Consider the following 50,390-nt stretch of genomic DNA (forward strand, 5'->3'; position numbering starts at 1 on the left):
CCATGTCCCCGGTCCATACACTGCGCCGCCTTGGGGCGGCCCGGCGGCGGCGCGGCTATTCTTCTGTGGGTCCCTAGGCTGCGCACGCGTTGCGTGCTTGCAGCCCCTCGGAGGCGCTTCGGGGGGAGCTTGATGTAGCATACGGACACTATGCCAATTAACGTACCCATTATCCTGACATGGCTGCGCATCGCCATGATTCCGCTGGTGGTCGGGCTGTTCTACTTGCCCGACAGCTGGATGTCCGTGCCTACGCGCGACACCCTGGCTGCCTGGGCCTTCATCATCGCGGCCCTGACCGACTGGTTCGACGGCTGGCTGGCCCGCCGCTGGAACCAGACGTCCGCGTTCGGCGCTTTTCTCGATCCCGTGGCCGACAAGCTGATGGTTTGCGCCGCGCTGATCGTCCTGCTGGATCTCAGCCGCGTCGACGCCTTCATCTCGCTGATCATCATCGGCCGGGAAATCACGATTTCCGCCCTGCGCGAATGGATGGCCAAGATCGGCGCCAGCGCCAGCGTGGCGGTGCATCGATTGGGTAAATTCAAGACGGCCGCGCAGATGGTCGCCATTCCCTGCCTGCTGTACAACCAGCCGGTCTACGGTGTCAGCACCAAGTTGCTGGGCGATGTGCTGATCGTCGTCGCGGCTGTGCTGACGGTGTGGTCCATGCTGTATTACCTGCAACGCGCCTGGCCCGCCATCCGCGAAAAAGCGCTGTAGCACCGGGGTTCGCCCCGAAATACCAGAATGCGGCCTCCGGACCCGGACGCCGCCGGAGACAACCCGCGCGGCGCCGCAGGCGCCCGCACCTTGCCGCCGCCCGCGGCCTTTTGCGATGAATACCGCTGCGAATACCCTGGCCATGGACGCCGCCGTCCGCCGGCGCGATTGGAAGATCATCCTGCTGATCGGGGTGGCGCATGCCTCCTCGCACTTTTTCCAGCTGGTGCTGCCGTCGCTATACGTCTCCCTGGGCAACGAGTTCGGCCTGGACTTCGCGCGGCTGGGGCTGCTGGTTTCCACCTTCTATGTGGTGTCGGGCATCGGGCAGGCGTCTTCGGGCTTCGTGGTCGATCGCATCGGCGCGCGGCCGGTGCTGTGGTTCGGGTTGGCGTGCTTCGTGCTGTCGGGCCTGCTGATCGGCTCGGCCACGGGCTACGCGATGCTGATCGCGGCGGCGGTGGTGGGCGGCGTCGGCAATTCGGTGTTCCATCCGGCCGACTATTCCATCATCAACCATCGCATCACCGCGCCGCGGCTGGGGCACGCTTTTTCCACGCACGGGCTGACGGGCAACCTGGGCTGGGCGCTCACCCCCGTTTTCATCACGACCATCACCTTGCTGGCCGACTGGCGGGCGGCGGCCTACAGCGCCGCCGGTCTGGTGGCGCTGGTGCTGCTCTTGACCGTGCTGGGACGGGACCTGCTCGGCGGCCCGCTGCCGCAGGACGGCCAGACGGATGCCGCGGCCGGCAAACCCGCCGCCAAGCCGGCCGCCAAGCCGCAGGAGGGCGTGCTGACCACCCTGGCGACGCTGCTGTCCAAGCCTGCGCTGTGGGGCGCTTTCCTGTTCTTCGCCTGCACCTCCATCGCCTTGTCGTCGGTGCAGAACTACACCATTCCGCTCCTGGGCCAGCTGTACGACCTGTCCAAGGTCGCCGCCAGCTCGGCGCTGTCGGGCTATATGGTGGCCTCCGCGGTCGGCATGGCCGCGGGCGGCTTCCTCGTGTCGGCCAATCCGCGCACCGAGCGCACCGTCATGGTGGCGCTGATCCTGGCGGGCCTGACCCTGGTCGTCCTGGCCCTGGGCCTGGTGCCTGCGGTGCTGGCCGCGCCCGTGGTCGCCCTGGCGGGCTTCTGCTCCGGCGTGGCGGCGCCCTCGCGCGACATGCTGATCCGCCGCGTGACGCCCAAGGGCTCTACCGGATCCGTCTATGGGCTGGTCTATTCCGGCATGGACGTGGGCTCGGCCCTTGGGCCGCTGGCCTTCGGCCTGCTGCTGGACGCCGGCCTGCGCCAGGGCCCCTGGGTGGGCGCGGGCGTGGCCTTTGCCGCCGCGGCCCTGCTGGCCCAATGGATCGCCGTGCAGGCGCGGCGGGCAGAGCCTGCCGCCGCGAGCGGAGCGGCGGCGCGTTCCTGAACCTTGCGGGCGGGCCGCGCCGCCGTTTGACGCGGCGCAAGGCCTGGACGGTTTCAGCCTGATGTAATAACCATATGAATGAAGAGGTTATTACCCAGGAGAAGCACATGAATAAGGCAAGCGCATTGCTGGCGGCGGGGATCGCCTTGGCCTGTTGGAACCCTTTGGCGTCGGCGGCCTCGCAGGAACCGATACAGCCGGTGGAACCGGCCGTCATCAAGGAACCGGCCAAGGTGGAACTTGGCAAGAAGCTGTTTTTCGACCCGCGCCTGTCGCGGTCCGGCGCGATTTCCTGCAATTCCTGCCATAACCTCGCCATGGGCGGATCGGACAACCTCAAGGCGTCCATCGGCCACAAATGGCAGCAGGGCTCGATCAATTCGCCCACGGTGCTCAACTCCAGCCTGAATATCGCCCAGTTCTGGGACGGCCGCGCCAAGGACCTGCGCGAGCAGGCGGGCGGCCCGATCGCCAATCCCATGGAAATGGCTTCCACGCACGAACTGGCCATCCAGGTCCTGAACTCCATTCCGGGCTACCGGGCGGAATTCAAGCAGGTTTTCGGCAAGGACCGGATCACGATCGACGAGGTGACGGGCGCGCTGGCCGCGTTCGAGGAAACGCTGGTGACGCCCAACTCACGGTTCGACCAATGGCTGCGCGGCGACAAGAAGGCGCTGACTGTGCGTGAGGCGGCCGGCTACGAGCTCTTCAAGAACAGCGGTTGCGTTGCATGCCACAACGGCGTGGCGGTGGGCGGCAATTCGTTCCAGAAAATGGGCCTGGTCGCGCCCTACCAGACGGCGAACAAGGCCGAAGGCCGCGCCGCCGTCACGGGCAAGGATGCCGACCGCTTCAACTTCAAGGTGCCTACGTTGCGCAACGTGGCGCTGACCTATCCGTACTTCCATGACGGCGAGGCGGCCACGCTGACGCAGGCGGTGGACGTGATGGGCCGGCTGCAGCTGGGCCGGACCTTCACGCCGGACGAGAACGCTCAGATCGTGGCCTTCCTGAAAACGCTGACGGGCGACCAGCCGGCGATCCAGTACCCGGTGCTGCCGCCGTCGGAGGACGATACGCCCAGGCCCGAACCCTTCCTGAAGTAGCGGGCGCGGGGACGGCTACTGGCGGACGGTGCGCAAGTCCGCCGGAGGCCCTGCCTCGAAGTTGCTGCGCCAGGGGTTGATGTCCAGGCCGCCCCGGCGGGTGTAGCGCGCGTAGACCGTCAACTGCTCGGGCCGGCAGGCCTGCATGATGTCGGTGTAGATGCGCTCGACGCAATGCTCGTGGAATTCCGCATGCTGGCGGAACGACACGATATAGCGCAGCAGCGATTCGCGGTCTATGGGCGCGCCGCGGTAGCGGATCTGCACGCTGGCCCAGTCGGGCTGGCCCGTCACGGGGCAGTTCGATTTCAGCAGGCGCGATGCCAGCGTTTCCTCGACCGGATCGCCGGGCCGCGTGCGCAGCACTTCCGGCGCCGGCTCGTAGGTATCGATCTCGATGTCGAGCTTATCGATATAGACGCCGTCCAGTTCGCCCATCTGCAATTCGGAGAAACGCTGGGGCAGGAAGAAGTCCAGCCCCACGGGGGCGCCGGCGGCGGCGCTCAGATCGCGCTCCAGCCGGCCGCGCAACGCGGCCGAATTGACCAGCCGTGTCTGGTTGAACGAATTCAGATAAAGCTTGAAGGACTTGGACTCGATGATGTTGGGGCTGTCCGCCGGCACCGAGAACGTGGCCATGGCGATGCGGGGCTTGCCCTTGGCGTCCAGCCACGACAGCTCGTAGGCGTTCCACAGGTCCACGCCCTTGAAGGGCAGCTTGCCCTCGGCGAGGTTCAGGGCGGCCCGGTTGTGCGAGCGCGCGATGGGGAAGAGCAGCGTCGGGTCGTACTGCGAAACGTAGGACACGCTCTGGCCGAGCGGACCGTGGGACAAGGTCATGGCGGAATCACGGAAAACAGGGGAATGGACGCATTGTAGGCCGTCGGCGGAGTACGAATTTTTGCATTGTGAAATGTAACCTTCGCCATATGAAAGTGCCTGCTGCGTAGCAGCGCCAGGCCATTTCACAGATGACAATTGCGTTTCGTGATACGAAATCAAGTTTATAAGTGGCTGATTTTAATGGATAATATTTTTCGTCTTGTATAAGACATAAGCTCACCTTGCTCTGCAGCAGAGACTTAGACTTTCTCCAACGATTCACGCAATGCAAGACGCGAATCCTTTGAAGTCTTTCCCATCACTGACCAGGAGCATCACCATGAGCACCCGCGAAACCGAAATCCGCAATCTGCAGAAGGACTGGGCCGAGAACTCCCGCTGGCAGGGCATCAAGCGCGACTACAGCGCCGAGGACGTCATCCGCCTGCGCGGCTCCATCGGCGTGGAACACACGCTGGCGCGCCGCGGCGCCACCCGGCTGTGGGAACTCCTGCACAGCGAACCGTTCGTGAATTCGCTGGGCGCCCTGACCGGCAACCAGGCCATGCAGCAGGTCAAGGCCGGCCTCAAGGCCATCTACCTGTCCGGCTGGCAGGTCGCCGGCGACGCCAACCTGGCTGGCGAAATGTATCCCGACCAGTCCCTGTACCCCGCCAATTCGGTGCCGCAGGTGGTCCGCCGCATCAACAACTCGCTGTCCCGCTGCGACCAGATCCAATGGATGGAAGGCAAGAACCCGGGCGACGAGGGCTACATCGATTTCTTCGCCCCCATCGTGGCGGATGCCGAAGCCGGTTTCGGCGGCGTGCTGAACGCCTTTGAACTGATGAAGGCGATGATCGAGGCGGGCGCCGCCGGCGTGCACTTCGAGGACCAGCTGGCTTCCGTGAAGAAATGCGGCCACATGGGCGGCAAGGTGCTGGTGCCCACCCGCGAGGCCGTGTCCAAGCTGGTGTCCGCCCGCCTCGCGGCCGACACGATGGGCACGCCCACCGTGTTGCTGGCCCGCACCGACGCGGACGCGGCGGACCTGGTGACCAGCGACGTGGATGAGAACGACCGTCCGTTCATCACGGGCGAGCGCACCGTGGAAGGTTTCTTCCGCACCAAGGCCGGCATCGACCAGGCGATCTCGCGCGGCCTGGCCTATGCGCCCTACGCCGACCTGATCTGGTGCGAAACGTCCACGCCCAACCTGGAATACGCTCGCAAGTTCGCCGAGGCCATCCATCGCCAATTCCCGGGCAAGCTGCTGGCGTACAACTGCTCGCCCTCGTTCAACTGGAAGAAGAACCTGGACGACGGCACGATCGCCAAGTTCCAGCGCGAGCTGGGCGCCATGGGCTACAAGTTCCAGTTCATCACGCTGGCCGGCTTCCATGCGCTGAACTACGGCATGTTCGAACTGGCCCACGGCTATGCCCGCCGCCAGATGAGCGCCTTCGTGGAATTGCAGCAGAAGGAATTCGCCGCCGCTGAAATGGGCTTCACCGCCGTGAAGCATCAGCGCGAAGTCGGCACCGGCTACTTCGACGCCGTCACGCAGACGATCGAAGGCGGCCAATCCTCGACCACCGCGCTGACGGGCTCCACCGAGGAAGCCCAGTTCGAGCACGGCAAGGCCCAGAAGGCCGCGTAATCGAGGATCGCAACAAGTTTGTGCGGTTGTAGTTGCTGTTGTAGGGTGGATTTGGGTGCCTCCGGGCACCCTTTTTTTTTGCCTGGATTTACTTAAAGCCCGAAGAACGCCGTGTACACCAGGCGTTCCTCCACGATGCGTCGCCGCCAGCCCGCCGAAAGCTACTCCGCGACCGCGGGAGCTCCGCCCAGCGCGGCCAGGCAGTCGTCCAACGGAGGGATGCCTTGCGCCAGCGCTTCGACCGTTGCGGCATCGACCCTGGCCAAGGGGGGAATCTCGGCCAGCACGCGCACGTTGCCGAACCGTTCGATGGCTTCCTTGTTGCCGGCCGAGAGCGGCCCGCTCATGATGACGCCCAGCACCGGGATGCCGCGGCGCCTGAGCGCCTCCAGGCTGAGCAGGGTATGGTTGATGGTGCCCAGCCCGCTGCGCGCCGCCAGGACCACGGGCATATCCAGCCGCGCGATCAGGTCGATCATCATGTGAGTGTCGTCGATGGGCACGTAGAGCCCGCCGGCCCCTTCCACGATCAGCGGCGCCTGGCTGGGGGGCGGCACGATGCTGGTGGCGTCGACGACGGCGTCTTCGAGCGTGGCCGCGGCCCAGGGAGACAAGGGCGCCTGCAGCACATACGCGGGCAGGTGCAGGCGTTCCGGAGGCAGCCCGGCCAATTGCGCCACGGTTTCCGTGTCGCCCGGCTCTTCCGACACGCCCGTCTGCACCGGTTTCCAATAGTCGGCGTTCCAGGCGCGCGCCAGGATGGCGGAGACGAGCGTCTTGCCGATGCCCGTATCGGTGCCGGTCACGAACACCCCCGCGGGGCGCGAATCAGATTTTTTCCACATGCCATAGGCCAGGTGATACGTCACCGTGGCTCCTTGTTCGTCAAACGCCGCCAGCACCCGGCGCAACCCGGCGGCGCTGAGCGGCTTGCTTCCCGGCGCCGGGGTGGTGGCGCCTATGCCCTTCAGGCCTTTCAAAAAATGCAGACCGTCAGGATGATTATGTAGCAGCCGTTCCGCGCGCACGCCACCCGCCAGATTGCCCATGTCCGGATGGATGGCGGCCGCGGGCGGATAGGCCGGCGTGGCCGCGTCCAGGCGGGCCGCGGCATGGGCCGCCCGCCACTCATGGAAGGTGTCCGCGGCCAGGGTCGCCACCGCCAGGCGGCCGCCGGGGGCCAGCAGCGAGGCCAGCCGGCCCAGGCCGGCGTTCAGGTCGGAAAACCATTGCACCGCCAGGCTGGAGCAGATCAGGTCATAGCCGCCGGGCAGGCCTTCGGGGTATTCGCCGTCCAGCAGCTGGTAGCGGACGATTCCGGGCAAGGGCGGCTGGCGCCGCGCCGCCTCCAGCATGCCGGGGGCGATGTCGGTCACCGTCCAGTCGGCGGGTCCGAGGCGGCGCGCCAGCGCTCGCGTCAGCAGACCCGTGCCGCAGCCGATTTCCAGGATGCGCGGGAACCGGGGCAGCGGCAGCAAGGCGATATCGCCAGCCAGCCGTTCCGCCGCGATGCGCTGCACGGGCGCGTGGTCATCGTAGTGCCGGGACGCCGCGCCGAAGCGCGCGCCAACCTGCGCGTTGCGCCGTGCCTGCGTCATGCTTGCGGCGCCACGCGGGAAACGAAGGCGCGGATGCGCGCGGCGCACCACGGCGCGTCGGAAACGGGCAGCAGGTGCCCGCCGCGTTCGCGCCAGCACAGCTCGCCGGAGGGGCGTCCCGCGAACAGCGCCCGCGTCATCGGAGCGGGGACGATGGGATCCTCTACGCCGGCCAGGGCCAGCAGCGGCACGGGTAGCGCGGCCAGAGCAGCGCGCCGGTCGTCGTCTCGCAGGGCATGCAGGTCGCGGCCGAGGGGTTCGACCCGGGGAGCCCCGAACGGCGACGCCGCGCCGCAGCGCTGGCGGAAATCGCGCAGCACCGCCGCCGGGTCCGCCGACAAACGCTTGATCATGCGGTCCAGCATGCGGGCGGGCACGCCCTCATCGAAGCCGGGCGCGGCGGCGAAGCGCGGGAAGCCGTTGATGGAAACCAGGCCCAGGCAGGCCTGCGGCAATTGGCGCAGCAGCCGCAGCGCGCCCAGCGAGTGGCCGATGGCGATCACTGGGCCCGAGACGTGCGCCTCTTGCTCCGGGCCGAAGTAGCCTGCGTCGAAGACGGCCTGCGGCCAGTCGTCCAGCTCGGCGCGCAGCGTCGTCCAGACCGAAGCGTCGAAGGCCCATCCGTGGACGAAGAGCAGGGTGGGGCGCGCCGGCGGCGCCGGGACGGGGCCGGGCATCACGCCAGCACCGCGGCAAAGCCGTCGATCAGCCGGGAGACGTCGGCGTCCCGGTGCGCGGCGCTGAGCGTGACGCGCAGGCGGCTGGTGCCGGCGGGCACGGTGGGCGGGCGGATCGCCACGGCCAGCAGGCCGCGCTGCTCCAGTCCGGCCGCCATCTCCAGCGCGCGCGCTTCGTCGCCGACGAGCGCCGGCACGATCTGGGTGGAGGAAGCGCCGGTGTCCAGCCCCATTTCCCGCAGGGCGGCGCGCAGGCGGTCCCCGGCGGCCGCCAGGCGGGCGCGCTCGTGATCCATCGCGGGGACCAGGTCCAGCGCCGCGTCCATGGCGCCCAGCACGGCGGGCGGCAGCGCCGTCGTGTAGATGAAGCCCGAGCAGGCATTGAGCAGGTAGTCGCACAGGGCGCGCGAGCCGGCGACATAGGCGCCGAACCCGCCCAGCGCCTTGCTGAACGTGCCCATCGCCAGGTCGATCCGCCCCGGCGCCAGGCCCGCCAGGCCCATCCCGCCCGGGCCGAGCACGCCGGTGGCGTGCGCTTCGTCCAGGTAGACGAACGCCTGGTAGCGGTCGGCCAGGCCGGCCAGGCGCGCCACGTCGGTCCGGTCTCCGTCCATGCTGAACACGCTTTCCGTGACGATGAAGCGGGAGACGGGCTTGCCCGGCTGCGCATCGGCCCGCGCCGCCATCAGGCTTTCCAGGTGGTCCAGGTCGTTGTGCCGGAACCGGATCTGCCTGACGCCGGCCGCCTGGCACCCGTGGTGCAGGCTGGCGTGGTTGAGTTTGTCGGCGTAGAGCTCGACGTCGCCCTGGCTGGCGGCCGCCCGCAGCAGCGCGGGCAGCACGGCGGCGTTGGCCTGCCAGCCCGAGGCCAGCAGCAACGCGGCTTCCGTGCCTTTCAGGCGGGCGAGCTTGGCTTCCACCTGCTCGTGCAGGTCCAGGTTGCCGCAGACCAGGCGCGAGGCCTGGGCGCCGGCCCCGTGGCGGGCCGCCCATTCGCGGGCGCGTTCGACCAGCAGCGGATGCCGGGCCAGGCCGAGATAGTCGTTACTGGAGAAGTTCAGGATAGGCGCGCCGCCCAGCACGATGTGTCCGGGAGCAGCGGCGGTGGCCGTGCGCAGGCGGCGGCGCACGCGGCGCGCTTCCGCACGCGCCAATTCGGAGGTAAACAGTGAATCCAGCTTTGACATCGGCCCATCCGGCGGCAGCCCGGCCAGGGCCTGCGCGAAGCGCCAATTGGTGCAAGCAGGTCCTCGGCCAGGCCGTAGAATGCGGGCCATTGTAGTGGAGGCGGACGCCGCCCTCTCCCGGCAGCGCCGGGGCGGGCGCCACGGGCCGCCGGTTTTCAGGAGGTAATCCATGCAAATGCCCGATTGGGCGGCCCGGGGGCAGCCCCATATCTGGCTTCCCTATGCCCAGATGAAGACGGCGACGCCGCCCTTGCCCGTGGTGCGAAGCCACGGCAGCCGGCTGGAACTGGCCGACGGCCGCAGCTTGATCGATGGGGTGGCCTCCTGGTGGACAGCATGCCACGGCTACAACCATCCGCACATCGCGCAGGCGGTCCGGGCCCAGCTGGAAGCCATGCCGCACGTGATGTTCGGCGGGCTGACGCACGAACCCGCGCTGACCCTGGCGCGCCGGCTGGCCGGCCTGCTCGGGCCGGGGCTGGACCGTGTCTTCTATACGGATTCGGGCTCGGTGGCGGTCGAGGTCGCCATGAAGATGGCCTTGCAGTTCTGGTTGAACCAGGGCGAGCGCGGCCGTGACCGTTTCCTGGCGTTCCGGGGCGGCTATCACGGAGATACATTCGGCACCATGGCGGTGTGCGATCCGGAGGACGGCATGCATAGCCTGTTCCGGGGCATGCTGGCCGAGCACGACATCCTCGACCTGCCGCGCGGCGACGCGGAGCTGGCCGCGCTGGAGGCCCACCTGGATAAGCATGGCGAGCGGCTGGCTGGGATCCTGGTCGAGCCGCTGGTGCAGGGCGCGGGCGGCATGCTGCTGCACAGCCCGGAAGTGCTGCGGCGGCTGCGCCGCCTGGCCGACCGGCACGGCCTGCTGCTGATCTTCGACGAGATCTTCACCGGCTTCGGGCGGACGGGCACGATGTTCGCGTTCGAACAGGCCGGCATCCGGCCGGACATCCTGACCCTGTCCAAGGCCCTGACCGGCGGCACCTTGCCGCTTGCCGCCACCGTGGCCAGCAGCCGGGTGTTCGATGCCTTCTGGTCCGACGATCCCTCGCACGCGCTGATGCACGGCCCCACCTTCATGGGCAATGCGCTGGCCTGCGCGGCGGCCAATGCCTCGCTGGACCTGTTCGAGACCGAGCCGCGCCTGGCGCAGGCCGCGGCCATCTCCGAGGCGCTGGCGGCAGGGCTGGAGCCGTGCCGCGAACTCGGCTGGGTGCGCGACGTGCGGGTGCTGGGCGCCATCGGGGTGGTGGAACTGGACGGCATCGCCGACCGCGAGGGCCTGAAACGGCGCCTGGTGGAAGCCGGCGTCTGGGTGCGGCCCTTCGGCAACGTCGTCTACCTGACTCCGGCGCTGACCATCGGCGAGGATGAACTGGCCAGCCTGATGCGGGCCGTGGCCGGCGTGCTGGGCCGCCAGCGCCCCTGATCCCCGGCGGCACGGGGATCAGGCAAGCCGGATCGGGCGCCTTGATTCAGATCAAGGCATGGGCGCGGCGCGCTGGTTACCATCGGCGCATGCGAGCAAAATCGATCTTCGCCGTCCCGGCGGCCCTGTCCCAGCCAGAACGCCAGCAGCGCCGCCATGCGCTGGTGCGCCTGTCGCTGGCGTGGCTGGCGATGATGCAGGTCATGATGTTCGCCTGGCCCGGCTACCTGCGGCACGAGAGCATGCCGGCGGACGCGCTGGAAACGCTGGACTGGGCCATCGTTCTGATGAATTGGGCCAGCCTGGCGCTGACCGTGCCCGTGGTGCTGTATTCGGCCTGGCCGATCTGGCGCCACGCGGGCGACAACCTGCGGCGAGGCCGCGCCGGCATGGACGTGCCGGTGGCGCTGGGCATCGTCGCCGCCTTCATCCCGAGCGTCCACGCCACCTATACCGGCCGGGGCGAGGTCTATTTCGATTCGGTCACGATGTTCGTGGCCTTCCTGCTGACCGCGCGCTACCTGGAACTGTGCGCCCGCCAGTCCTTCGGCGGCGCGGCCGGCGGGCTGCGCCATGAGCGCGTGGAGGCGCAGCGGCTGGAGCTCGGCGCCCGCGCCGACCGCCTGGCCTCGCGCTTCGTGATGGCGCAGGTTGCGCTGGCGCTTGCGGCCGCGGCTGCCTGGGCCTGGATCGACCCGGCCCACAGCATCCCCGTGATGGTGGCCCTGCTGGTGATGAGCTGCCCCTGCGCCATGTCGATGGCGGTGCCCACCGCCATGGCCTCCGCGCATTCGGCGCTGGCCGCCCATCCCAACATGCCCGACGCCGCGCTGGACGCACTGCTTGCCGAGGCGCGGCGCAAGGCCCGCCAGAATCTCAACGGATCGCTGGTCTGGCATCTGCTCATGACGCCGCTGGCGCTGGTCGGCTGGGTCACGCCGTGGCTGGCCGCGATCACCATGCTGGTGTCGTCGCTGGCCGTCGCCTACAACTCCTGGCGTCTGTGCCGCCGCGACTGGTCCGGCGCGCCGTCGGGAGCCGCGCTGGAAGCGGCTTCATGACCATCCTCTATCTGCTGCTGCCCTTGTCCCTGTTGTTCGTGCTCGCCATCGGCGTGACGCTCTGGTGGGCCGTCTTCAACGGCCAGTACGACGACACCGATGACGCCGGCACGGCCATCCTGCGCGACGACGACAGCGGCCCCGCCGGCCGCGGTTGAGGGCCGGCCGCATCCGCGGCCCCGCCATAGATCCGTTGCGCAATCCGCGCGTTCCCCTGTACTGCCTGTAGGGTTTGATCCAAATCAACGTCCGTTTATCCGCCAGCCCCCATCATTGCAACCTGGATCTATTTGTTTCTCTTTAGGGGTAGGGTGATGAACGATTGCACAGCAATCGCAAGCAAGGCCGATACCTTCAACTACAAGATCGTGAGGCAGTTCGCACTCATGACGGTAGTCTGGGGCATCGTCGGCATGGCTGTGGGCGTATTTATCGCCGCGCAGTTGATCTGGCCGCAGCTGAACTTCGATATCGCATGGTTGTCGTACGGCCGCCTGCGCCCGCTGCATACCAACGCGGTCATTTTCGCGTTCGGCGGCAGCGCGCTGTTCACGACGTCGTACTACGTGGTCCAGCGCACCTGTCAGGCGCGCCTGTTCTGCGGCCCGCTGGCCGCGTTCACGTTCTGGGGCTGGCAGATCGTCATCGTCGCCGCCGCCATCACCCTGCCCATGGGTTTCACCAGCAGCAAGGAGTACGCCGAGCTGGAATGGCCCATCGACATCCTGATCACGCTGGTCTGGGTGGCCTACGCCATCGTGTTCTTCGGCACGATCGTCAAGCGCCGGTCCAAGCACATCTACGTGGCCAATTGGTTCTTCGGCTCGTACATCCTCACGATCGCCATCCTGCATATCTTCAATAACATCGAGATGCCGGTTTCGCTGTGGAAGTCCTACTCGGCCTACGCCGGCGTGCAGGACGCCATGGTGCAGTGGTGGTACGGCCACAACGCCGTCGGCTTCTTCCTGACCACAAGCTTCCTGGGCATGATGTATTACTTCGTGCCGAAGCAGGCCGGTCGCCCCATCTATTCCTACCGCCTGTCCATCGTCCACTTCTGGGCGCTGGCGTTCACGTACATGTGGGCGGGCCCGCACCACCTGCTGTACACCTCGCTGCCCGACTGGACCCAGTCGCTGGGCATGACCTTCTCGCTGATCCTGCTGGCGCCGTCGTGGGGCGGCATGATCAACGGCATCATGACCCTGCAGGGCGCCTGGTACAAGCTGCGCACCGACCCGATCCTGAAGTTCATGGTGACGGCGCTGTCGTTCTACGGCATGTCGACCTTCGAAGGCTCGATGATGTCGATCCGCACGGTCAACGCGCTGTCGCACTACACGGACTGGACCATCGGCCACGTGCACTCGGGCGCGCTGGGCTGGGTCGCCATGATCTCCTTCGGTTCGCTCTACTACCTGATTCCGCGCCTCTACGGCCGCGAAAAGATGTACAGCGTGAAGGCCATCGAACTGCACTTCTGGATCGCGACCATCGGCGTGGTGCTCTACATCGCCGCCATGTGGATCGCCGGCGTGCAGCAAGGCCTGATGTGGCGCGATACCGCCGCCGACGGCACCCTGGTGTACAGCTTCGTCGAAGAACTGAAGACGCGGGTTCCGTATTACCTGATCCGCCTGCTGGGTGGCACGCTGTTCCTGTCGGGTGTGTTCGTCATGGCCTGGAACGTGTGGATGACGGTGCGCGGCGCGCGCCCGGTCAACCCCGCCATTCCGCAAGACGATCCCCATGCCGCGCGTCCGTCGGTCCCCGCGACCGCCGTGCCGGCCACTGCTTGACGAGGACATCATGGCCAAAAAGCAACACGGCTTCTTTTCTCACGAGACGCTCGAGAAGAACATCGGCTGGATGATCATCGCCAGCATCCTGGTGGTGTCCTTCGCGGGCCTGGTTCAGATCATTCCGCTGTTCTTCCAGCACAGCACGACCCAGGCCGTCGCGGGCGTCGAACCGTACAGCCCGCTGCGGCTGATGGGCCGCGACGTCTACATTCGCGAAGGCTGCGTCGGCTGCCACTCGCAGCAGGTGCGCGTGCTGGCCGCAGAGGTGCAGCGCTACGGTTCGTACTCGGTCGCGGCGGAATCGGTCTTCGACCATCCGTTCCTGTGGGGCTCCAAGCGCACCGGTCCCGACCTGGCGCGCGTGGGCGAACGCTATTCCGACGACTGGCACCGCATCCACCTGCGCGATCCACGCAAGGTGGTGCCGGAGTCCAACATGCCCGCCTATCCCTGGCTGGAAAAGACGGTGATCACCGGCCAGAACGTGGACGAGCGCATGCGGGCCCTGCGCAAGCTGGGCGTGCCCTACACCGACGAGGAAATCGCGGCGGCGCCCAAGGCCATCGAAGGCAAGACCGAGGAAGACGCGCTGGTCGCCTACCTGCAGGGTCTGGGCGTCGGCGTGCGCAAGGCCAAGCAGGCGGAGCAGGCCGGGAAGGCGGCCCAGTCCGCCGCGCAGCCGGCCGCCACGGGAGGCTGACCATGCTGGGCTACCTGAGCGCAATCGTCACCGCCATCTCGATGGCAACCTTTTTCGGCATTGTCTGGTGGGCCTGCTCGCGCGGCCGCCAGAGCGCCAATCGCGAATCGGCCATGCTGCCGTTCGCACTGCCCGATGAATTCGGGCCGGCACAACAAGATGGAGCGAATCGGTCATGAGCGATTTCGTTAGCGGCTTTTGGGGGTATTTCATCTCGATCATCGCCGTGGGCGGCGTGCTCTGGTGCGTCTGGCTGCTGTACACGCAGCGCCGCTGGCTCAGCACCAGGCCGGCCAATGGCCAGGTCGAGGACACGGGCCACGTCTGGGACGGCGACCTGACCGAGCTCAACAACCCGGTGCCCGGCTGGTGGACCTGGATGTACCTGCTGGCCTGCGGCTTCGCGCTGGGCTACCTGTTCTTCATGCCGGGCCTGGGCGAATACAAGGGCCAGCTGGGTTACAGCAGCACGCAGGAAGTCGCGCAGCAGCAGGCCAGGATGGCCGAGGCCGTGCGGCCGATCTACGCGCGCTTCGAGACCATGGACATTCCGCAGATCGCCCAGGATCCCGGCGCCCGTGAAATCGGCCAGCGCCTGTTCCTGAACACCTGCGCGCAATGCCACGGTTCGGACGCCAAGGGCGGCCCCAGCTTCCCCAACCTGGCGGACGGAGACTGGCTGCACGGCGGCACTCCCGAGGCCATCACCCAGACCATCACGCATGGCCGCGTCGGCGTGATGCCGCCCTGGAAGGCGGCGATCGATCCCAAGACGGCCGGCGACATCGCCCAGTACGTGCGTTCGCTGTCGGGCCTGACGGCCGATCCGGTCCGCGTGTTCCGCGGCAAGCGCGAATTCGCCAACTTCTGCGTCGCCTGTCACGGCGTGGACGGCAAGGGCAACCAGGCCATGGGCGCGCCCAACCTCACGGACGACGTGTGGCTGTATGGCAGCTCCGAGGCGACCATCGTAAAGACGATCCTGGATGGCCGCGACAACCGCATGCCCGCGCACCAGGACATCCTGACGCCCGAGCAGATCAAGATCCTGACGGCGTGGGTCTGGGGCTTGTCGAACAAGCCCGGCGCGGCGCCCCAGGCAACGGCCGAGGCGGCGAAGTAAAGGGCATAAACGGCGCTTAAGTGGGAGCGCAAGGGCGGCTCCCACATCACTGGACTTACAGCAGGGAGCAGCAAATGGAAGATGGGTCAACCGCAAGCGTCGGCAATTCGCCTGGCGGTGACCCGCCGCCCTGGCGGCCGCACACGAGGCCGCCGCGTCCCGGACAGGAAACCCTGGAACAGACGCTGGCGGGCGTGCGCAGCAAGATCTACCCGCGGTCCGTCAGCGGCATCTTCGCCCGTTGGCGCATCGCGTTCGTTTTCATCACGCAGCTGGTTTTCTACGGCCTGCCCTGGCTGCAGTGGAACGGGCGCCAGGCCGTGCTGTTCGACCTGGGCGCGCGCAAGTTCTATCTCTTCGGCCTGGTGCTGTGGCCGCAGGATGTGGTCTACCTGGCCGTGCTGCTCGTCATATCGGCCCTGGCGCTGTTCCTGTTCACCGCGGTGGCGGGGCGCCTCTTCTGCGGCTATGCCTGTCCGCAGACCGTCTATACCGAGATCTTCATGTGGATCGAGCGCAAGGTCGAAGGCGACCGCATCGCGCGCATCCGCCTGGACGAATCGCCCTGGACCTGGCGCAAGGCCCGCCTGAAGCTGACCAAGCATTTCCTCTGGATCGCGCTGGCCTGGTGGACCGGCTCCACCTTCATCGGGTATTTCGCGCCCATCCGCGAACTGGGCCACGAGCTCTTCGCCCTGCAGCTGGGGCCCTGGCAGTGGTTCTGGATGCTGTTCTACGGCTTCGCCACCTGGGGCAACGCCGGCTTCATGCGCGAATCGGTGTGCAAATACATGTGCCCCTACGCACGTTTCCAGAGCGTGATGGTGGACCCGGACACCTTCGTGGTCACCTACGACAAGCGCCGCGGCGATCCGCGCGGCGGACGCTCGCGCAAGGTCGACCACAAGGCGGCAGGAATGGGCGATTGCGTCGATTGCAGCCTGTGCGTGCAGGTCTGTCCGACGGGCATCGACATCCGCGACGGCCTGCAATACATGTGCATCGGCTGCGGCGCCTGTATCGACGCCTGCGATCAGGTCATGGACAAGATGCAGTACGAGCCCGGGCTGATCCGCTACACCTCGGAGCGCGCGATGCTCGACGGCCTGTCCGCCAAGAGCGCGCGGTCCCATCTGCTTCGCCCGCGCGTGCTGATATACGGCACGCTGATCCTGGGGTTGGCCGTTGCGTTCGTGGTTTCGCTGGCCATGCGCAACCCCTTGCGGGTAGACATCATCCGCGACCGCGGCGCCCTGGGCCGCGAAGTGGCCGGCGGCCTGATCGAAAACGTGTACCGGCTCCAGATCATCAACACGTCCGACCAGCCCATGCACCTGCGCCTGTCCGCCGAGGGCATGCCGGGCCTGGCCGTGATGGCGGGCCAGCAGGGCTCCGACACGGTGGACGTGGAGCCGGCGGCCAACAAGCTGGTGCCGATGGTGATCCGCGCCCCGGCCGGCTCGCAACCCGGCGCCCATCCCATCACGCTGCGCGCGCGCGGCCAGGACGGCGAGAACCGCCAGATCGAAACCGACGAAGCCGCGAGCTTCTACGTCCCCGACTAAGCACTGAAAAGGATATGCCCATGAACGCCGCTCCCGCCGCGCAGCCCGTCAAGCCCTGGTACCGTGAGCCCTGGCCGTGGATACTCATGGCCGGGCCCTTCGCGGCCATGATCGGCTGCTTCGTCACGATCTATTTCGCGTTCACGAATTTCACCAACCAGCCGATCCAGGATGGCGTCGTCAAGCGCGGCCTGGTCGTCGAGCAGGCCGCTCCGAGCGCCAATCCGTAAACCGGGAGTGCACAGATGGGCTTGAGATCGTTGATGTGGATACTGTGGCCGTCGTTCCTGGCGGCAGCGGCGGGGAGCGCGCTGATCTTCGCCCTGATCGACCCTCTGGACGTGGCGATCTTCGGCCACGTGCCGACGGGGCGCATGGGCTTCTACACGGTGTCTTTCTTTGTGCTTTGGGTCATGGCGGGCCTGTCCAGCACGCTGACGGCCTACCTGATGCCCAAGCCCGACGAAGACGAGGACCTGTAGCCGCGCCCGCCGGGTTGCGGCCCCCCGGGAGGGCTAGACCTTCTTGACGAATTCCGACTTGAGGCTCATGGAGCCGAAGCCGTCGATCTTGCAGTCGATGTCGTGGTCGCTGTCGACGAGCCGGATGCCCTTGACCTTGGTCCCCATCTTGATCACGCCGCCGGACCCCTTCAGCTTCAGGTCCTTGATGACGGTGACGGTATCGCCGTCCTGCAGGACGTTGCCGGCCGAATCTCGGTAGACCTTGGCTTCCTCGGCGGCTTCGGCGGCCTGCTGCGGCCATTCGTGCGCGCATTCCGGGCAGATGTACAGGGCGCCGTCCTCATAGGTGAATTCGGACTGGCATTTCGGACAGGCGGGCAAGGCGCTCACGGGTAAACCTCTGGTGCAAAAACGGCGCGGTTCGCGCAACCCGCAAGTATACGGCGCGGCAGCCCTGCGGCCAGGTATCCGACACGCCCGGCCGACGCCAGTGTCAGACACGCCCGCCCGATGCCAGTGTCTGACACCCGTACGCGATGACGGTACGAATTGCAGCCGTGTCGCCGGGTGTCTGACACCCCGAGGGAAGAGATTGCCGTCCCGATCGGTGCCAGACACCCTGATGCGCTGCGTCAAGCCTGGCGCTTCGTGCAGTACGGGTGTCAGACACGTCCCGTCCCCTCCATTTCCAAAACACACTGTTCCGCCACGCCAAACAAGCCGCCGCGGCGCGGCGGGTAAAATTCCCGGCTATCGATCAATTGGGGGCGCGTGTGCAGCCGGTCATTTCAGTCCAGGATCTATCCAAACGGTACGCATCGGGATTTCAGGCGCTCAAGAACGTGAACCTGGATATCCAGCGCGGAGAAATCTTCGCCCTGCTCGGACCGAACGGAGCGGGCAAGACGACGCTGATCAGCATTATCTGCGGCATCGTCAATCCGACCGGGGGCAGGGTGCTGGCCGACGGCCACGACATCGTGTCCGAATTCCGCGCGGCGCGCGCCAAGATCGGGCTGGTGCCGCAGGAGATCTCCACCGACGCATTCGAAAGCGTCTGGAACACCGTCAACTTCAGCCGCGGGCTGTTCGGCAAGCCGGCCGACCACGCCTACGTCGAGAAGGTGCTGCGCGACCTCTCCCTCTGGGACAAGAAGGACAGCCGCATCATGGCGCTGTCGGGCGGCATGAAGCGCCGGGTCATGATCGCCAAGGCGTTGTCGCACGAGCCCGCGATCCTGTTCCTGGACGAACCCACCGCCGGGGTGGACGTGGAGTTGCGGCGCGGTATGTGGGAAATGGTGCGGCGGTTGCGCGAAAGCGGCGTCACCATCATCCTGACCACGCACTACATCGAGGAAGCCCAGGAAATGGCCGACCGGATCGGCGTGATCCGCAAGGGCGAGATCATCCTGGTCGAGGAAAAGAACGCGCTCATGAAAAAACTCGGCAAGCGCCAGCTGGCCCTCACCCTGAAGGCGCCGTTGCCCGGCATTCCGACGGCGCTCGACGGTTTTCAGCTGGACCTGTCGGCCGACGGCTACAAGCTGGTCTATACCTACGACAACCAGGGCGGCGGCGAGATCTCGCGGCTGCTGCATGAACTGGGCAGGCTGGAGATCGAGTTCACGGACCTGAATTCTTCCGAAAGCTCGCTCGAGGATATCTTTGTCAGCCTGGTGCACGGTCAATCATGAATTTCTACGCCATCCGCGCTATCTACCTGTTTGAAATGGCCCGCGCGTGGCGCACGCTGATGCAGAGCGTGCTGTCGCCCGTGATCTCCACGTCGCTGTACTTCGTGGTGTTCGGCTCCGCCATCGGCTCGCACATGGTCGAGATCGACGGCGTGAGCTACGGCGCCTTCATCGTGCCCGGCATGATCATGCTTTCGCTGCTGACGCAGAGCGTCGCCAATGCTTCCTTCGGCATCTACATGCCGAGGTTTTCCGGCACCATCTACGAAATCCACTCGGCGCCCATTTCCTATGTGGAGATCGTCATGGGCTACGTCGGGGCGGCCGCCAGCAAGTCCATCATCCTGGGGTTGATCATGCTGGCCACGGCGCGGCTGTTCGTGGCCTTCGAGGTGGCGCATCCCATCTGGATGCTGGCCTTCCTGGTCCTCACTTCCGTGACGTTCAGCCTGTTCGGCTTCATCATCGGCATCTGGGCCGACGGTTTCGAGAAGCTGCAGATCATTCCGCTCATGATCATCACGCCGCTGACCTTCTTGGGCGGCACTTTCTATTCCATCAAGATGCTGCCGCCGTTCTGGCAGGCCGTCACGCTGTTCAATCCGGTCGTGTACCTGGTCAGCGGGTTCCGCTGGGCGTTCTACGGAGTGGCCGACGTCAGCGTGGGCATCAGCGTGGGCATGACGCTGGCCTTCCTGCTGGCCTGCGTGCTGGGCGTGCGCTGGATCTTCAAGACGGGCTACCGGCTCAAGACCTAGCGCCGGCCCAGTCCGGCGTTCGGATCAGGGCGCGCAGACCGGCGCGGCGCGCGCCATGCCGCCGAAGGCGTCCAGCAGGCGTTCGCGCCAGGCGTGGACGGGATCGTCCTCGGCCAACAGCTCCAGGGGGAAGGTGCAACGGGCCCACATGAACATGCCGAACACCGCGTAGTCCGCGTAGGCGGGCTGCTCGCCGGACAGATAGGGTTGCCTGCCCAGCGTTTGCCGCAGCGGCAGCAGCGACGCGCGCAGCGCGGCGAGCTGCTCGTCCCGTATCGCGGGCAGGTCCTCCAGCTTGCCGAAGCGTTTTTCGCGCGTTGCGCGGAAGTAGTCCTTGTCCTTGTCGTGGATCAGGCCATGGATGCCGGGAAGCAGCAGGCGGGCCAGCGTGGGCACCAGCGTGGCGTCCGCCCAGGAGTTCGCAAAGAGGCTCAGCGCGCGGCCGGCCGCGCCGCCGAAGAGGGAGGGGCGCTCGGGGAAGGCTTCTTCGAGATAGCACGCGATCTGCCAGGAATCGCTTACCACATGCGTGCCATGCACCAGCACCGGCACCAGCTTCTGGCCGGAAAAGTCGATGGCCTCCTTCTCGGTGAAGCGCCAGGGCACGGTCGTGGCGGACAGGCCTTTGTGGGCCAGCGCCATGTGCGTTTTCCAGCAATGCGGGCTGAACCGCAGCGACGGGTCGGCGCCCGCCAGGTCATAAAGGGTGAGATCCGGGGTCAAGATTCCGCGCTCCTTGGACAGGACTGGGGGAGAAACGGAAACAGCATAACTGCAGAAAGAAAAAACGCCACGCTCCCGAAGGCGCGTGGCGTTTGCCGCGGCGGGGGGCGGGGCGGCATTACTTGGTGGCGGGACCGCCCTTGCTCAGGTTCATCACGCGTTGCTTGAGCTGGGGGTCCTGCTGCACGGCCTGGCCGATGCCGTTGAATTCCTCGACGGTCAGTCCGTCCGCGCGGACCAGTTGCACCATCTTGGCGTCGGCTTCCTGGACGACCTGCTGCTTGGCTTCGTCCGTCTTGGCGGCGTCGACCTTGGGCCGGTATTCGTCCACGACGCCGGAGATCTTCTGCGACGCCGACGCGAAGCGCTGCAATTGCTGGTCGGTCGGCTTGATCGCGGGCGGGGGCGCCATTTGCTGCTGGGCCTGGGCTTGCGCCTGGCTGGCCTGTTGCGCAAGGGCGGGGGCACCGGACAGCGCCGTCGTCAGCAGGGCGGCGGATAGGAATGCGTAAGTGGAACGCTGCATGAAACCTCCATGTTCCGGTTGAATGTCTGCCCATGATGACAATCGGCCCCGTCCAGGAGCAAGTTTCGCGATGTGTTTTCCTGTGTCGGCAGGCCACCGGATGCGCGCGCTGCGCGGGAGGGCGCTCCCCGCGCAGCGCCGGAAACGTTTTGCGCGCTTTCGTAGTCGCTGCTGGCCGCGATGTTTCCTTAGGTGTTCGGCGGCCCTAGACGGCCAGCATGCTCAGCATCACCAGCGCCAGCAGCAGCACATAGACGCGGGCGTGCATGCGGTCGGGGATGCGGGGGATCAGGGGCGCCGCCAGCCGGATGCCCGCCAGCGAGCCCAGAGCCAGGGCGGCGAAGGCCAGCAGGTCCACGTAGCCCACGATCCATGGCGCCAGGGCCTGCGGCAGGCCGCGGGCGGCCGCCATGTAGGCCAGCGTGCCGACGATGGCGACGGGCAGCGTCAGCGGATTGGCCATGGCCGCGGCTTTGGACATGGGCAGGCCCCGGCGCCGAAGCAGGGGCACCGTCATGACGCTGCCGCCGACTCCCAGAAAGGCCGCGATCGCGCCGATGGCCGCGCCGCCGCCCACCATCACGCCCGCGCCCAGCGGCCTTGGCCGCGCCTCGCCTTGCGCCATGAAGCCCTGGCGCAGCAGGCAGTCCAGGATGGTCACGGCCAGATAGGCGATGAAGGCGTAGCGCACCAGTCCGCCGCTGGCGCGGGTGGCGGCCAGCGCGCCCAACAGCGAGCCCGCCGCGATGAAGGCCGCCAGCGGCCAGACATAGGCCCGCAGGATGTTGCCGGCGCGCTGGTGCTTGCGTGTGGCCGCCACCGAGTTGACGATCATGACGCAGGTGGAGGTGGCCACCGCGATGTGCATGGCCGACTGGCCGATCGCGTCCTGCGTGCCGTGGGTGGCGGTCAGCACGCCATACAGCACGGGCACCACGACGAAACCGCCGCCGAAGCCGAACAGCACGGTCGTCACGCCGCTCAGACAACCGAAAAACGCCAGAACCAGATACATCATGCCGCCCGTCCTCCCGGGGAAAACGGTCACGATACGGCGGCCAGGCCTGGCCCGCTTTCGAGGATGGGACAATAATGTTTGCATTTCGGCCAATAGATACGCCGCCGGCCCTGGCGGCCCAAGCGCCATGCGCAATGTCCATATAGACCGCTACGACCACCTGGACCGCCCCGTCGTCGCCATCGGCAACGACTACCCTCCCGGCCAGTTGCTGCCGGCTCACGCGCATCGTCGCGCCCAGCTGCTGTATGGCGCCACCGGCGTCATGCAGGTCGCTACCCGCGACGGCAACTGGGTGGTGCCGCCGCAGCGCGCCGTGTGGATTCCCGCTGGCGTGGTCCACGAGGTCCGCATGCTGGGCGTCAGCACGCGCAGCGCCTACGTCGAGCCGGGAGTGGCGCGCGCCGATGGGCAGGCATGCGAGGTGATCGAGGTCTCGCCGCTATTGCGGCAGTTGCTGATGGATGCGGTGGACATGCCCGCCGAGTACGACCGGGCCGGACGCGACGGGGCGCTGGCGGCCTTGCTGCTGCATGAGATAGCGCGCGCGCCGGTGCTGCCCCTGCATATCCCGCTGCCGCCCGACGAGCGCCTGGCGGCCCTGTGCAGGCAGTTCATCGCCGCGCCCGACGCGCGCGCCGCGCCCGAGGGCTGGGCCGGCCGCCTGCATATGAGCCCGCGCACCTTCAGCCGCCATTTCCGCGGGCAGACCGGCATGGCGTTCTCGGAGTGGCGCCAGCGCGCTTGCGTGGTGCTGGCGCTGTCGCGCCTGGCCTCGGGCGCGCCCGTCACCGCCATCGCGCTGGATTTCGGCTACCAGAGCCCCGCCGCGTTTTCCACGATGTTCCGGCGCGTGCTGGGGCGTCCGCCCACGGAATACCTGCGCCAGGACTAGGGCCTGTTCACACTAAATCGAGCCTTGCATGAGTACCCAAATGAACGCCTATCAAGGCGCGAAGCGCAGACGTGGCGGGACCACGGCGAGCATTCGCAACGCAGAGAGGCGTTCATTTGGGTACTCACCCTTCGGGCAGGCCAGCCATCGGGCGGCTGGCGTCGTTGCAGTCACCTTGCGTGGCACAGCCACGCGGCGGCGCCTACGCCTAGCCAGCCGCCCGATGGCTGGCCTGTGCAAGGCTCGATTTAGGGTGAACAGGCCCTAGGCCCTGTCGGTAGTTGGTACTATGCCGGCACTCATGAAGCACGCGACCCATTCCAGCCATCCCTCCCTCTCCATCGGCATCGCAGGCGCGGGCAGCGCAGGCCTGGCCACCGCGCTGGCGCTGGCGCGCGACGGCCACCAGGTGCGGGTGTTCGAAAAGCACCAGGGCTTCACCACGCTGGGGGCGGGCCTGTTGTTGCAGCCGCCGGGCGTGCGCGCGCTGAGAACGCTCGGGGTGGATGTGGAGGCCTTGAACGTCGGCGCGCCCATCGACCGCCTGCTGGGACTTTCGCACCGGGGCTGGCCGGTCGTGGATATCGACTACAAGGGCGACGGCGCGCGAGCCGTGACCCGGGCGGCCTTGGGCGAGGTGCTGTTCGACGCGGCGCGGCGGGCTGGCGTGGAGTTTTCGTTCGGCTGTCCGGTCAGCGAGCTCGACACGCGGGAGGGCAAGGCGCTCGTGACGCACGGCGCTGGCGAAGGCCAGGCCCAGTCCTGCTTCGACCTCTTCGTAGCGGCCGATGGCGCCGCTTCGGCGCTGCGTGAGCAGGCCGGGCTGGCCGCCCGCTCGCGCGCCTATCCCTGGGGAGCCCTGTGGGGCCAGTTCTGGGTTCCGGGCTGGCCGGGCGCGACGCAGTTGCTGCAACGGTTTCGCGGCACCCGCGAAATGATGGGACTATTGCCGACCGAGATCGGCCCGCAGGGCGTGCGCCTGTCCCTCTTCTGGAGCATCCGGCACGACGCCCTGCCGGCCTGGAGGGCCGCGCCCATCGGTGTATGGAAGGCGCGCCTGCTGTCCTTGTGGCCAGAGGCTGCGCCGGTGGTCGACCAGATTTCAGGGCACGAGGACCTGGCGGTGGCCACCTACCGCCACACCTGGCCGCGGGGATTGGCCAAGGGCCCTTATTGCGCGGTGGGAGACGCGGGCCATGCGATGAGCCCGCAGCTGGGCCTGGGCACGACGCTTGCGGCCTTGGACGCCATGGCGCTGGCGCGCGCGCTGGGCCGGCACGGCGCGGCCCGGGGGCCAGCGGAATACGCCCGCAGCCGGCTCATGCCGTCGCGGATGTACCAGACGCTGAGCCGCGCGCTGACGCCTTGTTTCCAGGCCTCGGGGCCCGGGCTGTGGCGCGACCTGGTGTTCGGCGGAGCCTTGCTGGTGCCCGGCATGCGCGCGCTGATGAAGCGCGGCCTTCTGGCCATGCCGCAGCCGGACCCGGCCCGCCGCCATTGAGAAGAGGCGGGCGCGCCGTCAGGCCGCGTACCAGAGCACCGCGAAGAAGTGGCAGACGGTGCCGGCAAGCACGAACAGATGCCAGACGAAGTGGCTGTAGCGCCAGCGGTTGTCGAGCACGAAGAACACCACGCCGCCCGTATAGGCCAGCCCGCCCGCGACCAGCCACCACAAGCCGCCGGTGGGCACGTTTTCGATCAGGGGATTCACGGCGATGAGCACCAGCCAGCCCATGGCCAGGTAGAGGCCGGTGGAAATCGCAGGGCGGTTGAGGCGCTTGCTGGCCTTCAGCCCCACGCCGAGCAGGGCCATGCCCCAGACCAGGCCGAAGAGGGTCCAGCCCCAGGGGCCGCGCAGCGCGCCCAGCGCGAACGGCGTGTAGGTGCCCGCGATCAGCAGGTAGATGGCCGAATGGTCCAGCACATTGAAGAACTGTTTGGCGCGGCTGCGGGGCAGGGCGTGATAGATGGTGGAGGCCAGGTACAGCAGACACATCGAGGCGGCGAAGACGGCGGCCCCCGCAATGAAGGCGGCGTCGCCCTGGCGCACGGCGGCGACGATCAGGATGGGAGCCGATGCCACGGCGCCGGCCGCGCCCACGCCGTGGCTGATGGTGTTGGCGATTTCCTCGCCGAATGTCTGGGGTCTGTCGTTGGGAAACATGAATGCGTCTTGGTTGGCCCGAAGGTTCCACCATAGGCGCTTTGATGCGCCGCCTCAAGGCCGGCGCCGCACTTTGCGCCGGCGATGAGGGGCCGGTTTGATCTTGTGCAAACCAGGGGCTGCCCTGGGGGCGGGACCACCGCCGGCCGGAAGTTACTGTGTGATACATTCCATGCCGGTGTCATGCTCAACGGGTTTACTGGCCGAGGCCTCGAATGGCGCGCAGTTTTACCAGTCTGTTTTTCAAAACCGCGAAGAAACTCGGCAGGCTGCAGCGAGCCGCCCTGCGCGCGGCGGCTCCGCAGACTGCCAAGCGGCGCAGCGCCACCCGGCGCAAGGCCACCGTCGCCGCCCGGCAGGCCGCCAAATCCGCCGCGTCCGCGGCTCCCTCCCTGGGTTGCGGCCGCTGGGAGGCCGCCAGGCAGTTCTCCGACAGCCGGGGCCAACGGCTCGGCTTCTCCCGCTATACCCCCGATTCCGCGCCGCGCTCCGGCATGCCGCTCGTGGTGATGCTGCATGGCTGCAGGCAGACTTCGCTGGCGTTCGCCCGCGGTTCCCGCATGAATCAATGGGCCGACGCCGGCGGTTTCATGGTGCTGTATCCGCAGCAGTCGCTGGCCCGGCAGGTGCAGCGCTGCTGGCGCTGGTTCCAGCCCGACGATGCGCATGGCGGCGCGGAGGCCGACCTGATCGCCGCCCTGATCCGGTCGGAGTCGGACCGGTTCGGACTGGATCCCGAACGTATCTATGTCGCCGGCCTGTCGGCCGGCGCCGGCATGGCCGCGCTGGTGGCGCTCCGGCATCCTCGCCTGATCGCCGCGGTGGCCATGCATTCGGGCCCGGTCGTGGGCGACGCCCACAGCGCGGCCGGCGGCATCGGCACCATGCGGCGCGGCACCCTCAAGCCGCTGCTGCCCCTTTTGCAGCGCGTGGCGGATCCGGCCGTGTTCCAGCTGGGCATGCCTGCCATGATCCTGCAAGGCCAGCTGGACCCGGCGGTGGCGCCGCGCAACGCGCGCCAACTGTTCGAACAGTTCCGCCTGCTCAATGGCCTGTCGCCCGAGCGCTCCCCGATCGAACACGTGCTGGGCCTGGGCACGGAAAAGGCCTATCGCCGTGTGGACATGCTGCGCGGCCAGAACACCGTGCTGCGCCTGTGCGAGATCACGCGGCTGGAACACGCCTGGAGCGGCGGCGACGCGGCCATCCGGTACCACGCCCGCAGCGGCCCCGATGCCTCGTCGCTGATCTGGCGTTTCTTCCAGGCGCAGCGCCGCGCGGGGAGTTGAACGGCGCCGAAAGCCGCAAGATCACATTGGCTTTCGGCGACTTCAAGCAGGAATTCCGGGGCGACGACTATCTGCTGACGTTCGCGCTGCCCAACTTCTATTTCCACGTCACGACGGCGTACGGCATCCTGCGGCAGGCGGGCGTGAAGATCGGCAAGCTCGATTTCCTGGGGCCGTACCCGCAGCCCTAGCCTGAGCGGGCCTCAGCCCGGCTGTTTTTTGGACGGATCGCCGCAGCCTTCCATGTCGCCCATCTTGGCCATGTTCTGCTGGATTTCCTCTGGCGTCAGATCGAACTTGTGCGTGGCGATGGACCAGCGGTGCCCGAACGGGTCCACCACCTGGCCGTAGCGGTCGCCCCAGAACATGTCCGCCACGGGCATCGTCATCTGGGCGCCGGCGGCCACGGCCTGCTTCATGGCGGCGTCCACGTCGTCCACGTACAGATGCAGGGTGACCGGCGTTCCCTTCAGCGCCTTGGCGCCCAGGCTGCCCCATTCGGGGAAATCGTCCATCAGCATCAGGACGGAATCGCCGATGCGCACGGCGGCGTGCATGATCTTGCCGTTGGGGCCAGGCAGCCGCGCGAGCTCCTGGGCGTTGAAGGCTTTCTTGTAGAAGGCGATGGCGTCCGACGCGCCTTCGCACACGATGTGCGCGGTCAGGGTGTGCATGCCTTCGGGAATGGTCCGGGTTGCAGGGGTGCTCATATCGAGTCTCCGGGATGTTCGCGATTGAAAATAGAAGAGGGGGGCGGAATGCCCCGGCCTCCTAGTTGCCCACCAGCGTGTTGAATCCCCCCCAGCACATCCGCTTGAAGTCGAATACGCCTTCGCAGCACATGTCCTTCAGGCGGGCGTCCGACATGACCTGGGCATTGATCCGGTCCCGCTCCGCCTTGTTGGCGTACAGAATCCACGCGAACACGACGGTCTCGTCCTCGCGCGCGCCGGCCGCGGCGCTGAACGAGGCGAAGCCTTCTCCGTCGATATCGTCCGCCACGCCCTCGCGGTAGTCCAGCGCGCCGTATTCAAGCCAGATCGCCTGGGCCTGCTGCGCCATCTTCTTGTAGGTTTCCACGTTGGCCTTGGGCACGCTCAACAGGTAACCGTCTATGTACTTTTCCATCGTTGACTCCTTTGATCCGCGTTGTTCTATTGCGTTTCGGCAAGCCCGCGAGCCGCGCGCCGCGCAAGCCGGATCTGGCTCCGGTGAGTGTCACTGTATCGGGATCGGCCGGGATTTCAGATAGGAGATTGCGACATTCTTGAGGGTGGATTGCGACAGCCGGCAGGCGTATGCTTTGCGGAATGAAAAACATCGCGTTCCTGCTGCCCCAGGGGGCCAATATCGCGTCGCTGGAGACCGCCAGGCACGGCTTTCTCGTCGCCAATGAATACTTGGCCGCGCACGGACGCGAGCCCCGGTTCAATGTATGCACCCTGGGCCTGACGCGAGAGGTCAGGCTGGACGACGGCCGCATTACCGTGCAGGCCGACCTGGTGCTGGCCGACGCCCGGGACATCGATATCTGCATCGCCCCGCCGCTGCTCGGCTCGGTGTCCGACGCCGTGCTGTCCAACCGCGAGCTCATCGAGTGGCTGTCGCGGCATCACCGCGAGGGCGGCGAGGTCGCCAGCCTGTGCATGGGCGCCGCGCTGCTTGCGGCGGGCGGCATCCTGGACGGCCAGCAGGCCGTGGTCCATTGGGTGGCGCAGAATCTGTACGCCAGCCTGTTCCCCAGCGTGCGCTGGGTCAGCGACCGCGTCGTCATGGCGGACAACGGCGTCTACACCAGCGGCGGCGCGTTTTCCGCCGCGCACCTGGTGCTGCACCTGATCGAGAAATACACGGACCGCGATACCGCCATCTGGTGCGCCAAGTATTTCCAGCTCGACTGGAGCCGCCAAAGCCAGCTGCCGTTTTCGGTGTTCATGGGCCAGAAGGCGCATGCCGACGAGGTCGTGCGCGCCGTGCAGGACTATATCGAAGGCCGCTACACGGAAAAGATCACGGTCGAGGAGCTGGCCGGCCGCCATGCCATGGGCCGGCGCACCCTGGAGCGCCGCTTTCGCCAGGCCACGGGAAACAGCATCGTGGAATACGTGCAGCGCGTGCGCGTGGAAGCCGCCAAGAAGCGCCTGGAAACCTCGCGCAAGAGCGTGGCGGAAGTCATGTACGAGGTCGGCTACAACGACACCAAGGCGTTCCGCGATATTTTCAGCAAGTATTGCGGCATGTCGCCGGTGGGATACCGCGAGCGCTACCACTTCCAGTAGCGCGGCGTCCGCTCAGCCCTGGTAGCGGTACACGCGGGTATCGCGCATGATGAAGCCGGCCGATTCATACAGATGGTGGGCCGAAAGCCGGCCGGGATTCGATGTCAGGTCCAGTGTCCTGGCCTTCAGTTCGCGGCTCTTGACGATGGCGGCGTGCGTCAGCGCCATGCCGACCTTCAGGCCGCGCGCCTGTTCGTCCACCACCACGTCCTCGATCCAGGCCCGCACGCCCGTGGGGATGCGGAAATGCACCAGGGTCAGCGTGCCGACGATGCGGCGGTCTTCGCCCATGGTGGCGATGAACACGTGGTTGGAAGGCGAACGGATGATTTCCTCCAGCGCCTCGCGCGACAGGGGCGCGGCGGTACGCGACAACTGGGGCAGCAGCCGCGCGAACGCCGCGACCAGAGCGTCGTCGGCCTGCATGGCCAGCGTGACTTCGACGTGGTTTCCCAAGGGTTTCACCGGGAGCTCCCGCGAGGGCTATCTTGATGTTGTAGCCCACACCCGGTCAGGATACCAAGCGGTGAATTTCATCGCCGCGGCAAGCGCGGCGATCGTCACCGCGATCGCGATGGCCTGAGGCAGCTGCGGACGGTAGACCAGCAGCGCGTCCGTCGCAACCATGGCCGCGAAGGCCAGCGCCCAGGCGATGGCGACCGCATACTTCATGCGCACGAACCGGCGGCTCTTCCATACATACTCGGGTTCCTTTTCGCGCGCGTACTCCAGCGTGAACGGCCTGCGCAGGACGATGGTCAGCAGCACGAGAAACAGCAGTCCGGCGTCCACCCTCAGCCGCGTTTCGGAGATCGTCCAGGATTCGCCGTCGACCATGGGGGCATATATCGTCAGCCCCGCGAAGAGCAGCAGCGTGCCGGTTTCCATGAGCTTCACGCGGCGCTCGGGGCTGATCCAGTCGCGCAGTACGAGTCCTGCGGACACGAAAGCCCCCGCCGCCAATCCTTCCAGCACCCCGACAGCCCTCTCGATGATGACAAACATGATGAAGGGCGCGAACGCCAGCAGGATGTTCATCTCGATTCCCCGACCTTGAGCGCGCCCCTGCGCGTTTGCCGCGTCGCCATGAGAATCGAGACGCGAACGTATCTATTTCTGCCTGTCCGCCAGGGTGAGGCATATCTCGCCGTTCGTCCATCGTCCGCCTGGACGGGCGCGGAAGTAGGGCCCGTACTTTCGGAGGCCGGGAAGCCGGGAGAGCCTCGGCCGGGCGGCCGAGGGGCGTCGGGAAAAAGGCGTCATGCCTGCGGCGGGCGCGATGCCGCAGGCCGGGTCCATTACCGCGCGGGCTGTCCCACGGCGAGGGGCCTGTCGCCGGATATGGTGGTCCGGTGCATTTCGCGGTCGAAGCCGTCGTAGTCGTTCATCGCCAGATGCTGGGTGCAGCGGTTGTCCCACAGCGCCAGCGACCCCGGCGTCCAGCGGAAGCGGCAGGTGAATTCCGGCCTCGCCGCGTGGCGGTACAGGAAGTGCAGCAGCGGCTCGCTTTCCTCTTCGGTCATGCCGTCGAAGCGCAGCGTGTAGGTGCTGTTCACGTACAGGGCCTTCCTGCCGGTGGCGGGATGCACCCGGATCACGGGATGCACCACTTCGTTGGTGGCGCGGCCGTCGGTGCGCACGTCCATCTTGTGGGCCGGGTCGCCGTTGTTCACCACGGCGCCGCCCGCGCCATACGAGCGGACCGGGCTGTGCACGGCGCCGAGGCCCTCGAGGATGCCCTTGAGGCGGTCGGACAGGGTGTCATAGGCGCGGTACATGTTCGCCCACATCGTATCGCCGCCGTAGGGCGGAATGACGCGGCCATACAGCGCCGAGCCCAGCGGCGGCTCTTCGGCGTAGCTCATGTCGGTGTGCCACAGGCCGCCGAACAGGCGGCGGGTGCTTTCCGTCTTGCCCTTCATCACGGGGAGAACGGCCGGATACCCTTCCAGCGCCCGCACGAAAGGCACTTCCAGCAGGTCTCCGAAGCGCTTGCTGAAGTCGATGTGCTGCTGCGGCGTCAACCGCTGGTCGCGGAAGAAAACCACCAGGTGCTCGTGCAGCGCGGCGCGCACTTCCTCGAACTGCTCGTCCGACAGCGGGCGCGACAGGTCCAGGCCCCGGATTTCGGCGCCCAGCGCGCCGGCGATCGGGTGGGTTTCCAGATGGCGATACGTGGTCATGCTTGTCTCCTTGCCTATTGAAGCTTGATCTGTGCGCTGCGCACCAGCGCGCCCCATTTTTCGGTTTCCGACGCGATGTAGCGCCCGAAACCGGCCGGGCCTTCGGCCGCGATGATGCCGCCCATGGTGCCGATCTGCTCGCGCACGTCGGGCATCGCCAGCACGGCGAGCAGTTCCTTGTTCAGGCGTTCGACGACGGGCCTGGGCGTGGCGGCCGGCGCCAGCACGCCGAACCATCCCGCGATCTCGTAGCCGGGCAGGCCCGCCTCGGCCATCGTCGGCACGTCGGGCAATTGCGGCGAGCGGGCGGCGCTGGTGATGGCGAGCGCCCGCAGTTTGCCGGCCTTCACCAGTTGCAGCGCCGACGGCATGTTGTCGAACATCATCGGCACATGGCCGGCCACGGTGTCGTTCAGGCCCGGCGCGCTGCCACGGTACGGCACATGCGTCAGCCGCAGGCCCGCCGACGAGGCGAACAGCTCGCCGGCCAGGTGCAGCGAGGTGCCTGCGCCCGGAGTGGCGTAGCCGATCGGTTCGGGCGCCTTCCTGGCGTACGCGATCAGCTCCTGCACGGAGCGCACCGGCAGCGCGGGATTCACCACCAGCAGATTGGGGACGCTCATCAGCATCGTCACCGGCGCCAGGTCGCGCTGGGGCTGGTAGGGCAGGTCCGGGTACAGGGCCGGGTTGATGGAGATGGGGCCGATATTGCCCATCACGATGGTGTAGCCGTCCGCGGGTTGCTTCACGGCGAAGTCGGTTCCCACGTTGCCCCCGGCGCCCGCCTTGTTCTCCACGATGACGGGCTGCCCCAGCCGTTCCCCCAGCTTGTGGCTGACCAGCCGGGCCAGCATGTCCGTGGATCCGCCGGGCGGATAGGGCACGATCCATTTGATCGGTTGCGATGGCCACGGAGCTTGTGCCGCGGCGGGGCCCGTACAGAGGGCGAGGCCCGCCGCCAAGGCGAGTGCGATGCGTTTCATGCGTTTGTCTCCTTCCCGGGCTCGCCGGTCTTGCCGGGAGCGTCATTTATGTGTATTGTTCACCTAGTGATCAATACGTTTATCAGGTGAACGCATGAAGAATAATAGATCGATTCAGCGGTGTCTATCCATCATGCGGGCCTTCCGTGGCGCCGGCCGGCCGACGCTCGCCGAGCTGGCGCGCGCCGTCGATCTGCCGCATGCAACCGTGCTGCGTTTCCTGCAGACGCTGGAGGAAGAGGGCTATGCCGCGCGTGAAGACAGCCGCTGGCGCCTGACGCCCCAGGTCTTCGAACTGGGGTTCGCGGCCATGGACAGCCTGGGGGTGACCGACGCCGTGCAGGAGATACTGCAGAAGCTCGCCGACGCCTATTCGGGCACCTCCAACCTGGGCGAGGCCAATCCGGAGGGCGTCATCATCATCGGGCGCGCGATGGCGCCCGCCGAGCGGCGGCGCCTGGTGGTCATGAATCTGCGCGTGGGCAGCGTGCTGCCGCCTTCCAGCGCGCTGGCGGGCGGCTTGCGCCTGGCGGCCGGGCAGTGGAGCCGCTACGACTATCCGGACAGCAACCAGGTTTCGGTGGCGGTTCCTCTTCCCCAGGCCGGCTCGCGCGTGCTGTCGGTGGGCATATCGGTGGACGTGTCGGAGGTCGTGGGGAACCGCCTGGAGGCGGAAATGGTGCCCGCCTTGCAGCGGGCGGCGGAAACCATCTCCGGGGTGATACGGGTCGGGGTGGTGTGACGGCCGGCTCAGCAGCCCGCAGCCTTGGGCAATGAGGCGCCGGCCGCCGCCCGGCAGGTCGAACACCATCTCCGGGCAGCGCACCTTCACCGCGTCGGGATCGATGATGTTGACGTCCGCCTTGTAGCCCGGGCGCAGCGGGCCGCGGTGCGACAGCGTCGCCCCCGCTCCTAGCTCCCGTTCACATCCGTTCACCGGGGAGCGCGCTTGCCTGCTTCACCCAGTCCATGAACAGGGCTTCGTCCAGCGTGTCGTCCTCGCGGATGTCGAGATAGCGGGTGCCCTGCATTTTGGATGCGCCCGGTGGGACGGGCTGCAGCGACGCGCCCTGGAAAAAGGCCACCTTCACATATTTCGTGAAGCAATGGATGCTGAGAAACCAGCCCTGGCCCTCCACGCCGTACAGCGGCGAATTCCATTTGACCGCCTTGCGCACGCCGGGAACCGCGCGCTCGATGAGCGCGTCCAGGCGGCGGCCCAGCCCGCTTTTCCAGCCCGGCATGGCGGCGATGTAGGCCTGCACCGGCGCGTCGCCTTCGCCCTTGGGGATCTGCGGGTTGCCGCCTGACAGCAGGGCGGGTCGCCCGTCCGATGGGCCGGCGGCCTTTGTCGCCTTAGCCGGCTTGGCCGGCGGCTTGTCGGTCATGGTTCGGCTCCTTGGGCCGCGGCCGGCGCTCAGTCCGGGATGTCGGGTTCGACCAGGCGCTTCAGCTGATCCAGCGAATCCTGCCAGCCCAGGTAGCACATTTCAGTGGGTATCACCTCGGGTATGCCTTCCTGGCGTATGGTGATTTCCGTGCCGCAGGAAACCTGCCGCAGCGTGATGGTCGTCTGCATCTGGCCCGGCAGGTTGGGATCGTCGAATTGGTCCGAGTAACGGATCTTCTCGTTCGGAACCAGTTCCAGATACTCGCCGCCGAAATCGTGGCTCTTGCCGCTTCCGAAGTTGCGGAACGACATCTTGTGCGTGCCGCCGACCTTGGCGTCCAGGTGGTGGACCAGGCAGGTATAGCCGTACGGAGGAAGCCAGCGCGCGACGGCGTCGGGCTCCAGGAAGGCCCGGTAGATGCGCTCGGGGGGCGCGCACATGACGCGATGGAGATTGACAGTGCCGGTAGTCATGGTGAGTCCGCCTTTCAGAAAGTTGTGCGCACTGACACGACGTACCAGTGGACCGGAAATCGACAGGGTCGACCCTGGGGAAAACCCTCGATATGCATATTCCGTTACGAAGTCGACGCGGGCTCCTCTTCTGACGACCGGTTCCGTCGCCGGCGCGCGGCAAGCCATTTGCCCGCCGCCACGACCAGTAGCGCACCCGCCAGTTCGACCGCCATCTTGAGCAGCGGGGCGGGCTGGCCCCAGCGTTCGACGATGAAGATGTCGGTGATCAGCATGCCGCCCGCGATCCAGCCCAGCAGCCCTGCGCCCAGCGTGACGGCCACCGGGAAACGGTCGATCAGCTTCAGGACCAGGGTACTGCCCCAGACGATGATGGGCACGCTTACGCACAGCCCGAAGATGACGTAGTACAGCTGGTGGTCGGCCTGGGTGTTCTGGGCGGCGCCCGCGATGGCGATGACGTTGTCCAGGCTCATCGCGAAATCGGCCAGGATGATGGTCTTGATGGCCGACAGCACGGTCGTGCCTCCGGCGATGTTGCCGTGCGCGTCTTCCTCCGGCGCCAGCAGCTTGATGCCGATCCAGACCAGCAGAAGGCAGCCCAGGGCCTTCAGAAAGGGAATGTCCAGCAGTACGAGCGCGAAGGCGATCAACAGTATCCGGAGCAGCACGGCGCCCGCGGTGCCCCAGAGTATGCCCCTGATGCGCTGGCGGGGCGGCAGGTTGCGGCAGGCCAGCGCGATCACGACGGCGTTATCGCCGCCAAGCAGAATGTCGATGAGAATGATCTGGAATATGGCGCCCCAATGGAACGTCTCGATGGCCTCGAGCATAGGTATCCCGCCGAAAAGAACGATAGGGCGCGGGGCGGGCGCCGCCCGCCCCGCGCGTTTTTTCGGTTCATTCTAGGCAAGAGGGGGCGGGGATCCGCGAGTACTGGCGCTGCATGCATGGTTATGGGATCGGTTCTCTCATGACCAGCACGGAAATCGTGCGGTCCTTCCAGAAAACCTGGTGGATGCGGGGCGCGAGGGCGCGCAGCGCCGCGGCGCTGCAATCATTGAACGTCAACAGGACGGCGGGCCGTTCCCAGGCGCTGGGAACGCGTCGGATGTGGTCGAACGGAGGAAAGCCGTACTTCAGGAGAAAAGTCCTGATGTCTTCGTCGGAGGTGCTTTCCTCTACATGATTGATCAGTAGCTCAGCCAAGATGGTATCTCCTTGGTGTGCGGCCAGGCAGCGCGGCTCCCTCAGAACACCTCGGGAACGCGCCGCGGCTGGCGGGTGGGCTCGTGGTAATCCCCGGGCTTCTGCCGCTTCGGCAGCTTGACCTTGGCACGGGGCAGGGCCTCGTAGGGGATGCTTGCGAGCAGATGGCTGATGATGTTCAGCCGCACCCGCTTCTTGTCGTTGGACTGCGCAACGAACCACGGCGACATGTCGGTGTCGGATGCCAGGAACATATCGTCGCGCGCGCGGGAATAGTCGTACCAGCGGCTGTACGAATCCAGGTCCAGCCTGGAGAGCTTCCAGATCTTGCGCTCGTCGTTGATGCGGGCCTGCAGCCTGCGCGTCTGTTCCTCCTCGCTGACCTCCAGCCAGTATTTCAGCAGGAGCACGCCGGAACCGATGATGGCGCGTTCGACCAGCGGAACGGCCCTGAGGAAGACCTTGACTTCTTCCTTAGAGCAGAAACCCATCACGCGCTCGACCCCGGCGCGGTTGTACCAGCTGCGGTCGAAGATCACGATCTCGCCGGCCGCGGGCAGGTGCGGAAGGTAGCGCTGCATGTACATTTGCGTCTTCTCGCGGTCGGAAGGCGCGGGCAGGGCGATCACCCGGAATACGCGCGGGCTTACGCGCTCCGTGATCGCCTTGATCGTTCCGCCTTTGCCCGCCCCGTCGCGGCCTTCGAACAGGATGCAGACTTTGGCGCCTGTCCTCACCACCCATTCCTGCAGCTTGACCAGTTCGATGTGCAGGCGCGCGAGCTCCTTTTCGTAGGCTTTTGCCGATAGCTTGGCCGTGGCCGGCGCGGGCTGTTCGTCCTGTCCTGCCGCCTTCTGTTCTGATGCCTTCTTGCGAGCGTTCATGATGGCACTCCGGAGAGCACTGCGGGGAACCTGCAAATCGTGGCGCGATTTTGACTTTAGCGCCAACTGCGAGGCTTTGTACATGGGCTGAAACGGGGAGCGGACATGCTGCCAGGGCCTGCGGCGGCGTCATGCTTTCCGTTCGATCCGTTCTCGTCCTCCCCCTCTGGCGAGAAGCAAGAAAGGCCAATAGAATCATCTGGCACGTTGAAATCCCGTCATGCAACCTGGCATTCAGTCAAGGAGAACAGGCCTCTTTCGATTTCGACCGCCCGGCATGCGCGGCCGGCAGAAGTGCCGGACGGCCGCGGCCCGGGTCCCCAGGCGTTCGCGCGGTGTGACCGGCTTGTCCGGGCCGCGGCCGGCGCCGTTGCGGTTAGGCTCTAGACCGACCGGATACCCGATGTCGCTGCAGACTTGTTCGAATCGGCTGCTGCTGATCGGCGCACTCTGCCTCAGCGGTTGCGTGCAACTCGGGCCAGACTTCGAGCCCCAGCGCGAAGCCTGGACGCGGGGCTGGAATACGCCGGCGCTCCAGCAGGCCAGCCGGGAAGGCCAGCAGCCGGACGCCCGGCAGTGGTGGCGGATATTCGACGATCCCGTCCTCGAATATCTGGTCGCCCAGGCGGACGCCGACAACGCGGGCCTGAGGATAGCCGGCCTGCGCATCATGGAGGCCCGCGCCCAGCTCGGCATCGCCCGCAGCGGCCGCTATCCGCAGGTGCAGGTGCTTGGCGCCGACACGCTGTACACGCGCCGGTCCTCGCGTTCAGCCGAAGGCAATCCCCGCCCCAGCAGCTTCTGGCAGTACAGCGCGGGATTCGACATCGGCTGGGAGCTGGACTTCTGGGGGCGGTTCAGCCGCGCCATAGAGTCCGCGGACGCAGCGTATTTCGAGGCGCAGGCCAATCGTGAAGATGTACTGGTGCTGCTGCACGCCCAGGTGGCCGACAGTTATTTCACGCTGCGCACCGCCGAGGCGCGGCTGCGGATCGCCCGCGGCAACGCCGCCATCCAGAAACGCAGCTACGAGATCACGCAGCGGCTGTACGCCAGCGGCGAAAGCGACGAACTGGACCTGCAGCAGGCCAAGACGCAGTACCTGGCCACGCTGGGCTCGATACCCGAATTCGAAAGCCAGATCATGCGGGCGCGCAACGCGCTGGCGGTGCTGGTCGGGCGCGCGCCCGGCCCCATCCCGCAATTGGCCGAGAAAGAGGCCGTCGTTCCCCTGGTCGATCGCGCCGTATTGCAGGACGTTCCCGCCAATCTGTTATTGCGCCGCCCCGACATCCGGGCGGCGGAACTGCGCATCGCCGCGCAGTCGGCGCAGGTCGGCGTGGCGCAAGCGGACCTATACCCTGCGCTGACCTTGCTGGGAAGCATCGTCTGGTCCGCTACGTCGCTGGCGGGCACCTCGGGCGGCATGGCCCTGCTGGCCGGACCCGCCCTCAGCTGGAACGTGTTCGACCACGGCCGGCTGCAGAACAATGTGCGCGTCCAGGATGCGCGCCTGCAACAGCTGATCGTCGCCTATCAGGATGAGGTGCGGCAAGCGGCGCGCGAGGCGGACGACGCGGCCAGCGGCCTGATCAAGGCGCTGGAACGAGACGGCATCCTGCGGGATTCCGCGCAGGCCGCGGAGCGGTCGTTGGCGCTGGCCAACGCGCTCTATCGCGAAGGCTATTCGGACTTCCAGCGCGTACTGGACGCCCAGCGCGCGCTGGCTTCCCAGCAGGATGCCTACGTCGCGAACCGCGGCGCGGCGGTGGGCGACCTGATCGCCTTGTACAAGGCGCTGGGCGGCGGCTGGCAGAGCGCCGAGCCGGTGCTCGACGCGGCTACCCGGGAGCAGATGCAGCGGCGCACCGATTGGGGCGATCTGTTGTCCGAGCCGGTGGATCCTTCCGCTTCGCCACTCGCACAAAAGGTGCGATCCGATGAGTAAGCCCGCGTCTCCCGCAACGGCTCCGGCGCAGCCCGGTCCGGACCCTGCCAGAAAGGGTGTCGGGTGGGTCGCGCTGCTCATCGTGCTGAGCCTGGGCTGGTATCTGCTGGCCGACCGCTATACCCCGTACACCCAGCAGGCGCGGGTCGATGCCTTCGTCATTCCGGTGGCGTCGGAGGTGTCGGGGCGCGTCACCAAGGTCTACGTCCACAACAACCAGGACGTGCAGGCCGGCGCGGCGCTGTTCGACGTAGATCCGGAACACTACCGGATCGCCGTCGACCGCGCCCGCGCGGATCTGGAATCCATGCGCAGGCAGATCGGCGCGAGCACGGCGGGCATCGATTCGGCCCAGGCCTCGTTGCGCGCCGCCCAGGCCAACGAACTGAAGGCGCGGCAGGACAGCAGCCGGTTGGAGCGCTTGTACCGCGAAGACCGCGGCACGGTCTCGTTGCGGCGCCTGGAAATCGCCCGGGCCAGCCTGGAACAGGCGGTCAGCCAGGTCGCCGCCGCGCGCGCCGAAGTGCAGCGGGCCCGCGAGCAGGAAGGCGGCAGCGACGAGGACAACGCCAAGCTGCGCAGCGCCGCCGCCGCCGTGGAGAAGGCCGAACTGGACCTGGCCAACACGCAGGTGCGCGCGCGTTCGGCCGGGCTGGTCACTGACCTGCGCACCGATGCCGGACAGTTCGCCGCCGCCGGCAATCCGGTCATGACGCTGATCTCCATCCACGACGTCTGGATAAGCGCGGAGATGACGGAGAACAATCTGGGCCACATCGAGCCGGGCACGCCAGTGGGCATCATCCTGGACGCGCTGCCGGGGCGGATCTTCGAGGGCCGCGTGCGCAGCGTCGGGTATGGCGTCAATGTGGGGCCGGGCACGCCGCCCGGCAGCTTGCCGACGGTGCAGAACAGCCGCGACTGGCTCCGCCCCGCCCAGCGCTTCCCGGTCATCGTCGAGTTCGACCGGGACGATCTGCCCAGCCTGCGCGACGTGCGCGTGGGCGGCCAGGCGGAGGTCATGGCGTTTCCTCGCCCCGGCAATCCGCTCAATCCGCTCGGGCGCGCATACCTGCGTTTCATGAGCTGGCTTTCCTATGCCTATTGACGCCATGCCAGCCCATCCCGATCCCCGCGGCCCGCGCGCCCTGCGCCTGGGCGTCGGCACGGCGCTCTGCCTGGCGCTAGGCTTCGGCCTGGACCTGCCCATACCCATGGTTGCGCCCGTCCTGGGCGTATTCCTGCTTGCGTCCATGAACCGCCCCTTGTCCCCCAAGCTCGGACTTGGCCTGATCCTCGTGGTCATGTTCACCACGGCGACCGGCCTGCTGCTCAGCCCCTTGCTGCGCTACTACCCGCTGGCCGGCGTACTGCTCATCGGCCTCTGCCTGTTCCTCGCGTTTCGCGCAGGCCTGCGCGGCGGCAACAGCCTGGTCTCCCTTTTCCTTGTAATCGGCCTGACCATCATCTCCGCGGCCGGCACCGTCGATTTCCGGCTGGCGGCCCTGGCGGTAGAGGCGCTGGCCAAGGGGCTGCTGGCCGCCGTTGCCGTCCTGGGGGTGTGCCACTGGCTGTTCCCCGAACCCGCCGACGCGGCGGCGCCGCCGCCAACCCCCATCGCGTCCGCGCCCGAGGCCGCCAGGATGGCTTTGCGCGCCGCCCTGGTCGTCATGCCCGCCTTCCTCCTGGCGCTGACCGATCCGCTGGGCTACATGCCCATCATCCTGAAATCGGTCAGCCTGGGGCGGCAGAGCTGTGTCACGGCGGCGCATGGCGCGGCGCGCGAACTGCTAGGCTCCACGCTGCTTGGCGGAGCGCTGGCCGTGGTGTTCTGGTGCGCCCTCAGCCTGTACGTGAGCTTGTGGATGTTCTTCCTGTGGATGCTGCTGTTCGCCCTGCTGGCCGCCCGCAAGCTGTACCGGCTCAGCCCCACCCGGCACCCGCCCAGCTTCTGGGTGAACACGCTGGTGACGCTCGTCATCCTGCTTGGCCAATCGGTGCAGGACAGCGCCGCGGGCAAGGACGTCTATACCGCTTTCGCCGTGCGCATGGGACTGTTCATCGCCGTCACGCTTTATGCCTGTTTGATGCTGCAGCTGTTCGAACCGTGGCGCCGCGCGCCGCGCCCGCCGGAGCCGTCCGCTCCGGTTCCTTCAGACGCCTGAAAAGGAGTCCGCCATGTCATCGCCAGACAATACGCCCCAGCCCGCTCCCTCCATGGGATGGCGCTTCAAATGCGGCATAGGGCTTTTCATCCTGGCCTTTGCGCTATGGTTCCTCATTCCCATCGCGGCCGCGCTCGACGTGCCGGGCTCCCGCATCGCAGCGCTGACCGGCACCATCTTCATAGCCAACAAGGTACTGCTGTTGAGCTGCGTCGCCGTCATGGGCAAGGAAGGCTTCCAGCAGCTCAAGGCCATCGTCTTCGGGCATGCGAAGCGGCTGGCGCCCGTGCAGAAGGTCGGGCCCGTCCGCCACGCCATCGGGCTGGTCATGTTCTTCATCCCCATCCTGACCTCGATGCTGGAACCCTATGTCGACGAACTCTGGCCCGGCCTCAGGCCCGACATGTGGCAGCTGCAGGTGCTGGGAGACATCATGCTGATCGCCAGCTTCTTCGTGCTGGGCGGCGACTTCTGGAGCAAGCTCAGGGGGCTGTTCGTGCGTTCCGTGTAGCGGTTCGCGCCGCGCTAGGCATGCGGCCGGATGTGCTTCGGGACCAAATCCAGCATGCACGCGATCTGCGGACCGTTCGCAAGCAGCCGAGCAACTCCCCTCCCGATAAAAAGAGTTGACACGATTTATGCTCAACACTAGCATAAATCGTGTCCTTTTTTTGATCTATAAATACTCATACTGAGCATAAATACGGAGACAGCCATGGAAACGCTCATTCCCAGGCCCATCGAGTTCGACCTGCCTGCCGAGGCAGGCTGCCCCAGCATCGTCGGCCACGCCTGGGCCCGCGTGCCCGTGCCGCTGCCGGCGGCGGAAAGCGCGGCCGCCGTGGCGCGCATTCGCGGGCTGCTGGAACGCGAGGGCGCCGTGCTGGTGGCCCACTACTACGTGGACGCGGCATTGCAGGAACTGGCCGAGCAGACCGGCGGCTGCGTCGGAGACTCCCTGGAAATGGCGCGCTTCGGAAGGGACCACCCGGCGCGCACGCTGGCGGTGGCGGGCGTGCGCTTCATGGGGGAAACGGCCAAGATCCTGAGCCCGGGCAAGCGCATCCTGATGCCGGACCTGGACGCCACCTGTTCGCTGGACCTGGGATGCCCGGCCGACGAGTTCGCCGCGTGGTGCGATGCCCATCCCGACCGCACTGTGGTGGTCTACGCCAATACCAGCGCGGCCGTGAAGGCGAGGGCGGACTGGGTCGTCACCTCATCCATCGCGCTGGACGTGATCGCCGAGCTGCATGCGCGCGGAGAAAAGATCCTGTGGGCGCCGGACCGGCACCTTGGCGGCTACATCCAGGGCCAGACCGGCGCCGACATGCTGCTGTGGCAAGGGTCCTGCGTCGTGCACGACGAATTCAAGGGCACGGAGCTGGAGCTGCTGCGCGCCGAGCACCCGCAAGCCAGGGTGCTTGCCCATCCCGAATCGCCCGCCGCCGTGCTGGCGCAGGCGGACGTGGTCGGCTCGACCACCCAGCTGATCGACGCCGCGCGCAAGCTGGATACCGCCGTCCTGATCGTGGCGACGGACCAGGGCATCCTGCACAAGATGCGGGCGCAGGCGCCCGGCAAGACATTCCTGGCCGCGCCCACGGCGGGCGACAGCGCCACCTGCAAAAGCTGCGCCCACTGCCCCTGGATGGCCATGAACGCCTTGTCCAATCTGGCGGATACGCTGGACGGCGGCCGCAACGAAATCATCCTGGACCCCGCGTTAGGCCTGCGCGCCAAGACCCCGATCGACCGCATGCTGGATTTCGCCGAGCGGCGCAAGCGCCGCGTGCAGGCAAGCGGAGACATGGCCCACGACACCGCGCTGTTCGCGCGGGTCGGCCCGGCGTAGCGCGCCGCACTCATTCTGACCGGAGAGCCGGCGCATGGAATTCGACGTCATTATCATCGGAAGCGGATTGGCCGGCCTGGCCGCCGCGCTGGAACTGGCGCCCCGGCGGCGGGTCGCGCTGGTGTCCAAGGGCGGCCTGGCCGACAGCGCCAGCAACCGGGCCCAGGGCGGCATCGCCGCGCCGCTGGCCGAAGGCGACAGCGTGGAGGCGCACGTGCGCGACACGCTCGTCGCCGGCGCTGGCCTGTGCGATCAGGGCGCCACGCACGGCATCATCTCGCAGGCTTGCGGCGCCATCGCGTGGCTGCGGGAGCACGGCGTTGCGTTCACCGCGGACGGCCAGGGCCTGCATCTGACGCGCGAAGGCGGGCACGGACAGCGCCGCATCGCGCACGCCGCCGATGCGACGGGCAGCGCCATCGTGGCCGCGCTGGGCGCCCGCGCGCGCGGGCAGGCCGGTATTACGCTGCTGGAGCACCATTGCGCCGTGGACCTGCTCCTGGCCGGCCCGCCGGGAACCGCGCAGGCCATTTGCCGCGGCGTACAGTTGCTGGATCTGCGCGGAGGCCGGGTGTTCGAGGCCGCCGCCGCCCACGTGGTGCTGGCCAGCGGCGGCGCCGGCCAGGTGTACGGGACGACGACCGCGCCGCCGGCCGCGACGGGCGACGGCATCGCCATGGCATGGCGCGCGGGATGCCGGATCGCGAACATGGAATTCACGCAATTCCATCCCACCGGCCTGCATCATCCGCAGGCTGCGGGGTTCCTCATCTCGGAGGCGGTGCGCGGGGAGGGCGGCGTGCTGCGCCTGCCCGGCGGCGCCCGTTTCATGCCGGCGCACGACCCGCGCGCCGAGCTGGCGCCGCGGGATATCGTCGCCCGAGCCATCCAGACGGAAATGGCGCGCCACGGCCTGGACTGCGTCCATCTGGATATCAGCCACCAGCCGCGGGATTTCCTGCTGGCGCACTTTCCCACCATTCATGCGCGATGTCTGGCGCTGGGCATCGACATCGCGTCCATGCCCATTCCCGTCGCGCCGGCGGCGCACTACACCTGCGGCGGCGTGGTCGCGGACGTGGCGGGCCGAAGCGGCCTGGCGGGGCTGCATGTGATCGGAGAGGCGGCGTGCACCGGCCTGCACGGCGCGAACCGCCTGGCCAGCAACTCCCTGCTGGAATGCGTGGTGACGGGCAGGGCCGCGGCGCAGGACATCCTGCAACGTGCCGCAATGCCTCCGCGCGCCGCCGGAGCAGGGTGGGCCGCCGCCAGGACGGCCTCGCCGCCGTCCGCGGACCTGGCGCGCCTGCGGCAAGACCTGCGCCAGCTGATGAGCCGCGACGTCGGCGTCGTGCGCAGCGACGCCGCGCTGCGGCGCGCGGCAGCGTTCATCGGCCCGCTGCGCGCCGCCATGGAGGCGCGGCTGCTTCGCGAAGGGCCGAGCCTGGAATTGCTGGAACTGCGCAATCTGGCGCTGGTCGCCGACCTGATCGTCCAGGGCGCCAGCGCTCGCCGCGAAAGCCGCGGCGCGCATTTCAATAGCGACAGGCCGGAGTGGAGCGATGCGCGGGCGGGGCGCGTGATGCCGCCGCCTGCGCAGCCGGGCGGCGCATTGAGCGCCGCGGCCGTCAAGCCAGTGCCAGCGACTCCTTGACGCTGGCCGCCAGCATCTGCGCGGTCGCGGCGGATAGCGTCCATCCCAGGTGTCCATGGCCCGTGTTGTAGAACACCCCCGGCCGCTTGCCGGGGCCTACCCTGGGCATCATGTTCGGCGTCATCGGGCGCAAGCCGCACCAGGGCACCACGCGCGAGGTGCGGATGCCGGGGAAGTGCTTGCGCGTCCAGTCCACCAGCGGCTGCACGCGTTCGGCCCGGATGTCCATGTTGAAGCCATTGAACTCGGCCGTGCCGGCAACGCGGAAGCGGTCGCCCAGGCGGCTGGTGACGATCTTGGCGGCTTCGTCGAGCAGGCTGACGCTAGGCGCGGCATTGCGGCTTTCCGCGTCATCCAGGTGCACGCTGATGGAATAACCCTTCACCGGATAAATGTTCAGCGAGTCGCCCAGCCGCCTGGCGAATTGCCGGCTGGCGGCGCCGGCGCAGATGACGACGGCGTCGGCGGACTCGCGCTGGCCGGCCCGTGCGCCGTCTTCGTTGGCCAGGTCCAGCAGGTAGGCTCCGCGCTCGTGGACGATGTCCCGGACGTCGGCGTCGTGCACGAAGCGCACGCCGCGGCGCTCGCAGGCGCGGGCCAGGCCGCTCGTGAACTTGTGGATGTCGCCGGTGGCGTCGGACGGCGTGTAGAAGCCGCCATGGCAGGCGGTTTGCAGCGCGGGCTCGATGGTGCGCGCCTCATCGGGCGTCACAGCATAGCGTTCCAGCCCGCCCGCCTGCAGCAGCGCGTTGGCGCGCCGCGCCGTCTCGAAGCTGGCGGCGTCGTGATAGATGTGCAGGATGCCGCGGCGCTCCAGGTCGAAGTCTATGCCTTCCTCTTCCGCCATCGCGTAAAGGTGCTGACGGGCTTCGATGGCCAGGCGCGTGGTGTCGATGGTGTTCTGGCGGTAATGGCGGATCTGTCCGATGAACTGCGCCAGCCAGGAATACTTATGCCAGCTGAACCGGGGGTTCAGCAGCAGCGGCGCGTTGTGGCGGCCCAGCCAGCGCAGGCCTTTCATGATGGTCGAAACGCTGTTCCAGACCTCGGCGTTGCTGGCCGACAGCTGGCCGCCGTTGGCGTAGGACGTTTCCATGGCGGGATAGCGCTGGCGGTCGTAGATGGTGACGTCGTATCCCAGTTTGTTCAGGGCATGGGCGGACGTGACGCCGGTAATGCCGGCGCCGATGATGGCGATGCGGGGCATGGTCGCTCCAGATTCGGGTGGCCGCGGCCACCCGGCCGCAGCACCCCATCTGTCTCTGTACCTGAGAGCTTCACCCGCTGCGCGGACGGCGGCGGGTTCCCCTTCGGTGGGCGCGCATGGCGCCTCTCTCCAGATTGTCTAGGCCGCGCAGTCTTGTTTGCCTGAGAGTTTCCGGGGCGGTTGCTCCGTCGGCGCCTGCCGCGGGGGGCAGGTCTCTTCTGCGGGGTTTTGGATCGACTCGGGCAGGATAGCCAAAATCCCAGGATATGGGACCAAGGGTTAGTACCAATGGGCCATGCGTCAACGGATCGCGCTTTCATAGCGCGGCAGCAGGCCCATGATTTCCAGGCGTTTGCATAGCTGCGACAGCCGTTCCATCTTGTAGGCGTCCACATCCACGCCGGCATAGTCGTAGAAGCCCTTGCCGTCGCGCAGGCCGTTGCGGCCTTCCTCCATATTGCGCGTGATGACGGCGGGCGATGCGAATCGCGGATCGATGGCGCCGGACAGATAGCGCGAGGCGTAATGGAGAATGTCGCCTCCACCCCAGTCGATGAATTCCAGCAGCCCCAACACCGAGAATCGCAGGCCGAACCCCAAGCGCACGGCGGTATCGATGTCTTCGGCGCTGGCGACGCCTTCCTCGACCATGCGGGCGGCCTCGTTCATCGCCAGGGCCTGGATGCGGGGCACGATATAGCCGGCGGCGGGCGCGCAGTGCACGGGCTTCTTGCCCGCCAGTTGCAGGACGGCAAGCAGGTCCTGCGCCGCGGCGTCGCTGGTTTGCGGGCCGCGGCTCACTTCCACCAGCGGGATCAGGTAGGCGGGATTCAGCCAATGCGCGTTCAGGAAACGCTGCGGGCCGTCAAGCAGGTCCGCCAGTTCGGTGACGAGAAAAGTGGATGTGGTCGACGCGATGACGGTGTCCGGCGCGCAGGCGCCGCCCAGCCACTGGAGCGTGTCCCGTTTGGCATCCAGGCGTTCGGGCACGGCTTCGAACACGACGCGCGCCTGGCGCAAGTCCTCGTCCGCCTCGTTGCGCGCGCATAGCCGGACGCGTTCCAGCGCGGCGTCCGTTTGCCGGGGTTCCAGCAAGCCCAGCTTGGCCAGCGTGCCCAGCTCGCGCCGCAGGCTGTCCAGGACGCGCGAAAAATACTGCGCCCGTTCCGCGGCGGGACGGTTCTTGATGTCGATCAGCGTGACGTCCAGCCCTGCGTGTATATAGGCCAGGGCAATGCCGATGCCCATGCGGCCGGCGCCGGCCACGCATAGTCTTCTGTTCATGGCGAGCATCCTTTTGTCAGCAGCCTTCGGCCAGCAGCGTGGCCATGGCATCGCGCGACAGGCGCTCCAGGCCCAGGCGCTCCAGCGTGCGGCCTTCGGCGTAGAGGTTCCGCCCGACGATGGCGCTGGCCACGCTCAGCAGGCCTTCGGCCACCGGAGTGGGCGCGCCTGCCCAGCGGCCGACGGATACCAGGAATGACAGGCCGAGCCGCGTGTCTTCGAGCATGTAGCGGTGCGCATGCAGGTCGATGGCTTCGCGCCAGTCGCCGCTGTCGGTGAGCCTGCCATGCGCGCCGCGCCCATACATCCATTCGTCGCCCTCCGTGGCGTAATGGTCCGACAACGGAAAGTGCGGGGCGGCATAGCCCAGGGCCTCCCGGATGGCGATCCGCTCCGCGTCCAGCGTGTCGGTGACGCGCCGTATGGAGGCCTGGGTGCCTTCGTTGTGGATGTCCCATTTATCGAAGTGTTCCAGCGGGCCGGCGTTCATCATGATGAGCGGGGGATGGATGATGGGGCCCGCATTCATCAATGCGCCCGACAGCGCATCCTCGATCGGTTCGATGCTGGGATAGGCGCGCCGCGCCAGTTCCAGCGTGCGGCCGGCGAGGCGGCTGGGGAAAACGCCCGTGGGCAGGCGAGTGGCATAGCCGCTGATCACGACCCGGCTGCCGTGCTTGCGGGCCAGGTAGGGAAGGGTGCCGGTTTCGGCAAACGCCGTGTCGGCGGAGTTTTTCGCGTCTTTCATGGCCCGCGCGAATACGTAGCTGCCGAAGGTGCCCGGTGGCAGGAACACAACCTGGCCATCGCGGAGCAAGGGCGCCAGCTCGCGCGCCAGCGCTTCGTGCGAGGTGGCTGGAAGGGGAATGACCAGCAGCTCGGCGTCGGCCACGGCGGCGCCGAGTTCCTGGACCAGCTGCAATTGGCCGGACCCCTCGCCCAGCGCAAGGCGGCGCGTGCCGCGGTAGTCGGTGACGGTCAGCGCGCCCGCATCCCGCAGTTCCTGGAAGGCCGCCCAGTCCCTGCGCCACCAACGCACCTGATGGCCTTTTTCAAGCAGGTGCGCCGCCGCCGCGTAGCAGCCGTGGCCGCCGCCTATGACGCTGATCCTCATGGTCAAGCTCCTTCTTGTGGAGCTTTGATCCTAGCGTTGCGCGGCGTGACGGACTGCGCCGAATGCGCAAGCGGCATTCCGTTCCGGCAAGGGATTCAAGGCGCGGCGGAGCGGCCTTCAATGGCGGTTTTGACGCAGGGTATCCGAAGGCAGGCAGCCGTAGCGCCTGCGGTAATGGGTGGCAAAATGGCCGAAGCTGGCGATGCCGTGCCGCAGCAGGATGTCGGTGACGCTGTCGCCTGCGCGTGCCTGCTCCAGCGCCGCGTGCACCAGGGCCAGCCGCTGGTTGCGCACGTAGTCGCTGGGGCTTTGTTTCAAGAATTGCGTGAAGCCGTTCTGCAGCGTGCGCACGGACACGCCGCAATGCTCGGCCAGGTCCGCCAGCGAGATCGTTTCGTCGAGATGGCTTTCTATGTAGTCCCGCGCGCGGCGCACGTGCAACGGTAGCGGCTGGCGGCGGTCCGCAAGCAGCGCGTCGGAATAATTGTGCGGCAATTGGGTCAGGAGCAGCGTCAGCAGATAGTCCGAAAACCCATCGGCCAGCGTCTGCGTCACTCCGTCTATCGCGGGGTGCCGGTACAGCCGGCACAGATAGTCCAGCGTTTCGCGCACGGCGGCAGGGCCCGCGGCGTCGGCTTGCGCCTGCAGGTCGAATACCAGCGCCTGCTTCACCGGGCGCTCCAGCAGCCGTTGCAGGTGGCGTTCCAATGCAAGCCGATCGATGCGCAGGATCAGGTTGCGGCAGTCACGGCCGATGCGGATGACGCTGCGCTCGGAGGGCGAGGAAATCGTCAGGCTGCCGGCGTTCATGGAGGCGCTGCGCCTGCCCAGGGTTATCAGCCCGGACCCTTGCAGCGTGATACGGATCAGGTAGTAGTTGGCGATGTCGCCGGCGTCGATCTCGACTTCCGCGCCGTAGTGCAGGTCGAACAGCGCGGCATTCCCGAAGAACACGCCGTACAGGCGCGACTGCAAGGGTTTTCCCTGGGCGACGCACATCCGGTGCGACCACAGGTGCTGGCTGACCTGGTCCTTGATTTCGGAAATGTTGCCCGAGTCCAGCAGGCAATGGCGGTCCAGTGGATTGGTGTGGTCGAACATGCTTTCCTGCGCAGCGGGAACAGTCATTGCGTCCGGCGTATAGAGGCCCGCCGCACAAAGACCTACAAAAGATGGACCAGCAAACAAGTGAGGCGCAGCAACGCCCATCGGGCGATGGATCCGATCTCACCACCATACAAGGGAAAAACCATGACTGACGGCAGCCCGCGGCACGCAGCGAGACCAAGCCATGCCTACGAGTGGTACGTCGTGGTGATATGCATGCTAGCGTACATATTTTCCTTCGTCGACAGGCAGATCCTGGCGCTGATGATCGAACCGATCAAGCGCGACCTGCAACTGTCGGACACCCAATTCAGCTTGCTGCACGGCCTGGCGTTCTCGTTGTTCTACGCCTTCATGGGCATTCCCATCGCCCTGCTGGCGGACCGCTGGTCGCGTCCCAGGATCATCGCGATCGGCGTGGCGTTCTGGAGCCTGGCCACCGCGGCCTGTGGCCTGTCGCGCAATTTTGTGCAGATGTTTCTTGCGCGCATCGGCGTGGGCGTCGGAGAGGCGGCGCTATCGCCCGCCACGTACTCCATGCTCAGCGATATGTTTCCGCGTGAAAAACTCGGCAGGGCGGTCGGCGTCTATTCCATCGGCTCCTTCATCGGCGGGGGCATGGCGTTCCTGATCGGCGGCTACGTCATCGACCTGCTGAAGAGCGTGGACACAGCCACGCTGCCTGGGATGGGCGCCATGCGGCCATGGCAGGTCACCTTCTTCCTGGTGGGGTTGCCTGGCCTGCTGATTGCGCTGCTGGTCCTGATGACGGTGCGGGATCCGCAGCGGCGAGGCTTGAGGCTCAATGCCGCGGGGCAGGTCCAGAAGCCCGCCATGAAGGACACGTTCCGCTTTCTGGGCAGGCATCGCCGCACCTTCTTCTGTCACTACGCCGGATTTTCCTTCTATGCGATGGTGCTCTTCGCGCTGCTGGGCTGGACCCCCGCGTTCTACATGCGCAGGTTCGGCATGTCGCCCGCGGAGGCGGGCTACATGCTGGGCGGGGTGGTGCTGGCGGCCAATACGGCGGGGGTATTCTGCGGAGGCTGGCTGATGGACTGGCTGGCCAAGCGCGGTTATAGCGACGCGCCACTGCGCGCGGGAGTTATCGGCGCCGCGGGCATGGCGCTGCCTGCGGTGCTGTTCACGCAGGTGGGCTCGCTGTGGCTGTCGGTGGGCTTGCTGCTGCCCGCCATGTTCTTCGCTTCGTTTCCGATGCCGACCTCCACGGCGGCGATGCAGATCCTTCCCCCCAACCAGCTCCGCGCCCAGGTCTCCGCGCTGTTCCTGTTGATCTCGAATCTCGTGGGCTTGGGCCTGGGCACCACGGCCGTCGCCTTGCTGACCGACCGCTGGTTCAAGAGCCCCGCCGCGGTGGGGCAGTCCCTGTCCGTTCTGGTGGGCGCGGCGGCCGTACTGTGCATCGCGCTCCTGGCGGCCGGTTGCAAGCACTACCGGAGCAGCCTTCGCGTGGAAGACCAGGAAGCCAGGCCATTGGAAGCCGCAGCCGGATAATGCGGCCCCTTTTTTAACCCTGTTACCTCTCCCTTGAACTGCACAATCCTCGTAAAGAAATCCCATGGAGGGATGCGCTATAACAATTCCCTCTATGCATCACTGCTTCGTCTTGCAGGCAGCCTTTCGCGCCGTTTCAAGGCGGGCCCCCATTCATGCCCCGTTTCATCCGCCGTTCCCCTGTTGCGCTGCTCGCCGTCCTGACGGGCCTGGTCGCGGGATGTTCCTCTCCCAAGCCCGCCTTCGAAAAGGAAGACTTCGCCCAGAGCGACACCTATTCCCGCACCGTTTCCGCCAGCAGCGCCGCCGCCTGCGACGCCGGCCGCCGCGCCTTGCTGAGCCAGGGCTATTACATCGACCGGTTCGAGTCCGCCCGCGTGACCGGGCACAAGAACTTCCAGGCGGAGGATGGGCAGCACACCCAGATCAGCTTCAATATCGAATGCGCATCCGACGGCAGCTCGAACGAGCGCGCGACGGTGTTCGCCAATGCCGTGCAGGACCGCTATTCGATCAAGCGCACCGCCAATTCGGCCAGCGTGGGCGTGAGCGTCCTGGGGCAGGTGTCCATGCCCTTCGGGGCCAGCGACGATTCGCTGGTGAAGACTGCCAGCCAGACGGTGGCGCGGCCCCAGTTCTACGACGGATTCTTCCAGCTGCTCCAGCGCTTCCTGCCGGACGCGCAGGCGGCCTCGGCGCCGCAGGATGCGTCCGCGA

The 50,390-nt window shown here is 67.1% G+C and carries 53 protein-coding genes, 1 pseudogene and 2 riboswitches; of the genes and pseudogenes, 30 read left to right on the plus strand and 24 right to left on the minus strand.

Annotation, left to right across the window (positions count from 1 at the left end):
* Positions 1–150: 150 nt before the first annotated feature.
* The 3 genes from pgsA (at position 151) to JL37_RS02780 (ending at position 3,252) form a co-directional block, all read left to right on the plus strand.
* Complete coding sequence (gene pgsA, locus JL37_RS02770) at positions 151–723, plus strand: CDP-diacylglycerol--glycerol-3-phosphate 3-phosphatidyltransferase (RefSeq protein ID WP_043541846.1); 573 nt, start codon at positions 151–153, stop codon at positions 721–723.
* A gap of 115 nt (positions 724–838) precedes the next feature.
* Positions 839–2,143, plus strand: a complete 1,305-nt coding sequence (locus JL37_RS02775) for an MFS transporter (protein ID WP_043541847.1) — start codon at positions 839–841, stop codon at positions 2,141–2,143.
* A 107-nt stretch (positions 2,144–2,250) separates the two neighbouring features.
* The gene (locus JL37_RS02780; protein WP_043541848.1) at positions 2,251–3,252 is read left to right on the plus strand and encodes a cytochrome-c peroxidase; all 1,002 of its coding nucleotides are present in this window, start codon (positions 2,251–2,253) and stop codon (positions 3,250–3,252) included.
* Between the two features lie 15 nt (positions 3,253–3,267).
* Here JL37_RS02780 and queF read toward each other — a convergent pair whose 3' ends face one another.
* Positions 3,268–4,092: an NADPH-dependent 7-cyano-7-deazaguanine reductase QueF gene (queF, locus tag JL37_RS02785; RefSeq protein ID WP_043541850.1), complete on the minus strand. Its 825-nt coding sequence runs from the start codon at positions 4,090–4,092 to the stop codon at positions 3,268–3,270.
* 322 nt (positions 4,093–4,414) lie between these two features.
* Between queF and aceA the strand changes: the two genes are divergently transcribed.
* The gene (gene aceA, locus JL37_RS02790) at positions 4,415–5,734 is read left to right on the plus strand and encodes an isocitrate lyase (RefSeq protein WP_043541851.1); all 1,320 of its coding nucleotides are present in this window, start codon (positions 4,415–4,417) and stop codon (positions 5,732–5,734) included.
* 161 nt (positions 5,735–5,895) lie between these two features.
* On the opposite strand, the gene bioD is transcribed toward aceA, so the two are convergent.
* The 3 genes from bioD to JL37_RS02805 are packed head-to-tail and all read right to left on the minus strand — an operon-like array spanning position 5,896 to position 9,196.
* Complete coding sequence (gene bioD, locus JL37_RS02795) at positions 5,896–7,332, minus strand: dethiobiotin synthase (protein ID WP_043541852.1); 1,437 nt, start codon at positions 7,330–7,332, stop codon at positions 5,896–5,898.
* Positions 7,329–8,009 (minus strand): alpha/beta fold hydrolase, encoded by a 681-nt coding sequence (locus JL37_RS02800; RefSeq protein ID WP_043541853.1) that lies wholly within the window; start codon positions 8,007–8,009, stop codon positions 7,329–7,331. Before JL37_RS02800 ends, bioD begins: the two co-directional genes overlap by 4 nt.
* The gene (locus JL37_RS02805) at positions 8,009–9,196 is read right to left on the minus strand and encodes an aminotransferase class I/II-fold pyridoxal phosphate-dependent enzyme (RefSeq protein WP_043541854.1); all 1,188 of its coding nucleotides are present in this window, start codon (positions 9,194–9,196) and stop codon (positions 8,009–8,011) included. Before JL37_RS02805 ends, JL37_RS02800 begins: the two co-directional genes overlap by 1 nt.
* 169 nt (positions 9,197–9,365) lie before the next feature.
* On the opposite strand from JL37_RS02805, the gene JL37_RS02810 reads away from it, so the two are divergent.
* The 10 genes from JL37_RS02810 (at position 9,366) to JL37_RS02855 (ending at position 17,370) form a co-directional block, all read left to right on the plus strand.
* Positions 9,366–10,634, plus strand: a complete 1,269-nt coding sequence (locus tag JL37_RS02810; protein WP_043541855.1) for an adenosylmethionine--8-amino-7-oxononanoate transaminase — start codon at positions 9,366–9,368, stop codon at positions 10,632–10,634.
* Positions 10,635–10,723: 89 nt separating this feature from the next.
* The gene (locus JL37_RS02815; RefSeq protein ID WP_043541856.1) at positions 10,724–11,695 is read left to right on the plus strand and encodes a membrane protein; all 972 of its coding nucleotides are present in this window, start codon (positions 10,724–10,726) and stop codon (positions 11,693–11,695) included.
* Positions 11,692–11,853 (plus strand): cbb3-type cytochrome oxidase assembly protein CcoS, encoded by a 162-nt coding sequence (gene ccoS / locus JL37_RS29895; protein ID WP_043541858.1) that lies wholly within the window; start codon positions 11,692–11,694, stop codon positions 11,851–11,853. The genes JL37_RS02815 and ccoS overlap by 4 nt, the downstream gene beginning before the upstream one ends.
* A gap of 156 nt (positions 11,854–12,009) precedes the next feature.
* Positions 12,010–13,497 carry a cytochrome-c oxidase, cbb3-type subunit I gene (gene ccoN, locus JL37_RS02825; protein ID WP_043541859.1) on the plus strand — a complete coding sequence of 496 codons (1,488 nt, stop codon included), beginning with the start codon at positions 12,010–12,012 and terminating at the stop codon, positions 13,495–13,497.
* 10 nt (positions 13,498–13,507) lie between these two features.
* Positions 13,508–14,200 carry a cytochrome-c oxidase, cbb3-type subunit II gene (gene ccoO / locus JL37_RS02830; protein WP_043541860.1) on the plus strand — a complete coding sequence of 231 codons (693 nt, stop codon included), beginning with the start codon at positions 13,508–13,510 and terminating at the stop codon, positions 14,198–14,200.
* Positions 14,201–14,202: 2 nt separating this feature from the next.
* Entirely contained in the window at positions 14,203–14,379 is a 177-nt protein-coding gene (locus JL37_RS02835; protein ID WP_043541861.1) for a cytochrome oxidase, read from the plus strand.
* The gene (ccoP, locus tag JL37_RS02840; protein WP_043541862.1) at positions 14,376–15,323 is read left to right on the plus strand and encodes a cytochrome-c oxidase, cbb3-type subunit III; all 948 of its coding nucleotides are present in this window, start codon (positions 14,376–14,378) and stop codon (positions 15,321–15,323) included. The genes JL37_RS02835 and ccoP overlap by 4 nt, the downstream gene beginning before the upstream one ends.
* A 74-nt stretch (positions 15,324–15,397) precedes the next feature.
* Positions 15,398–16,888 carry a cytochrome c oxidase accessory protein CcoG gene (ccoG, locus tag JL37_RS02845; RefSeq protein ID WP_043541863.1) on the plus strand — a complete coding sequence of 497 codons (1,491 nt, stop codon included), beginning with the start codon at positions 15,398–15,400 and terminating at the stop codon, positions 16,886–16,888.
* Positions 16,889–16,908: 20 nt separating this feature from the next.
* Positions 16,909–17,118: a FixH family protein gene (locus JL37_RS02850; RefSeq protein ID WP_043541864.1), complete on the plus strand. Its 210-nt coding sequence runs from the start codon at positions 16,909–16,911 to the stop codon at positions 17,116–17,118.
* Between the two features lie 15 nt (positions 17,119–17,133).
* The gene (locus JL37_RS02855) at positions 17,134–17,370 is read left to right on the plus strand and encodes a hypothetical protein (RefSeq protein ID WP_043541865.1); all 237 of its coding nucleotides are present in this window, start codon (positions 17,134–17,136) and stop codon (positions 17,368–17,370) included.
* A 33-nt stretch (positions 17,371–17,403) separates the two neighbouring features.
* On the opposite strand, the gene JL37_RS02860 is transcribed toward JL37_RS02855, so the two are convergent.
* Entirely contained in the window at positions 17,404–17,742 is a 339-nt protein-coding gene (locus JL37_RS02860; RefSeq protein WP_043541866.1) for a zinc ribbon domain-containing protein YjdM, read from the minus strand.
* Positions 17,743–18,125: 383 nt separating this feature from the next.
* On the opposite strand from JL37_RS02860, the gene JL37_RS02865 reads away from it, so the two are divergent.
* Both JL37_RS02865 and JL37_RS02870 read left to right on the plus strand, forming a co-directional pair.
* Positions 18,126–19,049 carry an ABC transporter ATP-binding protein gene (locus JL37_RS02865; protein WP_043541867.1) on the plus strand — a complete coding sequence of 308 codons (924 nt, stop codon included), beginning with the start codon at positions 18,126–18,128 and terminating at the stop codon, positions 19,047–19,049.
* Entirely contained in the window at positions 19,046–19,807 is a 762-nt protein-coding gene (locus tag JL37_RS02870) for an ABC transporter permease (protein ID WP_043541868.1), read from the plus strand. The genes JL37_RS02865 and JL37_RS02870 overlap by 4 nt, the downstream gene beginning before the upstream one ends.
* Before the next feature lie 24 nt (positions 19,808–19,831).
* Here JL37_RS02870 and JL37_RS02875 read toward each other — a convergent pair whose 3' ends face one another.
* The 3 genes from JL37_RS02875 to JL37_RS02885 form a co-directional block, all read right to left on the minus strand.
* Complete coding sequence (locus tag JL37_RS02875; protein ID WP_043541870.1) at positions 19,832–20,530, minus strand: glutathione S-transferase family protein; 699 nt, start codon at positions 20,528–20,530, stop codon at positions 19,832–19,834.
* Positions 20,531–20,648: 118 nt separating this feature from the next.
* Positions 20,649–21,056: a DUF4168 domain-containing protein gene (locus JL37_RS02880; RefSeq protein WP_043541871.1), complete on the minus strand. Its 408-nt coding sequence runs from the start codon at positions 21,054–21,056 to the stop codon at positions 20,649–20,651.
* Between the two features lie 205 nt (positions 21,057–21,261).
* The gene (locus JL37_RS02885; protein WP_043541872.1) at positions 21,262–22,074 is read right to left on the minus strand and encodes a sulfite exporter TauE/SafE family protein; all 813 of its coding nucleotides are present in this window, start codon (positions 22,072–22,074) and stop codon (positions 21,262–21,264) included.
* 127 nt (positions 22,075–22,201) lie between these two features.
* On the opposite strand from JL37_RS02885, the gene JL37_RS02890 reads away from it, so the two are divergent.
* Together JL37_RS02890 and JL37_RS02895 are read left to right on the plus strand one after the other, a co-directional pair.
* Positions 22,202–22,969, plus strand: coding sequence for a helix-turn-helix domain-containing protein (locus JL37_RS02890; protein ID WP_043541873.1), 768 nt, complete (start codon positions 22,202–22,204; stop codon positions 22,967–22,969).
* Between the two features lie 301 nt (positions 22,970–23,270).
* Positions 23,271–24,470, plus strand: coding sequence for an NAD(P)/FAD-dependent oxidoreductase (locus JL37_RS02895; RefSeq protein WP_043541874.1), 1,200 nt, complete (start codon positions 23,271–23,273; stop codon positions 24,468–24,470).
* An 18-nt stretch (positions 24,471–24,488) separates the two neighbouring features.
* Here JL37_RS02895 and JL37_RS02900 read toward each other — a convergent pair whose 3' ends face one another.
* Positions 24,489–25,133: a hemolysin III family protein gene (locus JL37_RS02900; RefSeq protein WP_043541875.1), complete on the minus strand. Its 645-nt coding sequence runs from the start codon at positions 25,131–25,133 to the stop codon at positions 24,489–24,491.
* A 215-nt stretch (positions 25,134–25,348) separates the two neighbouring features.
* Between JL37_RS02900 and JL37_RS02905 the strand changes: the two genes are divergently transcribed.
* Complete coding sequence (locus JL37_RS02905; RefSeq protein WP_043541876.1) at positions 25,349–26,422, plus strand: PHB depolymerase family esterase; 1,074 nt, start codon at positions 25,349–25,351, stop codon at positions 26,420–26,422.
* Positions 26,419–26,613, plus strand: a pseudogene (locus tag JL37_RS02910) (DUF1993 family protein); the annotation flags it as partial. The gene JL37_RS02905 and the pseudogene JL37_RS02910, both read left to right, overlap by 4 nt.
* Before the next feature lie 12 nt (positions 26,614–26,625).
* On the opposite strand, the gene JL37_RS02915 reads toward JL37_RS02910, so the two are convergent.
* Positions 26,626–27,132, minus strand: coding sequence for a VOC family protein (locus JL37_RS02915; protein WP_043541877.1), 507 nt, complete (start codon positions 27,130–27,132; stop codon positions 26,626–26,628).
* 61 nt (positions 27,133–27,193) lie between these two features.
* Positions 27,194–27,550 carry a DUF1428 domain-containing protein gene (locus JL37_RS02920; RefSeq protein ID WP_043541879.1) on the minus strand — a complete coding sequence of 119 codons (357 nt, stop codon included), beginning with the start codon at positions 27,548–27,550 and terminating at the stop codon, positions 27,194–27,196.
* A gap of 170 nt (positions 27,551–27,720) precedes the next feature.
* Here JL37_RS02920 and JL37_RS02925 point away from each other — a divergent pair, with 170 nt between their 5' ends.
* Positions 27,721–28,701, plus strand: a complete 981-nt coding sequence (locus tag JL37_RS02925; RefSeq protein WP_043541880.1) for a GlxA family transcriptional regulator — start codon at positions 27,721–27,723, stop codon at positions 28,699–28,701.
* 12 nt (positions 28,702–28,713) lie between these two features.
* On the opposite strand, the gene JL37_RS02930 is transcribed toward JL37_RS02925, so the two are convergent.
* From JL37_RS02930 to JL37_RS02945, 4 genes are all read right to left on the minus strand, one after another.
* Entirely contained in the window at positions 28,714–29,166 is a 453-nt protein-coding gene (locus tag JL37_RS02930) for a GNAT family N-acetyltransferase (protein ID WP_081954967.1), read from the minus strand.
* A gap of 18 nt (positions 29,167–29,184) precedes the next feature.
* Positions 29,185–29,739 (minus strand): hypothetical protein, encoded by a 555-nt coding sequence (locus tag JL37_RS02935; RefSeq protein WP_043541881.1) that lies wholly within the window; start codon positions 29,737–29,739, stop codon positions 29,185–29,187.
* Between the two features lie 260 nt (positions 29,740–29,999).
* Positions 30,000–30,884: a TauD/TfdA family dioxygenase gene (locus JL37_RS02940; RefSeq protein WP_043541882.1), complete on the minus strand. Its 885-nt coding sequence runs from the start codon at positions 30,882–30,884 to the stop codon at positions 30,000–30,002.
* A 14-nt stretch (positions 30,885–30,898) separates the two neighbouring features.
* Positions 30,899–31,867, minus strand: a complete 969-nt coding sequence (locus JL37_RS02945; protein WP_043541883.1) for a tripartite tricarboxylate transporter substrate binding protein — start codon at positions 31,865–31,867, stop codon at positions 30,899–30,901.
* Between the two features lie 94 nt (positions 31,868–31,961).
* On the opposite strand from JL37_RS02945, the gene JL37_RS31015 reads away from it, so the two are divergent.
* Positions 31,962–32,609, plus strand: coding sequence for an IclR family transcriptional regulator (locus JL37_RS31015; RefSeq protein ID WP_043541884.1), 648 nt, complete (start codon positions 31,962–31,964; stop codon positions 32,607–32,609).
* Between the two features lie 181 nt (positions 32,610–32,790).
* Here the strand turns inward: JL37_RS31015 and JL37_RS02955 are convergent, their stop codons facing one another.
* The 5 genes from JL37_RS02955 to ppk2 form a co-directional block, all read right to left on the minus strand.
* A complete protein-coding gene (locus JL37_RS02955) occupies positions 32,791–33,255 on the minus strand; it encodes a DUF1801 domain-containing protein (protein ID WP_043541885.1) in 465 nt (154 codons plus the stop codon).
* Positions 33,256–33,284: 29 nt separating this feature from the next.
* On the minus strand, positions 33,285–33,731 hold the full coding sequence (locus tag JL37_RS02960) for an SRPBCC family protein (protein ID WP_043541886.1): 447 nt from the start codon (positions 33,729–33,731) through the stop codon (positions 33,285–33,287).
* Positions 33,732–33,835: 104 nt separating this feature from the next.
* A complete protein-coding gene (locus JL37_RS02965) occupies positions 33,836–34,564 on the minus strand; it encodes a TerC family protein (RefSeq protein WP_043541887.1) in 729 nt (242 codons plus the stop codon).
* 121 nt (positions 34,565–34,685) lie between these two features.
* Positions 34,686–34,940, minus strand: coding sequence for a hypothetical protein (locus JL37_RS02970; RefSeq protein ID WP_043541889.1), 255 nt, complete (start codon positions 34,938–34,940; stop codon positions 34,686–34,688).
* A 41-nt stretch (positions 34,941–34,981) separates the two neighbouring features.
* Positions 34,982–35,824, minus strand: coding sequence for a polyphosphate kinase 2 (ppk2, locus tag JL37_RS02975; RefSeq protein WP_043541890.1), 843 nt, complete (start codon positions 35,822–35,824; stop codon positions 34,982–34,984).
* Positions 35,825–36,227: 403 nt separating this feature from the next.
* On the opposite strand from ppk2, the gene JL37_RS02980 reads away from it, so the two are divergent.
* From JL37_RS02980 to nadB, 6 genes are all read left to right on the plus strand, one after another.
* Positions 36,228–37,772 carry an efflux transporter outer membrane subunit gene (locus tag JL37_RS02980; protein WP_043541892.1) on the plus strand — a complete coding sequence of 515 codons (1,545 nt, stop codon included), beginning with the start codon at positions 36,228–36,230 and terminating at the stop codon, positions 37,770–37,772.
* Positions 37,765–38,880 (plus strand): HlyD family secretion protein, encoded by a 1,116-nt coding sequence (locus JL37_RS02985; RefSeq protein ID WP_043541893.1) that lies wholly within the window; start codon positions 37,765–37,767, stop codon positions 38,878–38,880. The genes JL37_RS02980 and JL37_RS02985 overlap by 8 nt, the downstream gene beginning before the upstream one ends.
* Positions 38,870–39,937, plus strand: coding sequence for a DUF2955 domain-containing protein (locus tag JL37_RS02990; RefSeq protein ID WP_052096813.1), 1,068 nt, complete (start codon positions 38,870–38,872; stop codon positions 39,935–39,937). Before JL37_RS02985 ends, JL37_RS02990 begins: the two co-directional genes overlap by 11 nt.
* 13 nt (positions 39,938–39,950) lie before the next feature.
* Positions 39,951–40,448: a transporter suffix domain-containing protein gene (locus JL37_RS02995; RefSeq protein WP_043541896.1), complete on the plus strand. Its 498-nt coding sequence runs from the start codon at positions 39,951–39,953 to the stop codon at positions 40,446–40,448.
* A gap of 204 nt (positions 40,449–40,652) precedes the next feature.
* Positions 40,653–41,792 (plus strand): quinolinate synthase NadA, encoded by a 1,140-nt coding sequence (gene nadA / locus JL37_RS03000; RefSeq protein WP_043541897.1) that lies wholly within the window; start codon positions 40,653–40,655, stop codon positions 41,790–41,792.
* Between the two features lie 34 nt (positions 41,793–41,826).
* The gene (nadB, locus tag JL37_RS03005; RefSeq protein ID WP_052096815.1) at positions 41,827–43,446 is read left to right on the plus strand and encodes an L-aspartate oxidase; all 1,620 of its coding nucleotides are present in this window, start codon (positions 41,827–41,829) and stop codon (positions 43,444–43,446) included.
* Here the strand turns inward: nadB and JL37_RS03010 are convergent.
* From JL37_RS03010 to JL37_RS03025, 4 genes are all read right to left on the minus strand, one after another.
* Positions 43,421–44,653, minus strand: coding sequence for a D-amino acid dehydrogenase (locus tag JL37_RS03010; RefSeq protein ID WP_043541898.1), 1,233 nt, complete (start codon positions 44,651–44,653; stop codon positions 43,421–43,423). The two genes, nadB and JL37_RS03010, sit on opposite strands and share 26 nt — an antisense overlap.
* A gap of 45 nt (positions 44,654–44,698) precedes the next feature.
* Positions 44,699–44,790: riboswitch (glycine riboswitch) on the minus strand.
* Between the two features lies 1 nt (position 44,791).
* A riboswitch (glycine riboswitch) is annotated at positions 44,792–44,884 on the minus strand.
* A 69-nt stretch (positions 44,885–44,953) separates the two neighbouring features.
* A complete protein-coding gene (locus tag JL37_RS03015; protein ID WP_156124202.1) occupies positions 44,954–45,937 on the minus strand; it encodes a 3-hydroxybutyryl-CoA dehydrogenase in 984 nt (327 codons plus the stop codon).
* Between the two features lie 16 nt (positions 45,938–45,953).
* A complete protein-coding gene (locus JL37_RS03020; RefSeq protein WP_043541900.1) occupies positions 45,954–47,051 on the minus strand; it encodes an NAD/NADP-dependent octopine/nopaline dehydrogenase family protein in 1,098 nt (365 codons plus the stop codon).
* A gap of 117 nt (positions 47,052–47,168) precedes the next feature.
* Positions 47,169–48,179 carry an AraC family transcriptional regulator gene (locus JL37_RS03025; RefSeq protein WP_231570279.1) on the minus strand — a complete coding sequence of 337 codons (1,011 nt, stop codon included), beginning with the start codon at positions 48,177–48,179 and terminating at the stop codon, positions 47,169–47,171.
* Positions 48,180–48,302: 123 nt separating this feature from the next.
* Here JL37_RS03025 and JL37_RS03030 point away from each other — a divergent pair, with 123 nt between their 5' ends.
* Together JL37_RS03030 and JL37_RS03035 are read left to right on the plus strand one after the other, a co-directional pair.
* Positions 48,303–49,673 (plus strand): MFS transporter, encoded by a 1,371-nt coding sequence (locus JL37_RS03030; RefSeq protein ID WP_043541902.1) that lies wholly within the window; start codon positions 48,303–48,305, stop codon positions 49,671–49,673.
* Positions 49,674–49,828: 155 nt separating this feature from the next.
* A partial coding sequence (locus JL37_RS03035) for a DUF2242 domain-containing protein (protein WP_043541903.1) occupies positions 49,829–50,390 on the plus strand: 562 nt, incomplete at its 3' end.

It is taken from the genome of Achromobacter sp. RTa (assembly GCF_000757485.1).
GTDB lineage: Bacteria > Pseudomonadota > Gammaproteobacteria > Burkholderiales > Burkholderiaceae_B > Achromobacter.

Excerpts from the sequence above, each read along its gene's own strand:
- JL37_RS02960 (WP_043541886.1), bottom strand. The coding sequence starts at position 33,731 with ATGACTACCGGCACTGTCAATCTCCATCGCGTCATGTGCGCGCCCCCC.
- JL37_RS02835 (WP_043541861.1), top strand. The coding sequence starts at position 14,203 with ATGCTGGGCTACCTGAGCGCAATCGTCACCGCCATCTCGATGGCAACC.
- JL37_RS03030 (WP_043541902.1), top strand. The coding sequence starts at position 48,303 with ATGACTGACGGCAGCCCGCGGCACGCAGCGAGACCAAGCCATGCCTAC.
- JL37_RS02985 (WP_043541893.1), top strand. The coding sequence starts at position 37,765 with ATGAGTAAGCCCGCGTCTCCCGCAACGGCTCCGGCGCAGCCCGGTCCG.
- JL37_RS02935 (WP_043541881.1), bottom strand. The coding sequence starts at position 29,739 with ATGAACATCCTGCTGGCGTTCGCGCCCTTCATCATGTTTGTCATCATC.
- JL37_RS03020 (WP_043541900.1), bottom strand. The coding sequence starts at position 47,051 with ATGAGGATCAGCGTCATAGGCGGCGGCCACGGCTGCTACGCGGCGGCG.
- JL37_RS02940 (WP_043541882.1), bottom strand. The coding sequence starts at position 30,884 with ATGACCACGTATCGCCATCTGGAAACCCACCCGATCGCCGGCGCGCTG.
- nadA (WP_043541897.1), top strand. The coding sequence starts at position 40,653 with ATGGAAACGCTCATTCCCAGGCCCATCGAGTTCGACCTGCCTGCCGAG.
- JL37_RS03015 (WP_156124202.1), bottom strand. The coding sequence starts at position 45,937 with ATGAACAGAAGACTATGCGTGGCCGGCGCCGGCCGCATGGGCATCGGC.
- JL37_RS02905 (WP_043541876.1), top strand. The coding sequence starts at position 25,349 with ATGGCGCGCAGTTTTACCAGTCTGTTTTTCAAAACCGCGAAGAAACTC.
- JL37_RS02805 (WP_043541854.1), bottom strand. The coding sequence starts at position 9,196 with ATGTCAAAGCTGGATTCACTGTTTACCTCCGAATTGGCGCGTGCGGAA.
- JL37_RS02955 (WP_043541885.1), bottom strand. The coding sequence starts at position 33,255 with ATGACCGACAAGCCGCCGGCCAAGCCGGCTAAGGCGACAAAGGCCGCC.
- ppk2 (WP_043541890.1), bottom strand. The coding sequence starts at position 35,824 with ATGAACGCTCGCAAGAAGGCATCAGAACAGAAGGCGGCAGGACAGGAC.
- ccoS (WP_043541858.1), top strand. The coding sequence starts at position 11,692 with ATGACCATCCTCTATCTGCTGCTGCCCTTGTCCCTGTTGTTCGTGCTC.
- JL37_RS02900 (WP_043541875.1), bottom strand. The coding sequence starts at position 25,133 with ATGTTTCCCAACGACAGACCCCAGACATTCGGCGAGGAAATCGCCAAC.
- queF (WP_043541850.1), bottom strand. The coding sequence starts at position 4,092 with ATGACCTTGTCCCACGGTCCGCTCGGCCAGAGCGTGTCCTACGTTTCG.
- JL37_RS02945 (WP_043541883.1), bottom strand. The coding sequence starts at position 31,867 with ATGAAACGCATCGCACTCGCCTTGGCGGCGGGCCTCGCCCTCTGTACG.
- JL37_RS02870 (WP_043541868.1), top strand. The coding sequence starts at position 19,046 with ATGAATTTCTACGCCATCCGCGCTATCTACCTGTTTGAAATGGCCCGC.
- JL37_RS03025 (WP_231570279.1), bottom strand. The coding sequence starts at position 48,179 with ATGACTGTTCCCGCTGCGCAGGAAAGCATGTTCGACCACACCAATCCA.
- JL37_RS02775 (WP_043541847.1), top strand. The coding sequence starts at position 839 with ATGAATACCGCTGCGAATACCCTGGCCATGGACGCCGCCGTCCGCCGG.
- nadB (WP_052096815.1), top strand. The coding sequence starts at position 41,827 with ATGGAATTCGACGTCATTATCATCGGAAGCGGATTGGCCGGCCTGGCC.
- JL37_RS02855 (WP_043541865.1), top strand. The coding sequence starts at position 17,134 with ATGGGCTTGAGATCGTTGATGTGGATACTGTGGCCGTCGTTCCTGGCG.
- bioD (WP_043541852.1), bottom strand. The coding sequence starts at position 7,332 with ATGACGCAGGCACGGCGCAACGCGCAGGTTGGCGCGCGCTTCGGCGCG.
- JL37_RS02995 (WP_043541896.1), top strand. The coding sequence starts at position 39,951 with ATGTCATCGCCAGACAATACGCCCCAGCCCGCTCCCTCCATGGGATGG.
- JL37_RS02850 (WP_043541864.1), top strand. The coding sequence starts at position 16,909 with ATGAACGCCGCTCCCGCCGCGCAGCCCGTCAAGCCCTGGTACCGTGAG.
- JL37_RS02965 (WP_043541887.1), bottom strand. The coding sequence starts at position 34,564 with ATGCTCGAGGCCATCGAGACGTTCCATTGGGGCGCCATATTCCAGATC.
- JL37_RS02895 (WP_043541874.1), top strand. The coding sequence starts at position 23,271 with ATGAAGCACGCGACCCATTCCAGCCATCCCTCCCTCTCCATCGGCATC.
- pgsA (WP_043541846.1), top strand. The coding sequence starts at position 151 with ATGCCAATTAACGTACCCATTATCCTGACATGGCTGCGCATCGCCATG.
- aceA (WP_043541851.1), top strand. The coding sequence starts at position 4,415 with ATGAGCACCCGCGAAACCGAAATCCGCAATCTGCAGAAGGACTGGGCC.
- JL37_RS03010 (WP_043541898.1), bottom strand. The coding sequence starts at position 44,653 with ATGCCCCGCATCGCCATCATCGGCGCCGGCATTACCGGCGTCACGTCC.
- JL37_RS02990 (WP_052096813.1), top strand. The coding sequence starts at position 38,870 with ATGCCTATTGACGCCATGCCAGCCCATCCCGATCCCCGCGGCCCGCGC.
- JL37_RS02880 (WP_043541871.1), bottom strand. The coding sequence starts at position 21,056 with ATGCAGCGTTCCACTTACGCATTCCTATCCGCCGCCCTGCTGACGACG.
- JL37_RS02915 (WP_043541877.1), bottom strand. The coding sequence starts at position 27,132 with ATGAGCACCCCTGCAACCCGGACCATTCCCGAAGGCATGCACACCCTG.
- ccoP (WP_043541862.1), top strand. The coding sequence starts at position 14,376 with ATGAGCGATTTCGTTAGCGGCTTTTGGGGGTATTTCATCTCGATCATC.
- JL37_RS02780 (WP_043541848.1), top strand. The coding sequence starts at position 2,251 with ATGAATAAGGCAAGCGCATTGCTGGCGGCGGGGATCGCCTTGGCCTGT.
- JL37_RS02885 (WP_043541872.1), bottom strand. The coding sequence starts at position 22,074 with ATGATGTATCTGGTTCTGGCGTTTTTCGGTTGTCTGAGCGGCGTGACG.
- JL37_RS02810 (WP_043541855.1), top strand. The coding sequence starts at position 9,366 with ATGCAAATGCCCGATTGGGCGGCCCGGGGGCAGCCCCATATCTGGCTT.
- JL37_RS31015 (WP_043541884.1), top strand. The coding sequence starts at position 31,962 with ATGAAGAATAATAGATCGATTCAGCGGTGTCTATCCATCATGCGGGCC.
- JL37_RS02890 (WP_043541873.1), top strand. The coding sequence starts at position 22,202 with ATGCGCAATGTCCATATAGACCGCTACGACCACCTGGACCGCCCCGTC.
- JL37_RS02925 (WP_043541880.1), top strand. The coding sequence starts at position 27,721 with ATGCTTTGCGGAATGAAAAACATCGCGTTCCTGCTGCCCCAGGGGGCC.
- JL37_RS02800 (WP_043541853.1), bottom strand. The coding sequence starts at position 8,009 with ATGCCCGGCCCCGTCCCGGCGCCGCCGGCGCGCCCCACCCTGCTCTTC.
- ccoN (WP_043541859.1), top strand. The coding sequence starts at position 12,010 with ATGAACGATTGCACAGCAATCGCAAGCAAGGCCGATACCTTCAACTAC.
- JL37_RS02980 (WP_043541892.1), top strand. The coding sequence starts at position 36,228 with ATGTCGCTGCAGACTTGTTCGAATCGGCTGCTGCTGATCGGCGCACTC.
- ccoO (WP_043541860.1), top strand. The coding sequence starts at position 13,508 with ATGGCCAAAAAGCAACACGGCTTCTTTTCTCACGAGACGCTCGAGAAG.
- JL37_RS02815 (WP_043541856.1), top strand. The coding sequence starts at position 10,724 with ATGCGAGCAAAATCGATCTTCGCCGTCCCGGCGGCCCTGTCCCAGCCA.
- ccoG (WP_043541863.1), top strand. The coding sequence starts at position 15,398 with ATGGAAGATGGGTCAACCGCAAGCGTCGGCAATTCGCCTGGCGGTGAC.
- JL37_RS02920 (WP_043541879.1), bottom strand. The coding sequence starts at position 27,550 with ATGGAAAAGTACATAGACGGTTACCTGTTGAGCGTGCCCAAGGCCAAC.